We start from the raw sequence: 55,048 nt of genomic DNA, 5'->3' as shown, positions 1-55,048 counted from the left end.
GCTGGCGACTGCCGCAACGATGGGCCAGGTCGCGCTGCCGGAACTGAAGGCTGCCGGCTACTCCGGCAAGCTGGCGACTGCCACGCTGGCCGCTTCCGGCACGCTGGGTATCATGATTCCGCCGTCGGTGCCGCTGGTCATCTACGCCGTGCTGACCCAGGAATCGATCGGCAAGCTGTTTGTCGCCGCCGTCGTGCCCGGCATCATCGCTGCCCTCGGTTATATCCTGGTCATCGCCATCGTTGTCCGGCGTGATCCGTCAGCCGGTCCGGCCGGCGTCAAGGTGCCGTTCGCCGAAATGATCAAGGCCCAGATCAACATCATTCCCGTGCTTTGCGTCTTCCTCGTCGTCATCGTCGGTATCTACGGCGGCTGGGCCAACCCGACCGAGGCTGCCTCGATCGGTGCGGCGGCCTGCGGCATCATCGCCGCGGTTTCCGGCGGCATGCGGACCAAGGACTTCCTGCAGAGCGTCTATGGTACGGCGCACGCCACCGGCATGATTTTCATGGTGCTGATCGGCGCCGACCTGCTCAACTCCAGCCTGGCCCTGTCGCAAATGCCGACCGAGCTGGCAACCTGGGTGGCCGGTAGCGGTTTGCCGCCGCTGGTTGTGCTCTTTTCCATCCTGGTCATCTACGTCCTGCTCGGCTGCGTGATGGATTCGCTGGCCATGATCCTGCTCACCATTCCCATTTTCTACCCGATGGTGATGGGCCTCGATTTCTTCGGCATGGGCCTGGAAGACAAGTCGGTGTGGTTCGGTATCCTGGCGCTGATGGTGGTTGAAATCGGCCTGGTCCATCCGCCGGTCGGCATGAACCTCTACGTCATCAACAAGATTGCCAAGGATGTGCCGATGAGCGAGACCGCCTGGGGTGTGATGCCTTTCCTGGCGTCCGACTTCATCCGCATCATCGCCCTGGTCTTCTTCCCGATTGTGTCCCTCGGCCTCGTGCATTACCTCGGCTAACTGGAGCTAGCAACAATGATCAAACAGCAAGTCAGCGGTACGGTATATGGCGTCATTCTCAATGACGCAGCCTCCGTGCAAAAAATCGGTTCGCTCGAAGAGGCGCCTTACAAGGGCGCCCCGAAGGCCCCGGCCCTGTACATCAAGCCGGCCAATACCCGCGCTGCTTGCGGCGCAGCGATCGACCTTCCGGGCGATGCCAAAACCGTCGAGGTGGCCGCCACCATCGGTCTGGTCATGGGCCGCGCCGCCGGCCGCCTGACGGCTGAAAACGCACTCGACGCCGTTGCCGGCATCGTGCTTGCCGCCGACTTGAGCCTGCCGCACGCCAGCTACTACCGTCCTGCGATCCGCGAAAAGTGCTTCGACGGCTCGCTGCCGCTGTCTTCGGTCAAGCCGCTGGTTGATCTGTCTAATTTGGTGCTCAACACTGAGATCGACGGCAAGGTTGTCGATACCCGTTCGCTGGCCGGTCTGATCCGCCAGCCGGCACAACTGCTCGCTGATGTCACCGAGTTCATGAGCCTGCGCCAGGGTGACGTGCTGCTCGTCGGCGTCAGCTACCAGGCACCGCAAGCCGCGGCCGGCAGCAAGATCACGCTCAGTGCCGACGGGGTCGGCAGCCTGAGCTTCACCATCGCAGGAGCACAAGCATGAAGCACGGACGCATTGCCTACAACGGCGCCGTTCATCAGGTCACCGAAGACAACGGCCACGTCCGCCTGGCCGACGGTCGACTGCTCAAGGAAGGCGATTTTCAGTGGCTGCCGCCGGTCGAAGTCGGTACCGTCTTCGCGCTCGGCCTGAACTACGCCGACCACGCCAAGGAACTCGCCTTCAAGGCGCCGGAAGTGCCGCTCGTCTTTTTGAAGGGGCCGAACACGATCACCGGTCATAAGGCGCAGACGCGCCGCCCGGCCGACGCCACCTACATGCACTACGAGTGCGAACTGGCCGTGGTCATCGGCAAGACCGGCAAGAACGTCGCCAAGGCTGACGCCATGGACATCGTCGCCGGCTACACCGTGGCCAACGATTACGCCATCCGCGACTACCTCGAGAACTATTACCGTCCGAACCTGCGCGTCAAGAACCGCGACGCCTGCACGCCGCTCGGCCCGTGGCTGGTCGACGCTGCCGACGTGCCGAATCCGATGGCGCTCAAGCTGACCACCCGCGTCAATGGCAAGACGACGCAGACCGGCACGACGGCCGACATGATTTTCGACATCCCGACGCTGATCGAATACCTGTCGTCCTTCATGACGCTGAATCCGGGCGACGTCATCCTGACCGGCACGCCGGAAGGCCTGGCCGACGTCAAGGCGGGCGATGTCATCGAAACCGAAGTCGAAGGGGTCTGTTGCCTGGTCAACAGCATCGTCGACGACGCGACTTATTTCGCTAACTGAAGAACAAAGGCGAGGACAGCATGATCAAGCACATCATCAACGGCCAGAAGGTCGACAGCAAGGAAACGTTCGAAACCATCAACCCGGCGACCGGTGAAGTCATCGACACCGTCGCCAGCGGCGGTACGGACGAAATCAACGCCGCGGTGGCTGCCGCCAAGGCCGCCTTTCCGGGCTGGGCGGCAACGCCGGTCAAGGAACGCGCCCGTCTGGTGCGCAAGCTGGGCGAACTGATCGCCGCCAATGTCGAGCCGATCGCCGACATGGAAACCGCCGACTGCGGCCAGGTCACCAACCAGACCAAGCGCGTGCTGATTCCGCGTGCCTCGGACAACTTCAACTACTTCGCCGAGCTGATCCAGCACATGCACGGCGAAACCTACGATTCCGACACCGGCCACCTCAACTACACGCTGTGGCAGCCGGTTGGCGTCTGCGCGCTGATCTCGCCGTGGAACGTGCCGTTCATGACCGCGACCTGGAAGACGGCACCGTGCCTGGCTTTCGGCAACACGGCGGTGATGAAAATGTCCGAATTGTCGCCGTTGACCGCCAACCGCCTCGGCGAACTGGCCCTCGAAGCCGGCATTCCGGCCGGCGTCTTCAACGTCGTGCATGGTTTCGGCGACAAGGCCGGCGAACCGCTGGTCTCGCACCCGGATGTCCGCTCGATCTCCTTCACCGGCTCGACCGCCACCGGCAACCGCATCGTCAAGGCCGCCGGCCTGAAGAAATTCTCGATGGAACTGGGCGGCAAGTCGCCGTTCATCATCTTCGACGACGCCGACTACGAACGCGCCCTCGATGCCGCCATCTTCATGATCTTCTCGAACAACGGCGAACGCTGCACCGCCGGCTCGCGGATCATCGTCCAGGAAGGTATCTACGACAAGTTCGTCGCCGATTTCGCCGCCCGCGCCTCGCGCCTGGTGGTCGGTGACCCGATGGATCCGAACACCGTGATCGGCCCGATGATCTCCAAGGGCCACATGGACAAGGTCAATTACTACATCGAACTCGGCAAGCAGGAAGGCGCCGAAGTCGTCTTCGGCGGCGGCACGCCGGTTGTCGCCGACAAGTTCAAGAACGGTTTCTGGGTGCAGCCGACCGTCTTCGCCAATGTCGACAACAAGATGCGCATCGCCCAGGAAGAAATCTTCGGGCCGGTGCCCTGCATCATCCGCTTCAAGACCGAAGAGGACGCCGTGCGCATCGCCAACGACACCATCTACGGCCTCTCGTCATATCTCTGGACCAACAACACCGGCCGCGCCATCCGCCTGGCCAAGGCCATCGAGTCGGGCATGACCTTCGTCAACAGCCAGAACGTGCGCGACCTGCGCCAGCCCTTCGGCGGTTCCAAGGCTTCCGGCACCGGTCGTGAAGGCAACCACTACAGCTACGACGTGTTCTGCGAAGCCAAGAACATCGCCGTGTCGTACGGCAGCCATCACATCCCGCGTTGGGGCGTGTAACTAACACTCCTCCCCCTTCAAGGGGGAGGCCGGGAGGGGGATGGGTTCGTTCCGCGAATAAAACCCATCCCCACCCCAACCCTCCCCTTGAAGGGGAGGGAGTTAAAGAACAGAAGGAGACACAGATATGGGCAAACTCGTCCTCGCCGCCAAGATCACCCACGTACCGTCGATGTACCTGTCCGAAATGGACGGGCCGCACAAGGGCTGCCGCCAGGCTGCCATCGATGGCCACAAGGAAATCGCCCGCCGCATGCGCGAACTGAAGGTCGACACCATCGTCGTCTTCGACACGCACTGGCTGGTCAATGCCGGCTATCACATCAATTGCGCGCCGAGCTGGGAGGGGATCTACACCTCCAACGAGCTGCCGCACTTCATCAAGAACATGCCGTTCTCGTACCAGGGCAACCCGGCGCTCGGGCATGCCATCGCCGCGGCAGCGACCTCTGCCGGCGTGCTGACCCGCGCCCACGATGCGACCAGCCTGGCGCTCGAATACGGCACCCTGGTGCCGATGCGCTACATGAACGAGGACAAGCAGTTCAAGGTCATCTCGGTCTCGGCGATGTGTACCGTGCATAACCTGGCCGATTCGATCGAGCTGGGCCGCGCTGTGCGCCGCGCCATCGAGCAGAGCGAAGGCAACGTCGCCGTGCTCGCCTCCGGTTCGCTGTCGCACCGCTTCGCGCAGAACGGCGTGTCGGAACAATTCATGCACAAGGTCTGGGATCCCTTCCTGGAAAACGTCGACCGCCACGTCATCGAACTGTGGAAGAACGGCGACTGGAAGACCTTCTGCGGCATGTTGCCGGAGTACGCGGTCAAGTGTCACGGCGAAGGCATGATGCACGACACCGCGATGCTGCTCGGCGTGCTCGGCGCCGAGGATTACCAGGGCAAGGCTGAAATCGTCACGCCTTACTTCGGTTCGTCCGGCACCGGCCAGATCAACGTCGTGTTCCCCATTCAATAAGAGCGTAAAGCCATATTGATCCCCATACAGAGAAAACATCTTTTTCAAAATTCAGGGAGACAGTTTCATGGGTGAAATTCTGATGGCCATCAAGTGCACGCACGTGCCGTCGATGCTTATTTCCGAACAGCCGGGACCCGCGCATGGGTGCCGTCAGGCTGCGATCGATGCCGAACGCGAGATCGGCCGCCGTGCCGCCGAACTCGGCGTCGACACCTTCATCGTGTTCGACACGCACTGGCTGGTCAATGCCGGTTATCACATCAACAACAATGCGGTGCACAAGGGCAATTACACCAGCCACGAGTTCCCGCATTTCATCCAGGACCTGCCCTACGAGTTTCCGGGTAATCCGGAACTGGGCGACCTGATCGCCGAAGAAGCCACCGCCATGGGCGTCAAGACGCGCGCTCACCGGGTTGCTTCGCTCGATCTCGAATACGGCACCATCCTGCCGATGCGCTACATGAACCCGGAAGGCAAGATCAAGGTCGTCTCGATTGCCGGCTGGAGCACCTTCGGCTCGCTCGAAGAGTCGCGCATCCTCGGCGAAGCGCTGGCCAAGGCCGTTGCCCGCAGCAATTGCAAGGTCGCCATCGTCGCTTCCGGCTCGATGTCGCACCAGATCTGGGAAAACCGCCTGGTCGAGGAAGGTTTCAACACGATCAGCCGCGAATTCAACAAGCAGGTCGATCTGCGCGCCCTGCAACTGTGGGAAGAAGGCCAGTGGGCCACCTTCCTGCGCATGCTGCCCGAATACGCCCAGTACTGCACCGGCGAAGGCAAAATGCACGATACCGCCATGCTGTTCGGCGCGCTCGGCTGGGACAAGTACGAAGGCAAGGCCGAAATCGTCTGCCCGTACTTCGAAAGTTCGGGTACCGGCCAGGTCGTCGTCAGCCTGCCGGTTGCCGGCATCCCGCTGGCCGCGCGCGGCATCGGTGCCGAAATGCCGGTTTCCTGAAGCAATAACAAACCAAAGGAGCAAGGAATGCCCCATCTGATCTTTGAAGTCACCGACAACCTTGACGCGGCCGAAGCCGATGTCAGGAGCCTGTTGAAAAAAGCCAACCAGGTGTTGATTGACCAGGGTGGGGTGTTCCCGATCGGCGGCATCCGTTCCCGCGTCGTCTGGCTGCACGATTACTGCGTGGCTGACGGCACGGTGGACGATGCCTTCGTGCATGTCACGCTGAAGATCGGCGGCGGTCGCAGCGAAGAAGCCAAGAAGAAGACCGGCGACGAACTGTTCGCGATGATCTGCGCGCACTTCGCCACGATTTACGCAAAGCGCACGCTGGCCTTGTCGATGGAAATCGTCGAGTTCAGCGAATCCGGGACCTGGAAGCAGAACAATATCCACGCCCGTTACAAGAAGACTTAAGCCCACCAAGAGGAATGACCATGCTTAGCCAGGACATCATCGAAGCCACCGCGCGTCGCTTCCACGAAGCCGAAAAGACCCGCCAGCAGATCCGCCAGATTTCGCTGGATTATCCGGAAATCACCATCCCCGACGCCTATGCGATCCAGAAGGCCTGGGTCGACATGAAGATCGCCGAAGGGCGCAAGATCGTCGGCCACAAGATCGGCCTGACCTCGCGTGCCATGCAGATGTCGTCGCAGATCAACGAGCCGGACTACGGCACACTGCTCGACGACATGGTCTTTGCCGACGGCGGCGAAATCCCGGTCGACCGCTTCATCGTGCCGATGATCGAGGTCGAGCTGGCCTTCATCCTCAAGGATCGTCTCGAAGGCGAAAACGTCAGCATGCTCGACGTGCTTTCCGCCACCGACTACGTGATCCCGGCACTGGAACTGATCGATGCCCGCTCGCAGCGCATCGACCCGGAAAGCAAGCGGCCGCGCAAGGTTTTCGACACCATTTCGGACAATGCCGCCAACGCCGGCATCATCATGGGCGGCCGCCCGATCAAGCCGATGGACATCGATCTGCGCTGGGTTTCGGCGCTGCTCTACCGCAACGGCGTGATCGAGGAAACCGGCGTTGCCGCCGGCGTGCTCAACCATCCGGCCAACGGCATTGCCTGGCTGGCCAAGCGCTTCGCGCCGCATGGCGTGGCGCTCGAACCGGGTCAGATCATCCTCGCCGGTTCCTTCACGCGGCCGGTGCCGGCCAGCCGTGGCGACACCTTCCATGTCGATTACGGCCCCCTCGGCAATATCACCTGCCGTTTTGTCTGAAAAACAGGAGTCGACCGTGCAGATGCCCCGCAATACCTTCAAGCGTGCGCTCGCCCAGCGCGAAACGCAGATCGGCCTGTTCCTCGGCCTGGCCAACGCCTACACCGCCGAAATCGTCGCCACCACCGGCTTCGACTGGCTGCTGATCGATGGCGAGCATGGTCCGAACGACCTGCGTTCCATCATCGAACAGCTGCAGGCGCTGGCGCCGTACCCGGTCAAGCCGGTGGTGCGCACCGTCGACCACGACGTCGCCCGCATCAAGCAATTGCTTGATGGCGGTGTGCAGACGCTGATGGTGCCGATGGTTGAAACCGCCGCCGATGCCGAAAAGCTGGTCCGCGCCATGCGCTACCCGCCGAACGGCATTCGTGGCGTCGGCACGGCCATGGCGCGCGCTGCCCGCTGGAACGGCGTCGAAGGTTACTTCGCGCATGCCGACGAGGAAATGTGCCTGATCGTGCAGATCGAATCGACCACCGGTCTGGCCGGACTCGACGAGATTCTTTGCGTTGAAGGCGTTGATGCGGTCTTCATCGGGCCGTCCGACCTGGCTGCCTCGATGGGCCACCTAGGCAATCCGGGCCACGCTGATGTCAAGGCGGCGGTTGTTGCCGCGATCGGCAAGATATCGGCTGCTGGCAAGGCGGCGGGTGTGTTCTCGGCTGATCCGGCTGCGGCGGAAGCCTATCGCGAGATTGGGGCGAGCTTTTTGCTGGTAGGGGTTGATGCGCTTTTGCTGCGGAATTCGGCTGTGGCGCTGGCGGACAAGTTCAAGAAGGGTGATGTTGCGAAGGGTGGGGCGGCGTACTGATGGACGCTTTGTTGCCCTTTCTGCCTTTCGGGTTCGTGCGCGCGGAGTCGTTTGCCGCGCTTGCTGAACCGTTGGGTTCCGCGCTGGCGGCGCGGGCGTACTTTCTTTTGCTTCGCCAAAAGAAAGTAGCCAAAGAAAAGGCGACCCCCGGGTCGGCGCCGGGCGTTGCCCGGTTCCTTGCGCTACTCGGTCGTCCGGGCGGCTTGCTAAACTCGCCTGCGGCTCAGACAGACGCAAGCCGAATGCCCCCGGCCGGCCTGCGTTGCTCAGCGCCTCTCAGGGGGACCCGAAAGGCGTCGCCGCCGAACCGGTGGAGATGGTTTTGGGCTGTTTCTAGCGGTCGACCGCTAAAAACAAGGCTTTTTCTTTTTTCTTCCAGGGCAGAGCCGTCGTTCCGAGACGCCTTTCCGGGTCCCCATGTGGAGCGCCGAGCAACGGAGCTGATGGCGGAAAAAGGGCGAGGACTGTCTGAGGGGCGTAGCCCCGAGTTCCGCAGCCCCCGCCAGCAGCGAGTAGCGCAGGGGAGTCGGCGCAGCCGACCGCGTAGCCTGGGGTCGCCTTTTCTTTGGCTACTTTCTTTTGGCGAAGCAAAAGAAAGTACGCCCGCCCGCAAGGCGGAACCCCCACGCCAAACAAGAACAACATCTTCCGTAGCCGAGACCAAAGCGAACGCCGTAACCCTAGCGTCAAACAACACAACATCCCCATAGCCATCCGCCGATAACCACCGGCCAAGCCAACCAACATTCCCCGGTCTGAACCCAGACCAACCTTATTCATAAAAACGCACACCAAGGAGCCCACCTCATGCTGGCATTGAAAGACCCCACCCTGCTGCGCCAGGCCTGCTACATCAACGGCGCCTGGACCCCCGCCGACTCCGGCGAAACCTTCCCCGTCACCAATCCGGCGACCGGCGCAACCATCGCCACCGTGCCGCGTTGCGGCGCCGCCGAAACCGAGCGCGCCATCGCCGCTGCCGACGAGGCGCTGAAAACCTGGCGCGAAACCACCGCCGCCGAACGTAGCCGCATCCTGCGCCGCTGGTTCGACCTGCTGATGACCCACCAGGACGACCTCGCCGCGCTGATGACGGCCGAGCAGGGCAAGCCGCTGGCCGAAGCCAAGGGCGAGATCGCCTACGCCGCCGCCTACATCGAGTGGTTCGCCGAGGAAGCCAAGCGCGCCTACGGCGAGGTCATTCCGTCGCCGTTCAAGGACCGCCAGCTCGTCGTCACCAAGGAACCGGTCGGCGTTTGCGCTGCGATCACGCCGTGGAATTTCCCGTCGGCGATGATCACCCGCAAGGTTGCCCCGGCGCTGGCTGCCGGCTGCACCATCATCCTCAAGCCGGCCGAACAGACGCCGCTTTCCGCCCTGGCCCTGGCCGAACTGGCCGAACGGGCCGGCGTGCCGGCTGGCGTGTTCAGCGTGGTGACCGGCAAGGCGTCGGCCATCGGCGGCGTGATGACCGCCAGTCCGATTGTCCGCAAGCTGACCTTCACCGGCTCGACGCCGATTGGCCAGTTGCTGATGCAGCAGTGCGCCGGCACGGTCAAGAAAATGTCGCTGGAACTCGGCGGCAACGCGCCTTTCATCGTTTTTGACGATGCCGATCTCGATGCCGCCGTCGCCGGTGCGCTCGCCTCGAAGTATCGCAACGCCGGCCAGACCTGCGTCTGTTCCAACCGCTTCCTGGTCCAGGACGGCGTCTATGACGCCTTCGCCGCCAAGCTGGCGACCGCGGTTGCCGCGCTCAAGGTTGGTCACGGTACGGAAGAGGGCGTCACGCAAGGCCCGCTGATCGACGATGCGGCGATCAACAAGGTCGAGGAACTGGTCAAGGATGCCGTCGACAAGGGCGCTCGCGTCGTTACCGGTGGCAAGCGCCACGCGCTCGGCCGCACCTGGTACGAGCCGACCATCCTGGCCGATGTGACGGCCGGCATGGCGGTGGCCAAGGAAGAAATCTTCGGGCCGGTGGCGCCGCTCTTCCGCTTCAAGACTGAAGCCGAAGCGGTCCACATGGCCAACGACACCGAATTCGGTCTCGCCGCCTATTTCTTCTCCAAGGATCACGGCCGCGTCTGGCGCGTTTCGAAGCAGCTTGAATACGGCATGGTCGGCGTTAATACCGGCCTGATCTCGACCGAGGTTGCCCCGTTCGGCGGCGTCAAGATGTCCGGTGTCGGCCGCGAAGGCTCCAGCCATGGTCTCGACGAGTACATGGAAACTAAATATTTGGCGCTCGGCGGTCTCTAATTGATGTCCCGGAATTTGCCCTTTTTCCCGCGTCGACCGTCCCCAGCGGTCGACCGGCGAGTTTGGGCAGATTCCGTGCTTTCCGCCAGGCTTCGTCCCGTCTCACTGATTCACGAACCATGACCCATTCCGCTATCGATCCGGCCCGCGAGGGCCGTTTTATTTTGTTGCTCGGCGCGCTGGTCGCCTTCGGGCCGCTTGCCATCGACCTCTATTTGCCGGCGCTGCCGGCCATCGCCAGCGGTCTGGCGGCGTCGGCCGAGGCCGTGCAGTTGTCGATCACCGTGTTCCTCGCCGGCTTTTCGCTGGGCATGCTGTTCTACGGGCCGCTTTCCGACCGTTACGGCCGGCGTACGGTGATGCTCTCCGGCATCGCGCTGTTTGCCGCGGCCAGCCTGGCCTGCATGCTGGCGACGGCGGTCGAGCAACTGATCGTCGCCCGCTTCGTCCAGGCGCTCGGCGGCGGTGCGGCCTCGGTGCTGGCGCGCGCCGTGGTGCGCGACGTGTACACGCCGACCGAGGCGATCCGCAAGCTGTCGCTGATGGCCATGGTGACGGCGATTGCGCCGTTGCTGGCACCGCTGCTCGGCAGCCTGCTGCTCGTCCAGTTCGGCTGGCGCGGCACCTTCGCCGCGGTCGTGCTGTGGGGCGTGCTCAGCCTGTTGGTCGTCTGGTTCCAGTTGCCGGAAACCCTGCCCGCCGGCCAGCGCGGTCAACTGCCGCTGAGCCGCGCTTTTGCCATCTACGGCAGCCTGCTCGTCGATCCGGTGGCGCTTGGCCTGATGCTGGCCGGCGGCATGTCCTTCGCCGCGATGTTCGCCTACATCACGGCCAGCCCCTTCTATTTCATCGAACTGCACGGCTTTTCGCCCTTTGCCTACGGCCTGCTCTTTGCCAGCAACGCGGTCGGCATCTTCGCCGCCAATTACGTGAACAGCCGTCTGGTCAAGGCCCAGGGGCCGGCGGTGATGGCCGGATTCGGCAGCGGCCTGGGCTTTTTGGGGGCGCTGCTCCTGTGGGTGGCGGCCGGCGTGAATGACGCATTGCCAGCGGTGATCGTCGGCCTCTTCATGGTGGTCAGCATGACCGGCCTGCTCGGCGCCAATTGCGTCGGCCTGCTCATGGCGCGCTATCCGCAGAACGCCGGTGCCGCCGCAGCGCTGTTCGGCGCCAGCCAGTTTGGCCTCGGCATGCTGGCCAGCGCGGCGGTCAGTTACACTCACGACGGCAGCGGCCGGCCGATGGCCTGGGTCATCCTGGTAACTGCCGCCGCCTCGCTCGCCGGCTACCTGCTGTTCCGGCGCGCGGCGCGCTGATCCCGAAAAACGACAAAGAGTCCTGCCCCATGCATCCCGTCGCTCTCTATTGCACCGCCGCCCTTGGCGGCCTGCTTTTCCTGCTCGGCCTGTCCGTCTCCATCCTGCGCTTTCGCAGCGGCATTGGCGCCGGGCCGTCCGACGAGCGCAATTCGCTGCTCAACCGGGTGATCCGGGCGCATGCCAATACCGCCGAGTTCGCGCCCTTTCTCGGCGTGATCTTTCTCTATTTCGGCTGGCGTGGCCCGTCCAGTGTGGTGGTCAACCTGATCATCGCCGCCACCGTCTGCCGCTTCCTGCTCGTCGTCGGCCTGGTGGCCTGGCCCAGCCTCGGCCGCCCGAACCCGGCCCGTTTTGTCGGGGCGCTCGGTACTTATCTGTGTGGTGCGGCCTTGTGCGCAGCGATGGTGGCAAGCATCTGATGGCTCTCCCCGCCGGCATGCGCGCCCTGGCGCACCGTAATTTCCGTTTGTATTTCCTCGGCCAGGCGGTGTCCATCCTCGGTTCGTGGATCCAGCAGGTGGCGCTTTCCTGGCTGGTTTACCGCTTGACCGGTTCGGCCGCGCTGCTCGGCGTCACTGCCTTCTGCGCACTGATTCCGCAACTCGTCGTCGGGCCGCTGGCCGGCGCCTGGATCGACAAGCAGGACAAGAAGAAGTGGCTGCTGCGCATCCAGTCGCTGCTCGCGCTGCAGGCCTTCGTGCTGGCGGCGCTGACCGCCTCGGGCCTGATCACCACCGGCTTCATCATTGCCATGTCGCTGACCCTGGGCATCCTCAACAGCTTTGATACGCCATTGCGCCAGTCGATGATCGGCGGCTTCGTCGGCAGCCGTGACGACCTGCCCAACGCGCTGGCGCTCAATGCCATGCTGTTCAATTCCGGGCGCTTCGTCGGCCCGCCGATCGCCGGCCTGCTGGTCGGCCTGACCTCGGAAGCGGCCTGTTTCGCGATCAACGGCCTGTCCTTCCTGGCGCTGATCGGCGGTTTGCTGTGCATCGAGGTCAAGGCGACGGCCAAGGCGAGCGGCTCGGTCGGCCAGGTCTTCAAGGAGGGCATTTTGTATGCCTGGCAGACGTGGACCGTACGCATGCTGATCATCACGCTGATCGGCCTCAACCTGACCGCTTCGGCCTACGCCGTGCTGCTGCCGGTCTTCGCGCGCGACGTCTTTGCCGGCGACGCGACGACGCTGGGTTGGTTGTGGGGCGCTGCCGGCTGCGGCGCCTTCGCTTCGACCATTTTTCTTGCAACGCGCAAGACGGTGCCCGGCCTGATCGGCGCTGTCGTTGCCGGCACCGCGATTGCCGCCGCTGCGCTGCTCGTCTTCGGCCTGACGCCGCACCTGCCGCTGGCGCTGGCGGCGATGACCGGGCTCGGCTTCGGCATCTCGGTGTGCAATGTCGGCATCAACATGCTGCTGCAGAGCATGGCGCCCGATCATCTGCGCGGCCGCATCGTCTCCTTCTTCACTTCGGCCCGCTTCGGCTTCGACGCGCTCGGCGGCCTGCTCGCCGGCTTTGTCGCGGTCGGCCTCGGCGCCGGCAACACCCTGCTCGGCGAAGGCGTCGTCCTTGCCGGTTTCGTCGTCTTCCTGCTGACCCGCCGCGCCCGCCTGGCGGCGACGGTGTCGGCAGCGCATGGAGAAAAAACCTGATGGATATCGAAATGATCGCTTCGCTCGGCCTGGGTACGGCCGACGAGCTGGCCGACCTGGCCCTGGCCGCTGCGGCCGAAGCCGGCGTAAAAGTCTGTGTGGCGGTGGTCGACCGTGCGGGCTACCCGCTGGTCTTCAAACGTCACCCCGGCGCGTATTTCCACGCCATCGACATCGCCCTCGACAAGGCCTACACCGTGGTCAGCTTCGGCTCGGCCACCGCCAAATGGGACGCCCGTCTCGCCAAAGGCTCGGAGATGTTGCGCCATGGCTTGATGCAGCGCGAACGCTTCGTCGGCTTCGGCGGCGGCCTGCCGGTCAAACACGAAGGCGTGCTGGTCGGCGCGATTGGGGTTTCCGGCGGCAGCGAAGCGCAGGACGTGCAAATCGCCGAGGCGGCGCTGGCGGGCCTGCTTGCGGGCTGAGGGCTGGGGCAGGGGGGGCTGGCCGCGCTCATGGCCGGCGATTCGGCAAACTCGGCGTTGGCAAAATTGCCCTTGCCTGACATCTTGACCTGATACATCGCCGCATCGGCCCGCTGAATCAGGTCGTAGACGTTCATCCTCGCGTAGGGGAAGGCGCAGATGCCGATACCGATACTGGCGCCCACCTGAATGTGTTCCGGCACGCCAAGCGCGGTGACGCGGGCGAACCAGACCGGGCCGATCATCGCGGGCGGGACGAAGCATTGATCGAGAAAATCGTGCAAGAGCTAGACGATCATCCCGATCACGCAGGCAAACAGCCCTTGCCGGCGGCTTGGCGCCTTGGTCGCGCCGAGAAACTCTCGTTCCAGCGAGTTGTTTTTGAAGTGAAGCGTTAACAAATGCATGCTGGACATGGTTGGCGAGCGAAGCGCTCCGGAGACAAGGGCGAACAGGAGACCTCCCGGCCTGGCCTTCGCTCAGACAGGTCCGACAAGGCTTTCCCCTTGCCTGGCTGGCGCCTTCCTGGATAAGAGGCGATCTACGGGATTCATCCTTGAATCACTCGAGTGCTGGATTTAGAGACTTGTATCGAGCTTGCTTCGGCCCGGGAACTGGTTATCCGTCTTGCATGGCGTCGGTCGCCATCAGTCGTCCTGTCTTGTCACCAGCGATAAATCTCCCTCCGCAAGGAATTGCGGATTTGCAAGGATGGACATGCTTTTTTGCCAGAATTGCGGCGAATGGAATCGATTGCATATATCAGAATCAAGCCAGGCCGATTCGGGTAGGTGCTATCCGGTGGTCATCAAAAAACAGAGGAGACAAAGTGGTTAAATCAAAATCAAACAGGCGTCTGGCGGCCGGGGTGCTGGCACTGGCGCTGGCCTGCAGTTTCGCCGGGCCAGCCGCCGCCGGTACTGCCGCCAATGTCGATGCGCAACGCATCATCAACGCCGACCGCGAGCCGGGTAACTGGCTGGCGCATGGCCGGACCTACGACGAGCAGCGTTTCAGCCCGCTGCGCCAGGTCAATGATCAGAATGTCGATCAACTGGGCGTGGCCTGGACCTACAAGCTCGACATCGATCGCGGCGTCGAGGCGACCCCGATCGTCGTCGATGGCGTGATGTATACGACCGGGCCGTGGAGCATCGTTTACGCGCTCGACGCCCGTAACGGCAAGCTGCTCTGGAAGTACGACCCGAAGGTCAAGCCGGAGGTGCTCGGGCAGGGCTGTTGCGATACCGTCAATCGCGGTGTCGCGGTGTGGAAGGGGCGCGTCTATGTCGGCACCTTCGACGGCCGCCTGGTGGCGCTCAATGCGTCGACCGGCAAGGAAGTCTGGTCGGTCGACACCATCATCGACCACAAAAAGAGTTACACCGTCACCGGCGCGCCGCGCATCGTCAAGGGCAAGGTCCTGATCGGCAACGGCGGCGCCGAGTTCGGCGTGCGCGGCTACCTGACCGCCTACGATGCGGAAACCGGCAAGGAAGCCTGGCGCTTCTACACCGTGCCGGGCGACCCGGCTCAGCCGCCGGAATCGCGCGCCATGGAAATGGCACTCAAGACCTGGTACGGCAACAACTGGGTCAAGTGGGGCGGTGGCGGTACCGTGTGGGATTCGATGTCCTACGATTCCGAGCTGAACCAGCTCTACGTCGGCGTCGGCAACGGCTCGCCGTGGAATCACAAGTTCCGCAGCGAAGGCAAGGGCGACAACCTGTTCCTCTCGTCCATCGTCTCGATCAACCCGGACACCGGCGAGTACAACTGGCACTACCAGACGACGCCGGCCGACAAGTGGGATTACACCGCGACCCAGCACATGATCCTTGCCGACATCAAGCTCAAGGGCGTCGAGCGCAAGGTGCTGATGCAGGCGCCCAAGAACGGCTTCTTCTATGTGCTCGACCGCAAGACCGGCGAGTTGCTGTCGGCCGACAAATACGTTCCGGCCAACTGGGCGACGCACGTCGACATGGCAACCGGCCGTCCGGTGCTGACCAAGGAAGGCGACTATCTGGATGGCGACGGGACCAAGCTGGTCAGCCCGAGCTTCCTCGGCGGCCACAACTGGCACCCGATGTCCTTCAATCCGAAGACCGGCCTGGTCTACATTCCGGCGCAGGAAAGCGTGGCCGGCCTTGAGCCGCAGAAGGAGCCTCTGTTCATCCCGAACAAGTCGGTGGTCAATCTCGGCCTTGAGGTGCCGGATTTGCCGGAAGACCCGAAGATCGAGGCAGCGATCCGCGACATGTGGAAAGGTCGTCTGCTCGCCTGGGATCCGGCACAGCAGAAGGCGGTCTGGTCCAAGGAGTTCAAGTCGGCCTGGAACGGTGGCACGCTGAGCACGGCCGGCAACCTGCTCTTCCAGGGAACGGCCGACGGGCGCGTCATCGCCTATGCCGCGGATACGGGCAAGGAGCTGTGGATACGCAAGGTCAATTCCGGCGTGATGGCGGCGCCGATCACTTACACGGTGCACGGCGAGCAATACGTTGCCTTCATGGTCGGCTGGGGTGGCGCCTTCACCCACATCACCGGCCCGATGTCGCTCAGCGCGCAGGTCAAGCCGGAGTCGAGCGTGGTCGTCTTCAAACTCGATGGCAAAGGCAGGATTCCGCCCGCCAAGCCGGTCCTGCGCGAAATACCCGCGACGCCGGCGTTGACCGCGACGGAGGAGCAGTTGAAGGGCGTGCGTACGATGTTCAACGGCTTGTGCGGTTCCTGTCATGGGCTCAATGCCGTGAGCGGCGGCGTCGTCCCCGATCTGCGCTACCTGTCGAAGGAAAAGCACGAAAACTTCAAGGGCATTCTCAGCGGCGCCCGCCTCAATCGCGGCATGCCCAATTTCTCCAACATCCTCAAGCCGGCGGACATGGAGCTGCTGCACCAGTACGTGATCAAGCGCACCAACGACCTGCGTCAGGCCGTCCAGGCCAACTAACCGATAGTTATCCAACGAGGGGTAAACCATGCTCAATAAATTGAAAATTTCCGTTCTTCTCGGCCTCCTGGGTCTTGTCACGATGCCGGCTTTTGCCGCGACGGCGCCGGATCCGGGCGATTACACCGGCTTGCCGGCCGGCACCGACCTCGCCCTGCTCTATTACAACCATGTCACTGCCGACAATCTTTATCAGGGCGGCAAGAAGGTCTCGTCCGACCTTGGCTTGACGGCGGACATCGGTATCGCGCGTTTCGTGCATTTCACCAAGTGGGGCGATTACCTGGTCGATCCGCAGATCGTCGTTCCCTTCGGCAGCCAGAAGGTTGATCTGACCGGCGGCAAGACTTCCGGCCTGGGCGACGTGATTTTCGGCGGCACCTTGTGGACCAAGGCCGATCTGGCCAACGGTGAACACCTCGGTTGGTCGGTTTTTGTCACGGCGCCGACCGGTGACGACAAGAACAAGGGCTTCGCAGTCAGCGACAATCGCTGGAAGGTCGAGCTGGCGGCCGGTTACATCAAGCGGATCGCGCCGAAATGGTCGGTCGACCTGATTCCGCAGGTCGAGTTCTACGACGACGACCGCAAGACCGGCACCAAGCGCGACCCGATGTTCCGCGGCTTCGCCCACTTGCGCTACCACCTGTCGGATGCGGCGCACGTTGCGATTTCCTACCGGCACGCGCTGGGCGCCAAGGAGACCCTGAACGGCACCCAGGTCGCCAAGGCGATGAACGACAACGCGGTGCTGCTGACCGGCGCGATGTTCCTCGACAAGAATTGGCGCGTCCAGCTCCAGGTTGCCCAGGACCTCAATGTCGAAAACGGGCCGAAGACGACGACCCTGGCCGCGCAGCTGTTGTTCGCTTATTAAGCGGGTGGCCGCGGCGCGTCCGACTGGATGCGCCGCGGCCTTGCCGGGCGCGGCTTGGGCTGCGCCGTTTCATTTTCAGGTTGCAGGCAAATGTCAGAACTCCCTCTCTATTCCATGATTATCGACGGCAAGCCGGTGCTTGCCGCGACCACTTTCGACGTCATCAATCCGGCGAGCGGCGCAGCTTTCGCCCGCGTCGCCGCCGGCGATGCGACGCATGTCGATGCCGCCGTCGCCGCGGCCCGCGCCGCCTTTCCAGGCTGGGCCGCGCTGCCCGACGGCGAACGCAGCCGCCTGATCGGTGCCCTGGCCGAAGTGCTGCAGGCCAACATGCCGGAACTCATGCGCCTGGTGACACTCGAGACCGGCAAGCCGCAGGACGGGCTCAACCATGTCGGGGCCGGCATGGAAGTCGGCGGCGCCATCGCGTGGACGCAGGCGACGAGTCAGCTGGCCCTGCCGGTCGAGGTCGTCCAGGACAATGCCGAAGCGCGTGTCGAAGTGCACCGCAAGCCGCTCGGTGTGGTCGGCTCGATCACGCCCTGGAACTGGCCGCTGATGATCGCCATCTGGCACATCATGCCGGCCTTGCGCGCCGGCAACACGGTGGTGCTCAAGCCCTCCGAACTGACGCCGGTGACGACGGCGCGCTTCGTCGAGCTGGCCAACGCCGTCCTGCCGCCGGGCGTGCTCAACCTGGTCACCGGGGCGGCGGGCTCCGCGGTCGGGCCGGCGATGACGACGCATCCCGGCATAGAAAAGATTGTTTTTACCGGGTCGACCGCTACGGGCCGCAAGATCATGGGCAATGCCGCCGCCACCCTGAAACGGCTGACCCTTGAGCTGGGTGGCAACGATGCCGGTATCGTCCTGCCTGACGTCGATGTCAAGGCCGTGGCGCCGAAGCTGTTCGCCGCCGCCTTCCACAACAATGGCCAGACCTGCGCCTGCCTCAAGCGGCTCTATGTGCATGCCGATATGTACGACGAACTGTGCGCCGAGCTGGTCGCCCTGGCCCGCGCGGTCAAGGTCGGCGACGGTTTCGATCCGGCCAGCGAACTCGGCCCGATCCAGAACCGCATGCAGCTCGAGAAGGTAGAAGCCATCGCCGCAGATGCACACCGCGCGGGCGGACAGTTCCTGTGTGGTGGCGAGCGCCTGCCCGGTCCCGGCTATTTCTACGCGCCGACCATCGTCGTCGGTCTGGACGAAGGCAGCCGCCTGGTGGACGAGGAGCCGTTCGGGCCCATCCTGCCGGTGATCAAGTATTCCGATGTCGACGAAGTGATTGTGCGTGCCAACCGGAACTCCAACGGTTTGGGCGGGTCTATCTGGGCGCGCGATCTGGTCCGTGCCGCGGCGCTGGCTTCTCGCCTGGAGTGCGGCACGGTGTGGGTGAACGAGCACGGAGCCGTGCAACCGGATGCGCCGTTCGGCGGTATCAAGCAGTCGGGAATCGGCGTCGAGTTCGGCTTGCACGGCCTGGCGGAATTCACCTCGATCCAGACAATCAAGGTGATGCAGGACTAGATAACGTTCCCTGCGGGAAATGTCGCCCGGCTACGGCCGGGCGATAGTGTGGTTAAAACAAGGATTCAGGCCCATACGCAGGCCTGAGGAGGAGATGATGATGACCGATTCTGCGGGCGTCCGGCTGGTTTCGCGCGAGACTTCGCGCGCTGTCGATTGTTACGCGACGAGCGAGGCCTGGCAGGGTTTCCTCGATACCGCCTTCCCCAATATCCAGGTTGACGACATCGCGTCCCGGGCCTTCCGCGCCAACGTGCTGCGCATGGATGTGAATGACGTGTCGCTGTCCCTGATCTCCACCCAGAAACACAGCGTCGAGCGCACGCTGGGCTGCGTCTCGCGCGGCCATGCCGACTACGCCAAGCTGATGTGGTCGCTCAATGGCGAGTTGCACATCGCGCAGGACCGCCGCCGCGCGACCCTGACGCCGGGCCTGCTCAGCATCTGCGACACGGCGCGCCCGTATCGCATCGAAGTACCGGACAATGCCGAGTTTCTCGTCATGAGCCTGCCCTACGCGAAACTTTCGGGCTGGTTGAAGATGAGCGAGGGGATGACCGGTCGACCCTTGTCCGGGCTCGCTTTTGACGCCTCGCTGGCGTCGCTGATCACTCTCATCCAGAAGGCCGATGTCAGCCAGATCAACGATTGCGAGACGGTGCTCGCGTCGGTCAACGAAATGATCGCCGCCGCCCTGGCGCGTTGCGCGATGGCGCTTTCCGGCACGAAGAGCCGCGATCAGCAGAAATTCGTCACGGCCATGCACCTGATCCGCCAACATGTGCTCGATCACGAGCTGTCGCCCGATTTCCTGGCCAACAAGCTGCACATGTCGAAACGCTCGCTGTACCTGCTCTTCCAGGAAAACCACAGCTCGCCCGCAACCGCGATCAGCGATGCCCGCTTCGAGCGTGTCCTGCAAATGCTGCGCGATCCTTCGCTCGACCAGCAGACCATTTCGCGGGCCGCCATCGATTGCGGTTTCGGTAACCTGCAGGCTTTCAGCAAGGCATTCCGCAAGCGCTACGGCGCGTCGCCGCGCGAATGGAGAAGTCGCAGCAAGTTGGCTGTGCACTGAATCCGGGCTTTCCGCCAATCCGCCTGACCGAGGTAAAGATGCGCTCACGCTATCCGGTGTTTCCTGGCGGTCATTTGCTGGCATGGAGCAAGCAATTGCTGAATGCTGTCCGCCCAGACTCCTGGTTGCAGGCTTGGCAGGCCCGCCCTTTGCCCGAGCGGCTGAGCCTGTTGGTCAGCGGCCTGCTCGTCGTCTTTCTCTTTTGCCTGACCCTCTGCTGGCTTCACCTGAGCCGCTTGAGTATCCATGAGGAAGTGCAGGCGGCCCGGCGCGTTTCGCAGCAATGGCTGCAGGCCATGGTTGTCCGAAGCGCCGGCCAGCCGGCCGCTGAGTTGCTCGGCATTGTCAGGGATGCCGGGCGCATTCGGGCAAATGCCATCACCGTCTATGCGGCGACCGAGGCGGCACCTCGCTATGTTTCGCCGGCCTCGACGTACAAGGCCGGGCGCGACGCGCCCGCCTGGTTTGCCGCCTTGCTCGCGCCGGACATCGCTCCGCTGGCGATCCGGCACGGCGATCTGCGGATCGTGCTTGAAGCGGATTCGTCGCGCGCCATCCTTGATGCCTGGGACGATCTGCTTCTGTTTGGCAGCTGGGCCGGCGGATTATTGATCGTCCTGTTTTTTGCGGTCAGGTTTGCCCTGCGTAGCGCGCTGCGGCCTTTGCATGGATTGCGGCTCGCCTTGCAACAAACCGGCGAGGGCGATTTCGCCGTCCGCTTGCCGGTCTTGGCCGACCCCGAGCTTAAAAAACTGGCGCTGGCCTTCAATCAAATGGCCGACAGCCTGACCGCGGCGGTAAAAATGAATGTTCAGCTCGAATCCGAACGGCAGCGCATTGGCCTGGTCGAGTCGGCCCTGCAGGCCGAGCGTGTGGACATGGCGCGCGAGTTGCACGACGAACTGGCACAGGGGATCACGGCGGTGCGGGCCCTGGCCGCGGCAATCGTGCAGCGGATCAACGAAGATACTGCGGTAAAAATGATGGCAACGCGCATTGTTTCCGTCACCCAGGGCTTGCAGGAGGAAGTCAGGGTCATCTTGCTGCGTTTGCGCTCGGAGCTGCCCGGGAGTTTGCCTGATTCGATTGCCACGTACGTGGAAGCCTGGCAGGACTGTCATGGCGGCGTTGCGATCAAGCTGAATGTGGCGCTGACCGATACGAGCTTTCCCGCACCGGTAGCCCGCGTCTGCCTGCGTCTGGTCAAGGAAGCCCTGACCAATGTGATCCGGCATTCCGCGGCGGATAGTGTCGTTATCTCGCTGACGCTGGTTGGTGGCAGACTCGGCATCAGTGTCGCCGACAATGGCGAGGGAAAAGAAACCGGAATTTCACCGCAGCCGGGCAGCGGCCTCGGCCTGGCCGGCTTGCGCGAGCGGGTGGCGCTACTCGGCGGTGAAATCGATTTCGGGAAACGCCAGCCCGGCGGCTGGCTGGTGCGCGCCTGGTTGCCTCTGTCTGTCCGGAGCGGCACGGCATGAACCCGGACCTGCACGAACTTCGCATCCTGCTTGCCGACGACCACGAGGTGGTGCGTTTCGGCTACCGCATGCTGCTCGAAGGTGCCGGGGCGAGCGTGGTTGCCGAGGCGGGGTGCGGCGAGAGCGCCGTTCGGATGTTTCTGGCGGCGCAGCCAAGTCTGGTGCTGATGGACGTTTCGATGCCGGGCGGTGGCGGTCTGCTGGCGCTGGAGCGGATTGTCGCGCGCGAACCTGCTGCCCGCGTGATCATGGTGTCGGCGCATGTCGATCACGTGATTCCCGTTCGCTCGCTCAAACTGGGCGCGCGCGGCTATCTCTGCAAACAGGCGTCACCCGATCAATTGCTGGCGGCAGTGAGCCGTGTCGCGAACGGGCAGCGTTACCTGGACCCGGCGCTGGCCGAGCGAATCGCGTTTGCTCAGGTATCGGGTAGTGCCGATCCGCTGGCCGTCCTGACGCCCCGCGAATTCGCCGTGTTCATGCGCCTGGCGCAAGGACTGTCGGTCAGCGAGATTGCGCACGAGCAGCAGCTCGGCGCGTCAACGGTGGGGACGCATCTGTATCACATCAAACAGAAACTCAATGTGCAGAACCAGGCCGAATTGACCTTGCTGGCCATGCGTAACGGCCTGCTTGAAGGTGTTGTTGCGTGAGACTTTGTCCCCGGCCGGGGGCGGTCAAACCGATGCCGGAAGATTGGCTCCTCCGCGGGAAAAGGGGAAGTTCAGGATTCCGGCGAACGGGGATTGAGGTCCTGCCAATGACTGTCGAAAGACCGGGAACGCTCTCTCAGGCTGCAACCAGCCGCAGCACGCTGATTTCCGAAGGCGCCCCGAAGCGCTTGGGCGGTCCCCAGTAGCCGGTGCCGCGGCTGGTATAGATGCTCAGCCGGCCGAGCCGGTGCAGGCCGGCGGTGAAGGGTTGCTGCATGGGCACGAAGTGATTCCACGGCCAGAACTGGCCGCCGTGCGTGTGGCCGGAGAGCTGCAGGTCGAAGCCGGCGGCTGCGGCGGCGCTGGCCGAGCGCGGCTGATGGGCGAGCAGGATGCGCGGCAGGCCGGGCGGGCTGCCGGCGAGTGCGGCGACCGGGTCGCTGGCCTGGCTTGCATCGAAGGCGGCGGCCGAATAATCGCTGACCCCGGCGAGAACGAAGCGGGCACCACGGTGCTCGATGACGACGTGGCGGTTGTCGAGGACTTGCAGGCCGACGCGCGCGAATTCGCGCAGCCACGCCCTGGCGCCGGAATAAAACTCGTGGTTGCCGCTCACCACGTAGCTGCCATGCCGGCTGCGCAACTGGCCGAGCGGCGCGGTATCGGCGCGCAGCTGCTCGACGCTGCCATCGACTACGTCGCCGGTGATGACGACCAGGTCGGCATCGAGCTGATTGACGCGGTCGACGATGGCCTGGACGTATTTTCGCTTGATCGTCGGCCCGACGTGGATGTCGCTGAGCTGGACGATGGTGAATCCGGCCAATGCCTCGGGAAGGCCGCGCAGCGGGATATCGATGCGGACGACGCGCGCCAGTCGGCGCGCATTGACGTAGCCGACCAGCGTGAACAGGCCGGCCAGGGCAAGCACGCCGATCGCCGTCGGTGCGGCCAGCGCCGGCGCGTCGGCAAAGAGTCGGGCAAGGTCGCGCAATACGGTCAACACCAGCACCGAGGAAAAAAGCCCCATCGCCAGACCGCCCAGCCAACTGAGTCGGTCGGCCAGCGCCTGGCGCTCGACGACGAAACGGGCGAACAAACCGAGCGGGACCAGACCGGTGGAGATTGCCAGCCCGGCAATGGCCAGCGTCAGGCCGGCACCGCCGAGATCGAGCGGTGGCAGAAGGCGCCAGCCGATGTAGGCATGCAGGCCGCCGATCAGGGGCAGAAAGCGCCAGAAGGCGCGGCGCAGGCGGCCGGGCAGGGCGGGGTGATCACTTGTCGCTGATGGCAGGGTGGGGCTGTCGGGCATGGGGTCGATTTTGGTTCTTGGGTTTTTTCGCGAGTGCACCGCCCGGCGGATGACGGGCGGTGCATGCCGGCTGGATCAGGCCTTGCCGGCGGGTTTGTCGTCGGCGGGCGCGGCTTCTTCGCTCTTGTCCGAAGAACAGCAATGGCTCCAGCGGCTACGGAAGCGGCCCTTGAGTTGCGCCCGTTCTTCCGGCGTCATTTTTTCCCAGCGCTCGCGGCGTTCGCGCCAATGGCCGTGGCCACCGCAGCGCAAACCGCCGAACAGGATGCGGCTCAGTGCCAGCACGCCGAGCGCCTGCCAGTAGCCGATCGGCGAGACGCCGAGAAACAGGTCGGGCAGCAGGCAGTTCCATAACTGCATGACGACCCAGGTGACGGCAGCGATGCCGGCGACGGCCATCAGGCCGATCTTGAGGCAGCGTGAGACGCAGCCGGATTTTTCAGTAGAGCAGTGCATGGTGATTCCTCGTTCAGGGTTGTTCGTCGTAAAGGGGGCGCAGACGTTCGCGCAGGTGCAGGACGGCCTGCCGCTTCCAGCCGAGCAGGGTGTTGATGGAGGTGCCGCTTGCTGCGGCCATTTCCTTGAAACTCAGCCCATCGAGTTCATGGGCGATGAATACCTCGCGCTGTCCGGCCGGCAGTTCGTCGAGCCCGGCCGCAATCGCGTCCAGCCACAGGCGCCGCAAATGCGCTGCCTCGGGGCCGCCGTCGCTGGTCGGCAGGGCGTTCTCCAGCCAATGTTCGCTGTCGTCGTCGGTATCCGCCATGCCGGCTGCCGGCAAACGCTCCTCGCGCTGCTTGCGAAAGCGGTCGATGATGCGATTGCGTGCCACCCGGAACAGCCAGGCACCGACCTGTTCGATCGGCTCCGGCAAGCGCCAGGCCTCGACCAGTTCGAAAAAGACATCCTGCAGGATGTCTTCCGCCTCGCCCGGATCGGGCACGCGCTGCCGGATGAAGCTGCCCAGTCGGCCGCTTTCGCGGGCGACGGTTTCGGTCAGGCGGCGGTTCTGCTCGGCCATCAGGCGGCTCTTCTCGTAAGGTGGCGGCAGGGAAAGCGATGTGTCCATGCCTGGGTAGACGAATGCCGGGCGCCGATATTGTGGCGCGGCGAAAATATAATTGTGGTGCAGCAGTATGCCGCCGCTGGGTTGCATTGACCTGAGCATCGACGGCACTATAAAGTCGGCTCATGACTCAAATACCCGGACACCAGCCATGCGCCAGATTGCCGCGCGTTCACGCCGAAAAACGACAAGGCGGAAAAATGATCCGTATGCCGGCAATCAGCCTGCGTAACCGGGCGGGGGAGCGATGCTGATTGCCGGCAGTTGCCACTGCAAGAATATCTCGTTCACGCTGCACTGTGAGCCTGCGCCCCAAGCCATTCCCGTGCGGGTCTGCGACTGCTCGTTCTGCACCCGGCACGGCGCTGCCTGGACGGCGTTGCCCGGCAGTGTGCTCAAGGTTCATGTGCAGGAACCTGCCCGCCTGTCGAAATATGCATTCGCGACAAAAACTGCCGAGTTTCATGTGTGTACCCGGTGTGGTGTCGTCCCGCTGGCGATCAGCCGGATCGAAGGGCATGCCTATGCCGTGGTCAATGCCAATACCTTTGACGGCATCGATGCATCCCTTTTGCAGAGCGCACCGGCAGATTTTTCGGCGGAGAGCAAGGAGGAGCGCCTTGTTCGCCGGAAGAGGAGCTGGATTTCCCGAGTCGAATACAGCGAAGGTGCCAACTAGTCCGCCTGTGGGCACTGTCCATTAACCCCTTGTGCGCCAGGAAAACGGCCTGCTGGCCGTATACTGTGCGCCGGTCGGGGTTGATCCTGTGCCGCTGCCGAGCCAGCCGCTCCATGTCGACCAATTGATAGCCTTTAGCCGTGATCCGCACTCCCCAAACCTCCCTGTCTTTCAGCCTGTCCCGCAATGACTAGCCGCGACTCCCGCCGTTCTCTCGCCAGCGAGCTTGCTGCCGCCGCCGATGCCTACCAGGTGGCTGACGTGATTCCGCATTGCAGCGTCTGCGCCAGGCCCTGTTGTCGTCTTGATGCGCTCGTCCTTGAACTGGAGTGGAAGCAGATCAAGACCTTCTGGAAGCTTGGCGAGTCGCGCAATGCATTCGACAAGCGGCTTGCCACGGGCGGCGGTCCGGAGGAAATCCGGGCCGGCAACGGGCTGTATTACGTGCATAGCAAACCCTGTCCTGCCTACGATCTGACCGGACATGCCTGCACGATTTACGGCCAGGACATCAAGCCGGAGGGATGTTCGGACTTCCCGGTGTACGAGGACATGGGCAGCGTTACCGCCGATTTGCGCTGCGAAGCGGTCAATCTCGACGCGCTCGTCGCCCGCCTGGCCCGCGCGGTCGGGCCAGAGTTCCGCATCGTTCAGTCTGCCGATGCCGAGTTTCCTTTCCTGGTTACGCTGGCGGCCAAAAAGACAGTCAAGAAGGCGCCGGGCCGGCGTCCGCCGCGGGCCTGATCGCGCCGCCCCGGCGCGGCATAAACCGGACCGGCCGCATGCCGTCCGGTATTTTTGGTGCGGCGCAGCATGGCGTAATTCGGTAACATTACGCCCTTACCATTCACGTCCCCCGCTACGGAAAACCGACGATGCAATACCAATCTGCCAATACCGATTCGCTGATGTACATCACCAACCGCCCGGAGCTCGTTTTCGAGCGCGGCGAAGGTTCCTGGCTGTATGACCACACCGGCAAGGCCTATCTCGATTTCATCCAGGGCTGGGCGGTCAATTGCCTCGGCCACTGCCCGCCGGAAATCGCTACGGCGCTGAGCAGCCAGGCCGCGCAGCTGATCAATCCGAGCCCGGCTTTCTACAACGGCCCGATGGTCAAGCTGGCCAGCCTGCTCACCGAGAATTCCTGCTTCGACCGCGTCTTCTTCGCCAATACCGGCGCCGAGGCCAACGAAGGCGCCATCAAGCTGGCGCGCAAGTGGGGCCGGCTGAACAAGGGCGGCGCGCACGAGATCATCACCTTCGACCATTCCTTCCACGGGCGCACGCTGGCGACCATGTCGGCCTCCGGCAAGGCCGGCTGGGACACGCTCTACGCGCCGCAGGTGCCGGGCTTCCACAAGGCGGCCTACAACGACATCGCAGCGGTCGACGCCCTGATCGGGCCGAAAACCGTCGCCGTCATGCTCGAACCGGTGCAGGGCGAGGGCGGCGTCATTCCGGCCGAGGTCGAATTCCTCAAGGCGCTGCGCGCCCTGACCGAAGCGCGCGGCGTGCTGCTCATCGTCGATGAAGTGCAGACCGGCATGGGCCGCACCGGCAAGCTGTTTGCCTACGAACACGCCGGCATCACGCCGGACATCATGACGCTGGGCAAGGGCATCGGCGGCGGCGTGCCGCTCGCCGCGCTGCTCGCCCGCGAAGCGATCTGCTGTTTCGAACCGGGTGACCAGGGCGGTACCTACAATGGCAACCCGCTGATGACGGCGGTCGGCCTGGCCGTCACCAAGGCGCTGCTGGCGCCGGGCTTCCTCGCCGGTGTCGAGGCGCGCGGCCAGTACCTGTCGCAGAAACTGCTCGAACTCAGCGCCCGCCACGGCCTCAAGGGCGAGCGCGGCTCCGGTCTGTTGCGCGCTCTGGTGCTTGCCGACGAGCGCGGTCCTGACATCGTCAAGCGCGGCCTGGAACGGGCGCCGCAGGGCCTGCTGCTCAATTCGCCGCGGCCGAACCTGCTGCGTTTCATGCCGGCGCTCAACGTTAGCGAAGGCGAAATCGACCAGATGATCGCTATCCTCGACGACCTGCTCAAGGGCTGAGGCCAGTCGTGACCGATCATCCCGAACGTCTGCTTGTCCGGCGCGCGATCGACGGCGCATTGTGCGATCTGGCGGTCGACAGCAATCCGCTGGCCATTTCGCTCGGCATGCGCATTGTCTCGGCCAGCGACGGGCGGGTGCGTCTCGGTTTCACGGTCGGCGCGGCTTTCACCCAGGGCAATGGCGTCGTGCAGGGCGGCATCGTTGCCGCGCTGCTCGACTTTGCGATGATCTTCGCCGCCTTCTCGCAAACCCCGCCCGGCACGACGCTGGCCACGGTCAGCCAGACCAGCAATTACTTCCGTCCGGCGCCGGCCGGCGAACTGTTCGCCGAAGCCGAGCTGGAGAAGGTCGGGCGCAGCATGGTCAATGCACGTGCCAGCCTGTTCGGCCCGGATGACAGCCTGCTCGCCAGCGCCACGGCGCCGCTGGCGGTGATCGCCAGGCGGACTTAGTCCGCCGGCGACGCACACGGAAAGGCGACCGCAGGGTCGCCTTTTTTACAGGCGGGTCGCGTAATACTCGACGATGCGCTGCAGGTCGAGCGGGAAGGGCGCCGAATCGCCATCCGGCAGGTGACTGAGGTGTGCCGTCTGGGTGGCGGCGTCGTAGGCGATCCATTCCGGGCGTTCGAGGGCCGGCGCTTCGAGCGTGGCGCGCACGAGATCGATTTTCCGGCCGGCCTCGCTGGGCCCGAAACTGTCGCCGATGCGCAGGCGGATCGACGGAATCGTGACGCGCCTGCCGTTCAGCTCGAATTTGCCGTGGCTGACCAGTTGGCGCGCGGCCGGGATGGTCGGCGCGAAGCCGGCGCGGAAGACGAGATTGTCGAGGCGGCGTTCGAGCAGTTCGACCAGCTTGTTGCCGGTGGCGCCCTTGTCCCTCTTGGCATCGACGACGACACGGCGCAACTGGCGCTCGGTGAGGCCGTAGTTGTAGCGCAGCTTCTGCTTTTCCATCAATTGCAGGCCGAACTCGGACTTGCGGCTGCTTTGTTTGCGGGCGCCATGCTGGCCGGGCGGCTGCGGGCGGTCCTGCATCGATTTGCGGGACAGGCCGGGCAGGTCGACGCCGAGGGCGCGCAGGACTTTCAGGCGGGGGCCGGTGTAACGGGACATTGCGTGTTCTTTCCAGTGAACGGTTAGTGGAGAAGCTGACCGGGTACGGTCAACGGGAAAAATTCGCTCGAAATCGAGGCGGGCTGACAGTCGACCGCCTGCCAGCCGGCCAGGATTTGTTCCAGGGTGCTGCGCAGACGCGGATCGATGCCGTCGGCGCCCGCCGCTGCGGCGAGATGGGCGCACAGGGCATCGGTCTTGTTGCAGGTGGTGCCGCGCAGGGCGCTGGCCGAAAGCAGGGCGACGATCGCCGCCAGGCGAAGCGCGAGCGGCATCGGTTCGATATCCATGAAGAGTGCACTTGAGTTGCGGAGGGATGCGAGCGGATGCCGGCTCCGGTCTTGCCGGTACGAACAATCCGCTGCCGCATGCAGCCCCCTGGTGACAGGGAAATCCGGCTGGCTGGGGGCGATTGCGGCGCGCTGGCTGGCTAGGCGTTTTTCGCCATTTGCTGGCGAATGAGAATTATTGTTATTTAAGTTTGGGCAAAATGCAAGCCCGGAGTGCCTGCCAATTTGCCGGGCAAGTTGTCGAGCAACTTACTAACCAAATAACAACGGTTCTCATTTGCTTGACAATGCCAATGTTTTTGATAAGAATGATTCTCAACAAGCCAGCCAAGCCTGCGTGCTAGCCAGCCAATCCGGCAATCCTCTCGTGGAGGCAGCATGCACATCATTTTCTTGCAGTCCGACGGCCAGGCCGCCAGCCGTCGGCCATCCCCGGCCGCCCCGAGTGGGCGGGCGCTGATCCGGCCGGACAGTCTCTATTTCAGCATTGCGATCGCGGCCGGCTTTCTCTGGCTCGCGTTGAGCTGTTTTTGAGCGGGGGCGAACATGCCGAGCAATAACTTCTGGGCCGGCGTCGTGAGTCAGTTGCTGATTCACCAGGAAACCGGCTGCCCGCATTCGACCCGGCACGCCATTCGCCTGCTCGAGCAACTCAGCGAATTCGACGATCTCGACGCCGACGTGCGCGGCCTCTGCGAGCGGGCCAGCCGGCGTCTCGAAAACAGCCTGGCGCCTGCTCCCGCGGCCGTCAATGCGGCGCTCCGAGGCGGCCCGGGCGTCGCGTCCGGGCCGCTGCCCAGCCATTCCTGATTACTTTGCGGAGAACATCGATGTCCGGATTTCCCTTTCATGTCGCCGGCGGCTCCTTCGGCAGTGCCCATTCCCTGCTCGCCGAGGCGATGACGCCGCTCGCCCCGCCCAAGGCGCAAGTTGCGGTCGGTTCGCGCCGGCGCAAGCTGTGGGAGATTTCCCACAAGTTCCATTGCCCCATCGTCGGCGTCTGCTTCGAGTGCGACGAATTGCGCCGCCTGATGCACAAGGTCATGCACCTGCCGCGCGATGCCTCGGATTTCATGCTGCACACCACGGCAGTCGGCGCCTGCGAGGAAAGAAGCCGTCTCGCCGAAATCCTGCAGAAATCGCTGGAAAAGCGTTACCAGCTGAGCATTCGCCAGCTCGCCGCCTGCAAGTCGGCCGCCGAACTGCGCCGTGCCTGGCAGGCCGCCTGTCGCACCAAGCGCGACATCCCGGCCGTTCTCTGGGCATGCTGGACGCACCCATGCAGCAACGAGCAGCTCGAGCAGGAAATCTACGGCGACATCCACATGATCCAGCACCAGCTCGGCGCGCATGAGCGCACCGAGCAGCAGTCCCTGGTCAATGCGCAGGCGAAGAATGCCGAGTTGCAGGCCCGCCTCGACGCGGCCTTGGCCGACGCGGAAGATCTGCGCCAGAAGCGCGCGACGCAGGCGCAGGAAGCGGCGCAGACGATCGCCCAGTTGCGCGCCGAACTGGTCGCCAGGGAAGCGCAGGCGAGCAACCTGGCGCGCGCTTCCGATACGCTGCGCGAAGCGCTGCCCGATCTCGAATCGCGCCAGAAACTGACGCAGCGCCTGGCCAATGCCGAAGAGCGGGCGCGCGCGACGCGCCAGGAAAACGAGGAACTGACGCGCGAACTGACCCGCCTGCGCGACTTCGCCAAGTACGCCGAGGAGACCATCGAGTCGCTGAGCCGGACCGACGAAGACGATCTGGCTGATCTGCCCGGGCCGCAGTTGTCGGGCAAATGCGTGCTGTGCGTCGGCGGGCGTTCGGGCAGCGTCAATTCCTACCGCGAGGTGGTCGAGCAGTCGGGCGGCCATTTCCTGCACCACGATGGCGGCCTCGAGGAAAGCCTGCACCGCATCGACGGCGCGCTCGCGGCTGCCGACATCGTCATCTGCCAGGCCGGCTGCATCAGTCACAACGCCTACTGGCGGGTCAAGGAGCAGTGCAAGCGCACCGGCAAGCCCTGCATGTTTGTCAAGAACAGCGGCCTGGGCAGCTTCGGGCGGGCGGTCAACGCGCTGGGCAAGGGCAATTCCGGCGATGGGACGGGCCAATGAATACGAAGGATGAATTGCGCCGCCTCGGTCTCAAGGTCACTTACCCGCGCCAGAAAGTTCTCGAAGTGTTCAGCGGGCATGCCGGCAGCCACTTTGGCGCCGAGGAGGTGCATCGCCTGCTTATCCGCCAGGGCGACGACATCGGCCTGGCCACGGTGTATCGCGTCCTCGCCCAGCTCGATGAGGTCGGTGCGCTGTCGCGCCAGGTCTTTGACGGCAGCAAGTCGGTCTACGAGATCAACGACGGCAAGCACCACGATCACCTGGTCTGCCTCAAGTGCGGCCGGGTCAGGGAATTCGGCGACCCGCTGATCGAGACGCGGCAGCAGGAAATCGCCGCCAGCAACGGCTACCGCCTGGCCGAGCACCACCTGACGCTGTACGGCTACTGTCCGGATTGCGAGCCAGAAAAGGCCAGCCCGCCGAGCTAGGCCGGGCTGGCGTCCGTCGCCGGACAGCGCCGGCGGGCCAGGAAGACGAGGCCGAAAGCCGAGAAATTCATCAGGAAGGCATAGACCACGCTCGGTGCGGCCAGCGCCGGCACCTGCAGCAGCAGGTTGGCGACGAAAATGCCGAGCGCCGCGTTGTGCAGGCCGCATTCCATGGCCAGCGCCAGTTGTTGCCGGCGCGGCAGGCCGCCGAGACCGCCGGCGACGAAACCCAGCCCCATGGTCAGCAGGTTGAGGACGACGAGCAGCGGCCCGAGGCTGGGCAGGTTGCCGAGCACGACTTCGCGCTGGGCGACGAAGGTGGCGAGTACGATGAGGATGAACAATACGGTCGACAGCCGGGCGAGCGGCTTTTCCAGGCGGCCGGCCAGTTGCTGTTTGCGTTGCCGGAAGAACATGCCGAGGCAGACCGGCAGTACGGTGATCAGGAAGACGCCGACGCCGGTGCGCATGGCCGGCATCTGCAGGCTGGCTTCGTTGCCGGCGAAATGCGCCAGCGCCAGGCCGACCGTGAGCGGCAGCGTGAACAGCACGCCGAGGCTGGTGATGGCGGTCAACGAGACCGAAAGCGCCGTTTCGCCGCCGGCGAGCAGGGTGAGCAAACCGGCGCTGACGCCGCCCGGCGTGCTGGCCAGGATCATGACGCCGACCGCCATCTCGCCGCCGATGCCGAACAGGCTGAGGAGCAGAAAGGCGAGCAGCGGCAGGCCGAGGATCTGGATGCCGAGACCGATGCCGATCGCGCGCGGGCTGGCGAAGACGCGCCGGAAATCGGCCGGCTGCAGGCTGATCCCGAGCGAAAACATGATGAAGGCGAGGCTGAGCGGGAGCAGGATATCCATCAGGCGAGTTCGAGCAGGAAACCGGCGGTGAGCAGCACGGCGAGGATCAGGCCGCAGCGCGCGGTGGCCGGCAGCAGAGGATTGAGCGCCGGGGCGCTACTGGCGGCGGCGAAGGCGCGTACCTTGGCAAGTGCGTTGGGCAGGGCGAGCAGGCCGAGCAGGGCGCCGCCGTGACCGAACCAGGCGAGCAGCGGCAGCAGCGCGAAAGGCAGCAGCATCATCAGTGCGTAGGCGCGCGTCGCGCCGGCCCGGCTGAGCAGCGCGGCCAGCGTGCGGCGGCCGACGCGCAGGTCGGCGATGCGGTCGCGCGTGTTGTTGACGACCAGCACGGCGGCGGCCGGCAGGCCGCAGACGAGACCGGCGAGCAGCGTGCTGGCGTCGGGCGCGTGCCCTTGCAGCCAGACGCTGCCGCCGACGGCGAGCACGCCGAAGAAGAAGAGCACGAACAGTTCGCCGAAGGGCGAATAGGAAATCGGCCGTGGGCCGCCCGAGTAGGACCAGCCGGCGAGCAGCGAGGCGAGGCCGATGCCGACGATCGGCCAGCCGCCGACCGCGGCCAGGTAGATGCCGAGCAGGAAGGCGGCGGCAAAGCTGCCCAGCGCGGCGCGCCGCACCGTGCCCGGCGTCACCCAGCCGGCGGCGGTGACGCGTAGCGGGCCGGGACGGTCGGGCAAATCGTTGCCTTTTTCGCAGTCGACCGCATCGTTGTGCAGGTTGGTCGCGATCTGGATCAGCGTCGCGCAGCACAGCGCGGCAAACAGGGCCAGCCAGTGTACGTTGCTGCCTTCGGCCCAGGCCAGGCTGGAACCGACGAGAACGGGGGCGACCGAAACGCTCAGCGTGCGCGGCCGGATCGCCAGCCAGGCAATGCGCCAGGCCTTGGGGCGGGTTACCGGGTAAGCGAGGGGCGGCGGCAGTTTGGTCAACGGATCGGACTTTCGGCTAGAGAGAATGGCTGGCCCGCAGCGGTCGACCGGCGGGCAGAACGTATTTTCACCTAAAAACATCGGTCGACCGTGGATTCGTTCGGCAGCAGTTTTTCAGTAACCCTGCCAGGCGCAGCCGCGCAGGAGCTTGCCCGGGCGCCGCAGCTCGGCCTGCCAGCCGAACAGGCTGTTCTTGTCCTGGCTGCTGCACAATTGCCGGGTCAGCCGCCATTGTTCGGGCCGCTCCTTGCCGACTGCAATGTTGACGGCTTCGCCGCTCGCATCGATGACGATTTCCTTCTGCCGGAATTCGGGCTGGCCGGCCTGTTCCAGCCGGACTTGCTGCTCGCTCAGGTGCATTGCCCAGTCCGGCGCATTGCCGAGGGCGCGCCATTTCTCGTCCGGATTGGCGCTGGCCTGGCAGCGCGCATCGGTGTGGGCAAAGTTGATCCACGACACCTTGAGGCGATCGGCTTCGGCCAGACCCATGAATTCGACGTAGAGCGGCTTGTTTTCAGCGAGGCCGAGCTTGACCAGGGCGGCGCTCAGCTGCTGGCCGGGCGAGGTGTCTTCGAGCTGGACGTAGGTGCGCTCGCGGCAGGGCGTGAAAATCATCCGGCCGGCGTGTTGCAGCAACAGGCCGCGGGCGATTTTCTCGCTGGCCGGGGGGCTGTCGGCGTCGGCTGCACTGGCGAACAGCGGCAGCGTGGCGCAGCAAAGGGCGATGAAATGGTGGAGCGGATGTTTAGCCATGATCTTTCCTGGGAAGCCGGAGGGCTGCGGGTAAATGCCGGAACTCAGCGCTGCGCTTCGAGCGTGCTCAGGAAGACGCGGAGTTCGGCGAGGATTTCATCAACCGGTCGGCCGTAAGCGAATTTCTTGACGAACTGGCCGGCGGGATCGAGCAAATAGAGTCCTGCCGAATGGTCGACCGCATAGTTTTTGGCATCCTTGCCGGCGACCTTGGCATAGCGCACCCGGTAGTTGCGCGCCGCACGCTGGACCAGTTCGGGTGTGCCGCTCAGGCCGAGGATGCGGGCATCGAAGAAGCGCGTGTAGGTTTGCAGCACGCGCGGCGTGTCGCGCTCCGGATCGACCGAAATGAAGATGCCTTGCACGCGGTCGGCGTCGGGGCCGAGCTGTTTGAGCAGTTCGGCCATGTCGACCAGCGTGGTCGGACAGATGTCCGGGCAATAGGTGTAGCCGAAAGCGATCAGCTGGAAACGGCCGCGCCAGTCCTGGTCGCTGACCGCCTGACCATCCGGGCCGATCAGCAGGTAGCGCGGATTGACCGTAGTGGCTTCGCCGGCGAGCAACTGGTGGGCCGGCTCGGCGAGCGCCGGCACGGCGGTCAGCAGGGAGCCGAGGTAAAGCAGGATCAGCCAGCGCCGCAGCATGACCATGCTCAGTGTGCTTGCCCGACGGCGCGGCGCAATTCGACGGCGGCAGCATCAACCCGGCCGGCCAGTGACTTGCTGTCCGGGCAGGCCTTGCCGGCCTGGCCCTGTGCCAGATACGCTTCCTGGGTGGCTTGTTCGAATGCTTCGCCGACCGTCCGCTCCTTGGGCGCGTCCTGGATCAGGATGTTGCGCAGGCGGGTGCTCAGTGCCATTTGCTTGCAGGCCAGGGCCTGGCCATTGAGCTGGCCGAGGCTGCTGACGCTGGCCTGCAGTGCTGGCGTCAGTTCGTCGGCGGCGAGGCAGTTGCCGGCGGTCAACGCGCCGGCCAGGGCAAAAACGAGCGTGCGGGCGAGGCTGGGCTTGGGGTGGGTCATGGCATATCCGTAATCAGGAGTGGAGCGCGGGCTGGGCATCAGGGGGCCGCCTGCGGCAGGGGAGTGACGCTGCTGATTATGGTCGCGCTTTGGCGGTCGACAAAGTCGATCGCCTGTAGCTTGCCGATCAGGTAACGTTTTTTCAGGGTGAAATCGACCGGCTGGCCGTGCGTCGCCTTCCAGAAGGTGGTGCTTTCGCTGCTCAGCGGTTCCTCCAGGCAGGCCCGGGCGCGCATGGCCGTGCCGGCGGCCAGGCTGGTCGGCAGATGGCTGGCAAAACCGGCGGCGTCATTGACTTCGCGTCGGTAGAAATCATAAATATTGTCGAAGGCGAGGAAGTAATCGTAGCGCCAGCGCACCTGCATGGTCTGCATTTCGCCGATCTGGTCTTCTGCCCGGTATTCGCCGCGGGCTTCCTCGGTCGAGCCGAGGGGCAGGTATTTGTAGCGGTAATAGTCTTCCAGCTCGGGCTGGCTGCCCGGCTGCCAGCTCCAGCCCTCGGCGACGTTGTTGAAGGCCATCGGGTAGGTCAGTTCGCCGTTGTCGCCGTTCAGCCCCGGCCCGTTGCCGAGGTCAACGTCGACTTCGAAGCAGGTGCCGGCTTTGGCCTGGCCGGCGAGACGTGCGTACAGGCTGGCACCGCCTTCGGCGTGGGCAATGCCGGGCAGTGCTGCGACCAGTAGCAGCGAAACAAGCCGGCGGGGCAGTGAGATCATGGTTTTGCATCCGGGTGCATGGAGCCGCCATTCTTTCCCGCCCGGCCGCCAGCAAAAATGATCTTGATCAATTTGGCTTGCGACTTGCCTCAGTCGCTGCCCGGCGCTGCCCCCATCATTTCGTTGCAGGTGGCGCGGCCGAAGGTCTCGGCGTGGCGGCGGGCGGCGATTTGCGGCTCGGCGTAGATGCGGCGGGTGATGTGGTTGGCGATACGCGGGCCGCGGCTGCCGTCTTCGACAAACAGCTTCATCGGCCGGCCCTGTTCGCGGTCGTAGAAGGCCTGCAGCGCCTGGTCGCGCATCCGCTCGCAGAAACGGATGCGTTCGGCGTCGGGCAGGCTGTCGTCGATCTTGCCGTGGGCGTGTTCGGCCAGGGCGGAACCCATGCAGAGCAGGGCAAGCAGGGTGGTGAGCAGTGTTTTCATGTGCAGGCCTGGCGGTGGAAAAATTCCGTTTCCAGACGGTCGACCGCCTGGAAAGAGCAAAAAAGCGTGTTCAGTGCTGCATCCGCATGCCGGTCGGCAGCGGACGCATGACCTTGGCGTCGACCTGTTTGCTGCTGCCGTCGTCGAAGCCCAGGGTGATCGGCACGCTGTCGCCTTCCTTCATCGGCGCCTTCAGGTCGATCAGCATGATGTGCAGGCCGCCCGGCTGGAGCAGGGCTTCGCCGCCGGCCTTGATCTCGATGCCCGGCACCTGGCGCATTTTCATGACGCCCGCTTCGTTCAGATGCGTGTGCAGTTCGGTCAGCCGGCTTGCCGGATTGTCGGCCTTGACGATTTTGACGTCCTTGCCGCCGGTATTCCTGATCACCATGAAGGCGCCGGCTGCCGGCGCATTGGGCGGGGCGAGCCGGACATAGGGTTGATGGACTTCGACCTGGTCGGCGGCAGCGGCAAGCAGGCCGCCCGAGAAGAGCAGGCCGGCGGCGAAAAAGACGGGATGGCGCATGGAAGATCCTTTCTGGATGAGGGTTTCGGCTGTTCCGGAGCGCGCGGATTGCGGCGCCACAAGGCATATCCGCATTTTCCTCACAATTAGCGGATTGGAATTAACAGACATCAATTTTTTAAAAATCGGCCTGGCTTACAGTGCGACAAATTGCCGCAGCGGCATCTGGTCGCTGGCGACGATGGGGGCAGGCCGTATTACTTCTGTTTTGTTGGGAGATATTCAAATGCAAAAATTTGCAGTCAAATCCAGTGTGCTGCTCATTGCAGCCGGGATCGGGCTCAGCGCCGCAAGCGCCTGGGCCGCCGAGTCGCTACAGGACGTGATGAAGCGTCGCAACTTGAGTCAGCAGGATCTGCTGGCCGCATCCAAGACCTACGTGCCGACCGGCAAGCGCGACGATTTCGTCGCCTTCAGCTCGGGCGGCCAGTCCGGCCAGGTCATCGTTTATGGCATTCCGTCGATGCGCATCCTGAAATACATGGGTGTGTTCACGCCGGAACCCTGGCAGGGCTACGGTTTCGATGAAGAGTCCAAGCGCGTCCTGCGCCAGGGCAACATCGACGGCAAGGAAATCAACTGGGGCGACACGCACCACCCGGCCATTTCCGAAACCCAGGGCAAGTACGACGGCCAGTTCCTGTTCATCAACGACAAGGCCAATCCGCGTCTCGCCGTGATCGACCTGCGCGACTTCGAAACCAAGCAGATCGTGGTCAACCCGATCTTCAAGTCGGAACACGGCGGTGCCTTCGTCACGCCGAACACCGACTACATCATCGAAGCCGCCCAGTACGCCTCGCCGCTCGAGAACAAGAAGTTCTACCCGCTCGAAGAGTTCAACGAGAAGTATCGCGGCGGCATCACCTACTGGAAGTTCGACCGCAAGGAAGGCCGCATCGATCCGAGCCAGTCCTTCTCGATCGAACTGCCGCCGTACTCGCAGGACTTGTCGGATGCCGGCAAGGGTCCGTCTGACGGCTGGTCGTTCACCAACTCCTTCTGTTCCGAGCGTTACGTCGGTGGCATCGAAAAGGGCCGTCCGCCGTATGAAGCCGGTTGTTCCGCCAAGGACACCGACTACCTGCACGTGATCAACTGGAAGAAGGCCGCCGAACTGGTTGCCCAGGGCAAGGCCAAGACCATCAACGGCCACAAGGTGCTGATGATGGAAACCGCGATCAAGGAAGGCATCCTCTTCCTGGTACCGGAACCGAAGTCGCCGCACGGCGTTGACGTGACCCCGGACGGCAAGTTCCTGACCGTCGCCGGCAAGCTCGACACGCACGTTTCCGTGTTCTCCTTCGAAAAGATCCAGGCCGCGATCAAGGCCGGCAAGTTCGAATCCAAGGATCCGTACGGCATTCCGGTGATCGGCATGAAGGATGCGCTGTCCACCCAGGTCCAGCTCGGCCTCGGCCCGCTGCACACCCAGTACGACAGCAAGCCCTGTATCGCCTACACCTCGCTCTATGTCGATTCCCAGGTCGTCAAATGGAATCACTGCGAAGGCAAGGTGCTCGACAAGATCTCCGTGCACTACAACATCGGTCACCTGATGACCATGGAAGGCGACTCGGCTGATCCGAAGGGCCGTTACCTGGTGGCGCTGAACAAGCTGTCGATCGACCGTTTCAACCCGGTTGGCCCGCTGCATCCGCAAAACCACCAGCTGATCGATATCTCGAACGACAAGATGCAACTCCTGTACGACATGCCGATTCCGCTCGGCGAGCCGCACTACGTGGTTGCCATCGAAGCCTCCAAGCTGAAGCCGGGCGTGCGCTACAAGGTCGGGACCGACTCCCGTACCGACAAGCCGAATCCGGGCGCTGTTCGTGCCGGCGAGGAAAAGATCGTCAAGAAGGGCAACAAGATCGAAGTCTTCGGGACGCTGATCCGCTCGCACATCACGCCGGAAACCATCGAGGCCGAAGTGGGTGACGAAATCACCATCCACCTGACCAACCTCGAACGGGCCCAGGATGAAACGCACGGTTTCGCCGTGTCGACCTTCAACGTGCATGCCTCGATCGAGCCGGGCAAGACGGTTACCGTCAAGTTCAAGGCCGACAAGGAAGGCGTCTATCCGTACTACTGCACGGAATTCTGCTCGGCGCTGCACCTGGAAATGCAGGGTTACCTGCTGGTCAAGCCGAAGGGCTGGAAGCCGGGCAAGACGGTTGAAGTCAAGGCCAGCTACACCGAAACCGACTACAAGGCGACGGTGAAGAAGGTGGCAGATACGCAAGCCGTCATCGATTCCGTGGTCGGCTACATCGTCAGCACCAACTACAAGGACTTCCCGGACGTGGTGAACATGGTCGAAGATGCAACCGACCAGCTCAACAAGATGAAGGAAGCCAAGGCCAAGCACGAAGCCGCTGCTGTCAAGAAGGACTGGGACCAGGCCAACCTGTGGGCCGAACAAGTCTGGCAATACCAGGTCAAGGCAGCCGACATCGGTCTGCGCGCCAAGACCTATCTTGAGCAGAACGGTGCCAAGAAGGTCAAGTAAGTCTGATGCCTCGATCCCCGATCGAGGCTGACCAAAGGGGGCGGCGAGCGCCGTCCCCTGTTTCCCGATTCAGGAGAGAGATAGATGAAACTAATCCTTGCACTGCTTGCCGCCGGCCTCGTTGCCAGCCCTGTGATTGCGGCCCCGGACGGCGCCGCGCTGTATGCCGACAAAACCTGCAATGCCTGTCACGGCCCCAAGGGCGACAAGCCGCTGATGCCGAATTACCCGAAGATTGCCGGCCAGAACGCCGCCTACACCGAACAGCAGATGAAGGACATCAAGAGCGGTGCCCGCAACAACGGCCAGACGGCCGCCATGAAGGGCGTCATGCACCTGGTGAACGATGAGGAAATCAAGGCGATCTCGATTTTTCTCGCCAAACTGAAATAGATCGTTGACCGTTCCCCGGAACTGATACTTATCAAGGAATCCGGGGTTTCGACTGCCGACAATGGTCTGGCATTTCGAACAACACACCATCGAGGACATCGAAAATGAAAGCATCACTGTTGCTGATCGGCCTGCTCAGTGCAGGCGTCGCCCTGGCGGGGCCGCCGGCCCCGAAGCAGGAAGGTATCGAAGGCAAGAATTACAAGTGGAATGCCCAGGAGGGCGAAAAGGTCGAGGCGCTGCACAAGAAGGGCGACGTCAAGAACGGCCTTGAAGCCTATGAAGTCTGCGGCGCCTGTCACCTGCCGTCCGGCGCCGGTCGTCCCGACGGTACCTTCCCGCAACTGGCCGGCCAGCACTCGACCGTGCTGATCAAGCAGATGGCCGACATCCGGGCCGGTCTGCGCGACAATCCGACGATGTATCCGTTTGCCATCACGCTGACCGATCCGCAGGAACTGGCCGACGCTGCCGCCTACATCAACAGCCTGTGCATCCCGATCGAGCATGGCAAGTACGAAGGCGTCGATGCCGCCATGCAGGTTGCCAAGGGCAAGGAGCTGTACGAAAAGCAGTGTCTCGAGTGCCACGGCAAGAACGGCGAGGGCGACAAGGCCAAGTTCTATCCGGTGATCGCCGGTCAGCATTACAAGTACCTGCTGCGCCAGATGACCGAGATTCGCGACGGCCATCGCCGCAATGCCAACCCGGACATGGTCAAGGTCATCAAGCCCTACACCAACGAACAGCTGGTGGCGATCTCCGCTTACCAGTCCAGCCTGGTAATGCCGGGTAATATGTGCAAGCCGAAGGCCGGCAAGAAGAAGTAAGAGCAGTCATTGTATTGCCCGCTGCCCGCCCGAGGTGGGCAGCGTTTCTCCCGCAGGAAATCCGGGGGTCAAAAGAACAGAGAGCGGCATGATGGAAAAACAGAACAAAATCGTCGGTGGGCTGACCTTCATTGCGCTGGTCGCGCTGGTCGCCGCCTATTTCGCACCGATCTGGTGGGTCTCGCTGACCGCCCCGAACTATCCGCCCGATGCCTTCCCGGACGGCATCCGCATCCATTTCCATTTCGACGGCGTCTATAACGGCTGCAAGGCGGCCGGCAAGGGCACGCGCATGGCCGGCGAAATCATCCAGAAGGACCTCGCGGCCGAGGACGAACGCTACAACCCGATCACCGATGCCGCCAAGAATGTCGACAAGGGCGCCGAAGGCCTCGACTGCGTGCATGAGATGAACACCATCAACCACTATGTCGGCATGTTCCCGATCGCCACCGGGGCACCGGTCGAAAAGCCGCTCGCCAAGTTCTTCTTCGGCTTCTTCGCGGTGATGATGCTGGCCTTCGCCCTGCCCAGGAAAAAGCCGCGTTTGATCGTGTTGACCGCCGGCTTCGCCGCCGTCGCTGCCTGGATCATCGTCGACCAGTTCGTGCTCGGTCATCTCGAAAGCCATGTCCAGGATTACATGCGCGAATCCGGTACGTTCTTCAAGGACATGGACCGCATCCAGCAATGGGGCGACAACGTGCGCCAGGTGTCGCAATTCGTCATCTTCGGACTGCTTGCGGTAATGGGCATCGTCATTGCAGGCACCGCGAAGATCCGCCCCTTCCAGCTTCTGCTGGCTCTGGTTCCAGCCTTGCTGCCGGTCTTTTTCGTGATCACCTACGCCGGCTGGCTGTGGTTCTTCGGCCACAACATGCACCCGTGGGGCGCCTTCACGGTCAAGCCCTTCATGCCCACCGTGTTCGGCGAAGGCAAGGTCGCGCAATTCTCGACCTTCTCCTATCCGTACTGGGGCTATGGCCTGCTCGTCATCATCTTCGCCTGCCTGATGCTGGCGCTGCTGATCCGGCGCAAGCAGTTGCGCGAAGGCCAGGCCGAGTAGCAGCATGCGGTATCTGAGCACATTGGGCCGGGCCGGGCTGGCCGCAGCCATGTTGCTGGTCATCCCGATCGGCAAGACGGCGCCGGAGCGCGAGGTCGGCGCCGACATGGGGGGCGCGCCGCGGGTCGGCATCGACCGTCCGAAACCGACCTACATGCTGATGCAGCGCGACAAGCGCGTGCATGGCCTGAAACCCTTCCAGGTGCTGGTCGACCAGGCGGTGCCGGGCTCGGTGATCAAGCCGGAACCCGGCGTCTATGCCGGCCCGGTCGTCATCGACAAGCCGCTGACCATCGAGGGCGGCGGCCTGGTCACCATCGATGCCGGCGACCGCGGCACGGTCATGGTGCTCAATGCCGACCATGCGGTGATTCGCGGCCTGCACCTGACCGGTTCCGGCGATTCGCACGACACCGACGATTCCTGCCTCGACGTGCGCGGCAACCACAACGTCGTCGAAAACAACACGCTCGACAACTGCCTGTTCGGCATCGACCTCAAGCAGTCGAGCAACAGCGTCGTACGCAACAACAAGGTGCGCTCCAAGGACCGCGAGCTCGGTGCGCGCGGCGACGGCCTGCGCCTGTGGTACAGCAACGACAACCTGATCGAGGGCAACGAGATCATCGATTCGCGCGACATGGTCGCCTGGTATTCGCACCGCAACATCTTCCGCGGCAATCTCGGCCGGCGCAGCCGCTACTCGCTGCATTTCATGTTCGCCAACGACAACGAGGTCGAGAACAACCGCTTCTACGACAACGCGGTCGGCGTCTATTACATGTACACCGAAGGCGGCGTCGCCCGCGACAACGTGATCTCGCATGCCACCGGCGCGACCGGCATGGGCTTCGGTTTCAAGGAAGCCTCCGGCACGCTGCTCGAGAACAACGAAATCATCTATTGCGGCATCGGCATCGGCTCCGACCTGTCGCCCTTCCAGCCCGACAGCACCATCGAGATCCGCGGCAACCGCTTTGCCTACAACGGCATCGGTATCCAGTTCAACAGCGAGACGGGCGGCAACAACGTCGTCGACAACATCTTCGAGGGCAACCTGACGCAGGTCAGCTACGGTGGACGCGGCGACAACAACAATAACGCGCGCAATTTCTGGCAGGGCAACTACTGGGACGACTACCAGGGTTTCGACCGTGACGGCGACGGCTACGGCGACCAGAAGCACGAGCTCTACGCCTACGCCGACCAGATCTGGATGGAAATGCCGATTGCCCGCTTCTTCCGCAGCTCGCCGGTCATGGAACTGCTCGATTTCCTCGAGCGCCTGGCCCCGTTCTCAACCCCCGACCTGATCCTGCGCGACGAAAAGCCACGCTTCATCAAGCCCGCACGGCTGGCCCTGTCATGAACGCTCCTGTCGAAAAACCGAAAAAGCCGGCGATGTCGCTGGAAAAAGCCGCCAAGGCGCGGCGCAAGTTTCTCCAGTCGGTCGGTTTGACCGGCGGTGTGGTCGGCCTCTCGCTGCTCGGCTACATCCCGGTCCTGGGCGCTTCGGCGCACCGCCTGCGCCCGCCCGGCGCGCTCAACGAGGCCGATTTTCTGTCCTCGTGCATCAAGTGCGGCCAGTGCGTCCAGGTCTGCCCGGTTGAGGCGATCAAGCTCGGCGACATGATCGATGGCTTCGGCGTCGGCGTGCCGCACATCGACCCGCGCCAGCAGGCCTGCGATTTCTCCTGCGATGCCGTGCAGTGCATCCTGGCCTGTCCGACCGGCTCGCTGACCTACAAGAAGCCGCCTTTCCTGAATATCCGCGAGGGCGCCTTGCTCGCTGCGGCGCCCATCCTCAAGGCCAAGGAAAACGATCCCGAGCCGACGCTCAATCTCAAGGAACGCATCGGCGTTGCCCGCCTGGCCCGGCCGTCCGCCTGCCTGGCCGTGCAGGGCAAGGGCTTCAAGGGGCAGGCGCGCGGCGCCGGCTTCCCCGGAAAAATGCGTTACATGGACGTCGACCGCTGGAAACCGATCCCGATCGCCGAGCATCCCTACGACCTGCCGCTGTGCGACCTGTGCGTGCGCGAATGCCCGGTCAAGGGCGCCATCGAGTTGCGCCCCTTCAAGTCGGCCGACGGCACGTCGCGCATGCAGCCGGTCGTTCTCGAACCCTGCGTCGGCTGCGGCGTCTGCGAAATGGTCTGCCCGGCCGAGCCGGCGGCGATCGTCGTCGATGCACAGGCGACCTGGCACGGCGAAGTCGCGCTGGCACCGGCACCGGCCGTCACGCCGAAGGAGCCGTCATGAGCCGCTTTGCCGATCTGTTCATGGGCATGCTCGGCGCCGCGCCGAAGAAGCCCGAGGTGGTGTCCGAGCGGGTGCAGACGATCATGTTCCGCAAGTACGAGGACAAGGATCGCTACATCAAGGAAAAGATGCATGCCCGCGACCATCACCTGGTCAGTCACAAGTGGCGCAACCGGCGCTGGGCGGTGCTGCTGGCGGTCAACCTGCTGTTTGTCTTCAGTTTCTGGCTCGACATCCAGATTCTCGAGGGCGCGCTGACCGCCTCGCGCTTCGTCGGCTTCCACCTGATCGACCTCAACTCGGCGCTGCAGGTGATGCTCGCCCACAAGCACATCATCGTTAACCTGTTCATCGGCACCTTCACGGTCTTCCTGATCTGGGTGCTGCTCGGCGGCCGGACCTTCTGTTCCTGGGTCTGTCCCTACCACCTGCTCGCCGAGTGGGCCGAGGCGCTGCATCTCAAGCTGGTCGAAAAGAAGCTGGTCACCGATCACGAGTTCCACCGCGGCACGCGTACCGTGTTCTGGCTGCTCTTTGCGCTGCTTGCCATCGTCACCGGCTACACCGTGTTCGAAACCCTGTCGCCGACCGGCATCCTGTCGCGCGCCCTGATCTACGGGCCGGGTCTGGCGCTGGGCTGGGTCGGGCTGCTGCTGGTGTTCGAGATCGTCTATTCGCGCCGCGCCTGGTGCCGTTACGTCTGCCCGATCGGTCTCACCTACGGCGCGGTCGGCAGCCTGTCGCCGCTGCGCGTCAGCTTCCACGTCGAGCATTGCTTCCACGAGGGCGACTGCCGCAAGGTCTGTCTCGTGCCGCACGTGCTCGACGTCACCGTCAAGGGCCGGGCGAGCGAGGAAAGCATGAGCCTCGGGCCGGACTGCACGCGCTGCGGCCTGTGCGTCGATGTCTGCCCGACCGGCGCCCTGCGTTATGAAGTCAAGGGTCTGTCGCAACTGCTCTGAGCGGTCGACCCGATAAAAACAGGCATTTTCATTCGATGACCCCCATGATCCAATTCAACAACCTGGCCAAGACCTTCCGCCGCGCCCGTGTCCTCGACGGCATCAGCCTCGACATCGGGCTCGGCGAGCGCGTCGCGCTGATCGGCTCGAACGGTGCCGGCAAGACGACGCTGATCCGCTGCCTGCTCGGCGAGTACACCTTCGACGGCACGGTCGCCATCGCCGGCCTCGATCCGCGCCAGAACCGCACCGAGGTGCTCGGCAACATCGGCTTCGTGCCGCAGCTGCCGCCGCCGCTCAAGATGCCGGTCGGCCAGCTGATCGAATTCTCGGCCGCGCTGTGCGGCACCGACCCGCAGCGCATCCACGCCATCGCGCGCCGACTCGGGCTCGATCTCGAAAGCATCCTGGCACGCCAGTTCGTGCGCCTGTCCGGCGGCATGAAGCAGAAGCTGCTGATCGCCATCGCGCTCGGTCGCGATGCCAAGGTGCTGGTCATGGACGAGCCGGCCGCCAATCTCGACCCAGAAGCGCGCAAGATATTCTTCGATCTGCTCGCCGAACGTCTCGACGATGCGACGATGATCATCTCCAGCCACCGCCTCGACGAGGTCTCGGCCCTGGTCAACCGGGTGATCGAGATGGACATGGGCAAGATCGTGCTCGACGACAAGGTTGCCGACGCCGTGACGCTGACCGCGGTGCTCGATTGCCGCATCGCCCTGAGCCGTTTCGAGCCGGCCTTCGCCAAGGCGCTCGACGGCTGGAAATTCACCGCCAGCGCCGACAACCTGGTCTGGGAAGGCGCCATCGCCGGCCCGGATCGCCTGCGTTTCCTCGGCATCGTGTCGCGCTACACGGCGCTGGTCAGCGACTTGTCGCTGACCGAGGCGAGGGGCTGAGCATGTGCCAGTCCGGACGTCGCCACTTCATCGGTCGACTCGCCCTCGGCGGCATTTTCCTGACCCCGCTTGCCGTCGCATTGTCCGGTTGCCGCAAGGATAACTGGCCGGAGGGGATGACCGAGATCCGCTGGGATCGCACGACCTGCCAGCGTTGCGGCATGGTCGTCTCGGACAGCCGTTTCGCTGCCGAGATCGTCGGCGGCCCGAACAATACGGCCTTCATCTTCGACGATGTCGGTTGCCTGGTGTTCTGGCTGCGCGACAAGGCGGCGCAATACCCGTGGCTGAACGATGCGGCGACCCGGCTCTGGGTCGCTGACAGCGACAGCCCGGGCCGCGATAAGGTGCGCTGGTTCGATCCGCGCCAGGTTCACTACGCCGCCAAGTCGTCGCCGATGGCTTACAACTTTGGCGCTGTCGGCAGTCCGCTGCCGGGCAGTGTCGATTTCAATGAAATGCGCCGGCTGACGCTGGCCAAGGGAAAGTAAGTTGGTAGTTGTCAGGAGTTTGAGATGTTAGTAAGCATTGCACTCGCATCTTTCCCTGCCAACTCGCTCCTGAATCCTGAATACTGGATCCTCAAATGAAACAACTGTGGTTGACCGCCAAGCTCGATATCGTCGAATCCCTGCGTGCACGCTGGTTCCAGATCTACACGCTGATCTTCGGCGGCATCGTTGCGCTGCTCTTCCTGTTCGGCCTGACCGAGTCGCGCGTGCTCGGCTTCATCGGCCTGTCGCGCCTGCTCGTCACCTACATCCAGCTGACCATGGCGATCCTGCCCATCTTCGTGCTGATCACCACGGTGCGCTCGGTGGCCGGCGACCGCGAGGCGGGCGTCTTCGAATACCTGTTGTCGCTGCCGGTGTCGCTGTTCGCGTGGTTCTGGGGCAAGATCATCGGCCGCTACATCGTCGTCTTCGCGCCGGTCTTCCTCGCCATGCTGGCCGCGGTCGGTTGGGCGACCATCCAGGGCATCGAGGTGCCGTGGGCGATCTTCGGCTATTACAGCGCCTTGCTCGCCGTGATGTCGGCCTGCTTCCTCGGCATCGGCATGCTGATCTCGGCCCTGGCGCGCAGTACCGACATGGCGCAGGGCGCCGCCTTCATGGTCTGGCTCGGCCTGCTCCTCTTCCTCGACCTGATCCTGCTCGGTGTCATGATCCAGGGCAAGGTGGCGCCCGAAGTCGCCGTCATGCTCGCCCTGCTCAATCCGCTGCAGGTCTTCCGCACCGCGGCGCTCGCCATGTTCGACCCGCAACTGATCGTGCTCGGGCCGTCCGCCTACGTCGTACTCGACCTGTTCGGCGCCGAGGGCTTCCGCCTGTTCGCACTGGTCTATCCGACGCTGATCGGCCTGCTCAGCGCCTGCGCCGGTTACTTCGTCTTCAAGCGCGGTGATCTGCCGTGAAATACCGCCTGGCGCTGTTCGCCCTGCTCGGCTGGGCCGCCCTGGCGCTGGCCGAGCCGGTGCCGGGTAATCCGCTTTTCGCGACCTCCTTCAACGATCTCGCCGGCCAGCCGCAGGCTTTGCGCCAATGGCAGGGCAAGCCGCTCATCGTCAATTTCTGGGCGCGCTGGTGCGGCCCCTGTCGCGCCGAAATTCCCGATTTTGCCAAGGTCGACCGCCTGTACAAGGGCAAGGGGCTGGTGGTGCTCGGTATCGGCATCGAAGACCAGGCCGACCCGGTGCGCGAGTTCGCCAAGGCCTACGAGATGGACTACCGCGTGCTGATCGGCAAGACGCAGGGCCTGGAACTGATGCAGGCGCTTGGCAACAAGGTCATGGGTTTGCCCTTCACCGTGGCGGTCGACCGTAGCGGCAAGGTCATTCTTGCCCGCGCCGGGCGGATCAGCCCGGCCGAGCTGAGCGCCGCCGCCGAAGCGCTGCTCAAGTAGCCATGCCGGAAAGCATCGACCCGCTCGAACACAGCTTCGGCCGCCAGCCGGTCGTCACCGACGAGCGCCGGGCGCGTATCCGCGAGGTGTTCGAAGTCGTTGCGCCGCGCTACGACCTGATGAACGACCTGATGAGCTTTGGCATCCACCGCCTGTGGAAGCGAACCTTGCGCCGCCGCTGCGCCGGCATCACCGGCCAGGTTGTCGACCTCGCCGGCGGCACCGGCGACGTGGCGCGCCTGCTCGCCGACGGCAAACGCATCGTCACCGTCTGCGATCCCAGCCTGGCGATGATGGCGGCTGGCCGCGCCCAGGGCGGCGTTGCCCTCAACTGGCTGGCCGGCGAGGCGGAAGCCCTGCCGTTTGCCGCCAACAGCGTCGATCTGCTCACCGTCTCCTTCGGGCTGCGCAACGCCACCCGGCTCAGTCAGGCGCTGGCCGAAATCCGGCGCGTGCTCAAGCCGGGCGGGCATTTCGTCTGTCTCGAGTTCTCGCGCCCGGTACGCTGGCTGGCGCCGTTCTACGATCTCTATTCCTGGCTGGTGATTCCCCGCCTCGGCGCGGCCGTGGCCGGCCAGCCGATCGCCTACCAGTACCTGGTCGAATCGATCCGGCGCTTTCCCGACCAGGCGGAGTTTGCCGCCCTGGTCAGTGCGGCCGGCTTGGTCAATGTGCGCTGGGAAAACCTGTCGTTCGGGATTGCCTGCCTGCATTTCGGCGAGAAGCCGCCGGCAGCAGGCTGGTGAGTTCAGGTGCGGCTGGCGTGCGCAGCCGGCGTGGTCTCCACCAGGCGGCAGGGCGCTGCTTGCGCATGTTCGCGCTCACCCTGGCTGTCGAGCACGGCGCGTAGCTGCGCCAGGTCGAGAATCTCGATTTTCTTGCCGTAGACCGTGATCAGTTCGTGCTCGACCAGTTCGTGCAGGATGCGCGAGAAATGTTCGGCCGTGATGTTGAGATGCGAGGCGATGGTGCCCTTGCTGGCCGGCAGGATGACGATCGGAACGGCGCTGAGCGCAGCCGCCGGCGTCATCTGGCGCAGAATGTAATCGACGATGCGTTGCTTGCCCGAGCGCATGCCGTTGAATTCCTGGTTCTGGAACAGTTGATGCAAACTGCTCGACAGCCGGGTAATCAACTGCCGGGCGAGTTGGGCATTTGATTCCAGCGCCTGCAACACCGAAGCCTTGGTAATGTAGATGAAGCTTGCATCGCTCAAGGCCTGGGCACTGAGCGGGTAGGGCTGGTCCATGAACATCGCCGACTCGCCGAAACTTTGTCCCGGCATCAGGATTTCGATCACCTTCTCGCTGCCGCCCAGCGAATTGAAGAGCAGTTTCACCTTGCCGGAAACGATCAGATAAAAACCGTGGCAGGGGTCGCCCTTGTGAAAGAGTATTTCGCCTTTCAGCGACTGGATTTTGCGGGCCGAGACGGCAATGCGGTTGAGCTCGCTGGCCGACAGTGTACTGAACAGGGGCAGGGCCGCCAGGTGGGTGATGATGCCGTCGCTATCGGGCATTTGCGGGTCGAGGCGCGGGCAGGCGTAGAGCGAAATGAACGGTGCCATGGTGATTCTCCTGAGTCCTGACCACCGTCTGGCGGTGGATGTGATGGCATCAGTTTAGGTTTGGCACGTCAGGCAGGGCAGGGAACATCCGCTCATTCTGTCCTCGGAAAGGTGCTGATTCTGGGTAGGAATATTCCTACCGGCAACTCAGGCATCGAGTCCATCCGGGCCGCCGATCAACTGGTGGCGGATGGCGTAATGGATGAGGTCGGCGCTGTTGGCAAGGTTCATCTTTTCCTGGATGCGCGTCTTGTGCGTACTGATCGTTTTGACGCTGAGATTGAGTTCGCGCCCGATGTCGGTGACGCCGAGGCCGCGCGCCAGCAGCATGAAGACCTGGTATTCGCGGTCGGTCAGGCGGCTGTGCGGCGCGCCGTTGCCGGCACCGGTCAACATGTCCATGGCGAGCTTTTCCGCGACTGCCTGATTGACGAACAGGCCACCGCTGACCACCTTGCGGATCGCCTGGGCAAGCAGCGCTTCAGCACTGTCCTTGCACAGGTAGCCGGAGGCGCCGGCTTTCAGCGCGCGCACGGCGTAGAGGTCTTCCTTGTGCATGCTGAGGATCAGGATGGGCAGGCGGGGAAACTCGCCCTTGATCTGCTTGATCAATTCAATGCCGCTCTTGCCCGGCATCGACAGGTCGAGCACCAGGGCATCCCATTGTCCGTTCCGGACCAGGTCGAGCGCCTGGTGCCCGTCACAGGCTTCGCCGGCGATGACGATGTCGCCGGTGTCGTGCAGGATGTGCTTGAGGCCGGCGCGCAGGATGTCATGGTCGTCGGCAATCAGGATACGGATCATTGTTCGTTATCTCCCCGCTTCGGAAAACTGGCCTCGATCCGGCAGCCTGCGCCGGGCTCACTGCTGATGGTGATACTGCCGCCGAGCATCTTGACCCGCTCCTGCATGCCGAGCAGGCCGAAGGTTTTCTTGTTTTGCGCCGGCTGGAAGCCGTGGCCGTCATCCTCGATGCCGACCCGGATGCATGCATCTTCTTCGTCGATGCTGACGCAGAGCTGGCTGGCGGCGGCATGCCGCAGCACATTGGTCAGTGCCTCCTGGATCAGGCGGAAAATCGCGGTGGCGAGTTCGCCGTCGATGGCGAACTCTTCCCGGTTCATCGCCAGCGAGCAACTGATCCCGTTGCGCTCTTCGAATTGCGTGACATGGTGTTCGACGGCGGCGGCCAGACCGAGCACGTCGAGCATGCCGGGGCGCAGACCCTCGGAAATCCGGCGCAGCGCATCGATGGTCCGTTCGACCAGCGCATAGGCGCCGTTCGCCCGGTCGACCACCGCCGCACCCTGTTTTTCACATTTGCCGCGCAGCCAGCCGAGATCGATGCGTAGCGAGGTCAGTGTTTGGCCGAGTTCATCGTGCAGTTCGCGGGCGATGTGGGTGCGTTCTTCTTCGCGTACGTTTTGCAGAAAGCCGGCCAGTTCCTGCAGGCGGCCCTGCGATTCGAGCAGCCTGGTCTGGGCTTCGAGCAACTGGGCGGTGCGTTCCTTGACGCGCTCTTCGAGGCCGCTTTGCAGGCGGCGCAACTCGGCGTGGGTGCGTACCCGGGCCAGCACTTCCTCTGGGCGGTAGGGCTTGGCGATGAAATCGACGGCGCCGAGCGCAAAGCCGCGCAGGGTATCGGATTCGTCGCGCAAGGCGGAGAGAAAGATGACCGGGATGTCGCGTGTGCGCGCATCGGCTTTCAGACGACGGCAGACTTCAAAGCCGTCGATGCCGGGCATGCGGATATCGAGCAGGATCAGCTCGGGCGGCTTGGCCTGGGCCGAACGCAGCGCCATCGCACCCTCCGGGGCCGGGCGTACGGCATAGCCGGCCTGGGTCAGCAGTTCACAGAGCAACTCGAGCGAGGCCGAGGTGTCTTCGACAATCATCACTTCGGTGCGGGCGGTCGCGGTGTTTTGCATGCTCATTCCTCGTTGTCGAGTATGCCGAGTACCTGCCAGAGGCGCTGGTAGCGGCGGGTGTCGGAGAATTCGCCAAGTCCCTTGGCCAGTTCCGGGTAGTCGCTGGCGAGTTCGTGCAAGGCCGTAGCGATTTGTTCCGGGTTCAGGGAAATGGCAGCCTGGGCCAGGCGGGCGCGAATTTCGGGCGGCAGCCCAAGCAGGTCGGTGGCGGATATCTCGCCGGCGCTGCCCAATGTTGCCGGCTCAGTCTGTGTTTGCCGACGGGTGAAATGAATGGCGAGTTGCCTTTCCAGTGTCGCATAAAGCTCGTCTTCCTCATACGGCTTGCTCAGGAAGTCATCGGCACCGGCGGCAAGAGCGGCCTCGCGGCTTTTTTCGAGGGCATTGGCGGTCAGCATGACGATGCGCGGCCGGGCTGGTCCGTGCACGCTGCGAATGTGCCGGATGGCATCCAGCCCGTTTCCGTCGGGCAGAAACCAGTCCATGAAAATGAGGTCGGGCGACTCGTTCCGCATGGCGCTCTTCGTCTCGCTGACGCTGGCAGCCTCGCTGACCCGGAAACCCAGCGGTTCGATCAGCGAGCGCACGAGCAGGCGGGATTCGGGAATGTCGTCCACCACCAGAACGTGGCGCCCCTGCTGTGCCGCTTCGAGTGCGACGACACGCCCTTTCACCGGCCTGCTCAGGCCGTGCTTGCCGGCGCTCACGGTGAGCATGAAGCTGAAAGAGGAACCCACGTCCGGCGTTGATTCAAGCGTCAGTTCACCGCCCATCATCGCCACGTATTGCTGGCTGATGCTCAGGCCCAGGCCAGTGCCGCCTTGCTGCGGCACGCCGGCCTGCTCGAAGGGACGGAAAATCCGGCCCTGGTCTTCCGGCCGGATGCCGATGCCGGTGTCGCGCACGCAAAAAGACAGGCGCACTCGATCGTCGTCCAGGCTGGCGTTGTGCACGCTCAGGGAAACCTTGCCCCGTGGGGTGAATTTGATGGCGTTCGATAGCAGGTTGAGCAAGACCTGGCGCAGCATCAGCGGGTCGAGGATGACCGTCGCCGGCAGATCGGCGGCTTCGAGATGCAGTGCCAGTCCGGCCTGTTCCGCGCGCAGGCGCATCATGCCGACGACCTGTTCGAGCAGGTTGGCCGGATCGATTTCCTCCTGGTGCATCTCCATCTTGCCCGACTCGATCTTGGAGAGCTCCAGTACGTCATTGATCAGGGTCAGCAGGTGATTGCCGGAGTGATTGATGATTTCGACATGACGGCGTTGCAGTTCGGCCAGGGCCGGGTCTTTTTCCATCAGTTGCGAAAAACCGATCACGGCGTTGAGCGGAGTGCGCAGTTCGTGGCTCATGTTGGCGAGGAAGGTCGATTTGGAGCGATTCGCTGCCTCGGCCGCATCGCGCGCCTCGGTCAGTTCCTCGGTGCGCTTGCGCACCTGCTCTTCGAGGTCTTCCCGGTAGTTCTGCAGTTCCTGCTCGATACGCTTGCGCTCGGTGATGTCGGAAAAAATCGATATGAAGCGGCGCATCCGGCCATCCGGTCCCTTCAGGGCCTGGATCGAGATTTCTTCGGGAAAGATCTCGCCCGACTTGCGCTGGTTCCAGAGTTCTCCGCGCCAATGGCCTTTTTCTATCAGTTGGGCCCACAGTTGCTGGTAAAACGCTGCATCATGCCGGCCCGACTTGAGCAGGCGCGGGTTCTGGTGAATCACTTCGTCGCGCTGGTAACCGCTGATCCGGCAAAAGGCATCATTGACCCAGAGGATGCTGCCGTTGGCGTCGGTAATCACGGCACCTTCGGCCATGGCGCCGAAAGCCATCTCGTTTTCGTGGCGCTCTTCGTCGAGCCGGGTTCTTTCCATATTGCGCCGGCGGGCCAGGTAAGCGAAGCTCATGAAGCCGGCCAAGCCGATGATCCAGATGCCAAAGTGCCAGAGTTGGATGGCGTGCCAGGTGGGTTCCTGGGCAGCACGGTAGGCGTTCAGATTGATCGAGATGGTCGCGCCGCCGCGCAGGCCGCCAACCGGGACCAGCGTGTCGCGGTGACATTCCAGGCATTCCTTTTCCATGCGCATCGGAATCATCGCCCGCATCAGGCCATGCGAGCCCTTGGCCGGAACCGATTCAGTCACCAACTCGGAGCCTTTGCTCAGCGCCTCCAGTGCGCTTGATTCCCAGTCGTCGGGAGCGTTTTCGACATTGCGCAACTGCTTCGAGGTCAGCCGTTCGCGCCCGCCGAAGGCGCTGTTGCTGGTTTCCTGGATGGCGAGCAGCAGGTGCATCGGTGTGACGGAAACCAGGCGCAGGTATTCGCCATTGGCCTGAGCGACGAAAACGTGCTCGGCTTCCTCCAGCGAGTTGAAGGGGCGCAGATGCTCCTCGCGGATGAAAACGCCGCCGACACTTGATGCCCACTTGCGGATCGACATGTCTTTCTTGAGATTGGCAACGGCATCGATGCGGGCGAGGGCGTTCGCCGTCCGGTTCAGTTGTTCGCGCTGGGTGAGTAACGAGGAAAGTACGAGAATTGTCCAGATGACGATCAGCAGCAGGATGGCTTTCACGCCGGGCCAGTGAGTCGAGCGGCTTGCCGTATTTCGCATCGCTATCGCCCCTTGCTGTTGGCGACGTCGGTTTTTGTCGGTAACAGGCCAGGGGCACTTTCCGCTCTGGCGGCGCGTTGCCTGAAACAGTTGGCAGCGGATGGGCTTTTCATCGTCGCGTTCAAAGGCCTGAGAGGAGGGAGTGAACAAAGCCATCCCGCTGTCTGAATGGCGTGGCGCAGCCTGCAGTATCGAGGGGGCGGCGCAGTCATGTGGCAGGACGGGGGCTTGTCACCCGGCAGGCCTGGATCTTTATGGTGACTTGGCTGATGGTATCAATCCTGGTCGGGAGAAAAATTGATGTATGCAAAATTGGCGAGAATTGCCACCCCGTCCGGTCGACCCTGCCCGCCGGCCGAATTTGCCATGCCCGGTTAGCGCAAGCCGGTTGCCTAGATCGGCAGGCGCAGAATGAAACGCGCCCCGGTCGTTCCTTGTTGCGGGTCGAGGATCAGGCTGCCGCCAAGCAGTTCGGCCTCGGCGCGGGCGAGTGCCAGGCCCAGCCCCAATCCGCCCTGGAATTGCTGCTGCAGTTGTCCCTGACGGAATATCTCGAAAATGTTTTCCCGTGCGTCGGGCGGGACACCGGGGCCGGTGTCGCTAACGCAGATGACGATCTCGTTGTGCTCGCGTTCCACGTCGATGGTCACCTCGCCCTCTTGCGTGAATCTGATGGCATTCTCGATGAGCGGCGCCAGGCTTCGTGTCATGCGCCGGGGATCATTGCACACGATCTCCGGGCTGTTTCTCGCAAACTGCAGATTGAGCGCGATTCCCTTTTTCTCGGCGTTCGGTGCGTTTTCCCGTACCAATGATTCGATCAGTTCGCGCGTGCAACTTGGCGATGCAATGACTTTCGCCTCGCCCGCCTTGATTTCGGTGAGATTGAGCATGTCGTCGAGCAATTTGAACAGGCGGGAGCCACTTTCGTGAATGATGGCTGCGTACTCGATGTTCTCCGCCGCATTCGGATCTTTGCGGATCAGTTCGGCAATGCCGATGATGCCGTTGAGTGGGGTCTTGAGTTCGAGCGTGAGCATTTCCAGAAATGCGGATTTCAGCTGGCTTGCTTCTTCCGCCCGGTGCAGGCTGATCGCGAGCTGACGATTTGATTCCAGCAATTCTGCGGTGCGTAGTGCGACTTCCTGTTCCAGTCGGTCGTGCGAGTCCTGCAGTGCCTGCTCCGCCCGGCGTTGTGCGCTGACGTCCTGCAGGGTTTCGACGGCCCCGATGATCTTGCCATCCGGACTGCGCAGCGGTGCAGCGGTAAAGAAAAAATGCCGCCCTTCCGGCGTCATCTGCGGGAAGAATGCTTCGGCTTCGTAGGCGTCGGCGATGATCGCTGACCGGCGCAGATTCTTGTCGCGATAGAGTTCGTCGGCCAAGGCTTCAACCCGCTCATCGACAATGAGGTCTGCCAGCGTTGAACGACGGCTGGGATAAAAGGCTTGCCAGTGGTTGCTGGTGCCGAGCATTTCGGCGGCGCTGATCCCCAGCAACTGCTCGCATCCCTTGTTCCACTGGATGACGCGATGCTGGGCGTCGATCACGAAGCAGGGCACCGGGTTGGTGTCGAGAATGTCGGTACAGGGCACCGGCGTGTTGTTGAGCATCCCGGCAGAAACGCCAAGGCTCGTTGCCGAAACGTGGTCGGTCTTTTGGCTGGAATCCGGATGCTGGTCTGGCATTTTCGTGCTTTCGTAAATTGGCAGTGAGAATTGGAAGATCAAGCTCGGCCATTGT

58 protein-coding genes (1 of these 58 cut by a window edge) are annotated in these 55,048 nt (G+C 63.6%); 40 read left to right on the top strand and 18 right to left on the bottom strand.

All coding sequences use genetic code 11. From position 1 onward, the window contains the following. The 20 genes from KIG99_RS03360 to KIG99_RS03265 all read left to right on the top strand — a co-directional run. On the top strand, nt 1–973 hold the 3' portion of the coding sequence (locus KIG99_RS03360) for a TRAP transporter large permease (RefSeq protein ID WP_226458848.1). Its footprint begins 356 nt before the window's first position; 973 of the gene's 1,329 nt are visible here — the last part of the coding sequence; its start codon lies off the left edge, out of view; its stop codon occupies nt 971–973. A gap of 15 nt (nt 974–988) precedes the next feature. Then, on the top strand, nt 989–1,630 hold the full coding sequence (locus KIG99_RS03355; protein ID WP_226458847.1) for a fumarylacetoacetate hydrolase family protein: 642 nt from the start codon (nt 989–991) through the stop codon (nt 1,628–1,630). Continuing rightward, nucleotides 1,627–2,385 carry a fumarylacetoacetate hydrolase family protein gene (locus KIG99_RS03350; protein WP_226458846.1) on the top strand — a complete coding sequence of 253 codons (759 nt, stop codon included), beginning with the start codon at nt 1,627–1,629 and terminating at the stop codon, nt 2,383–2,385. Before KIG99_RS03355 ends, KIG99_RS03350 begins: the two co-directional genes overlap by 4 nt. 20 nt (nt 2,386–2,405) lie before the next feature. After that, on the top strand, nt 2,406–3,860 hold the full coding sequence (gene hpaE / locus KIG99_RS03345) for a 5-carboxymethyl-2-hydroxymuconate semialdehyde dehydrogenase (RefSeq protein WP_226458845.1): 1,455 nt from the start codon (nt 2,406–2,408) through the stop codon (nt 3,858–3,860). Nucleotides 3,861–3,987: 127 nt separating this feature from the next. Next, on the top strand, nt 3,988–4,836 hold the full coding sequence (gene hpaD, locus KIG99_RS03340; RefSeq protein WP_226458844.1) for a 3,4-dihydroxyphenylacetate 2,3-dioxygenase: 849 nt from the start codon (nt 3,988–3,990) through the stop codon (nt 4,834–4,836). Nucleotides 4,837–4,903: 67 nt separating this feature from the next. Beyond that, nucleotides 4,904–5,800: a 3,4-dihydroxyphenylacetate 2,3-dioxygenase gene (gene hpaD / locus KIG99_RS03335; RefSeq protein WP_226458843.1), complete on the top strand. Its 897-nt coding sequence runs from the start codon at nt 4,904–4,906 to the stop codon at nt 5,798–5,800. A gap of 27 nt (nt 5,801–5,827) precedes the next feature. Then, nucleotides 5,828–6,220: a 5-carboxymethyl-2-hydroxymuconate Delta-isomerase gene (locus KIG99_RS03330; protein ID WP_226458842.1), complete on the top strand. Its 393-nt coding sequence runs from the start codon at nt 5,828–5,830 to the stop codon at nt 6,218–6,220. 20 nt (nt 6,221–6,240) lie between these two features. Beyond that, complete coding sequence (gene hpaH / locus KIG99_RS03325; RefSeq protein WP_226440630.1) at nt 6,241–7,044, top strand: 2-oxo-hept-4-ene-1,7-dioate hydratase; 804 nt, start codon at nt 6,241–6,243, stop codon at nt 7,042–7,044. Nucleotides 7,045–7,066: 22 nt separating this feature from the next. Then, nucleotides 7,067–7,858 (top strand): aldolase/citrate lyase family protein, encoded by a 792-nt coding sequence (locus tag KIG99_RS03320; protein WP_226461781.1) that lies wholly within the window; start codon nt 7,067–7,069, stop codon nt 7,856–7,858. An 807-nt stretch (nt 7,859–8,665) separates the two neighbouring features. Beyond that, the gene (locus KIG99_RS03315) at nt 8,666–10,120 is read left to right on the top strand and encodes an NAD-dependent succinate-semialdehyde dehydrogenase (protein WP_226458841.1); all 1,455 of its coding nucleotides are present in this window, start codon (nt 8,666–8,668) and stop codon (nt 10,118–10,120) included. Between the two features lie 119 nt (nt 10,121–10,239). Then, entirely contained in the window at nt 10,240–11,436 is a 1,197-nt protein-coding gene (locus KIG99_RS03310) for a Bcr/CflA family multidrug efflux MFS transporter (protein ID WP_226458840.1), read from the top strand. A gap of 29 nt (nt 11,437–11,465) precedes the next feature. Continuing rightward, nucleotides 11,466–11,858: an MAPEG family protein gene (locus KIG99_RS03305; protein ID WP_226458839.1), complete on the top strand. Its 393-nt coding sequence runs from the start codon at nt 11,466–11,468 to the stop codon at nt 11,856–11,858. Continuing rightward, a complete protein-coding gene (locus KIG99_RS03300; RefSeq protein WP_226458838.1) occupies nt 11,858–13,093 on the top strand; it encodes an MFS transporter in 1,236 nt (411 codons plus the stop codon). Before KIG99_RS03305 ends, KIG99_RS03300 begins: the two co-directional genes overlap by 1 nt. After that, a complete protein-coding gene (locus KIG99_RS03295) occupies nt 13,093–13,518 on the top strand; it encodes a GlcG/HbpS family heme-binding protein (protein WP_226458837.1) in 426 nt (141 codons plus the stop codon). Before KIG99_RS03300 ends, KIG99_RS03295 begins: the two co-directional genes overlap by 1 nt. An 829-nt stretch (nt 13,519–14,347) precedes the next feature. Then, complete coding sequence (locus tag KIG99_RS03290; RefSeq protein ID WP_226458836.1) at nt 14,348–16,471, top strand: PQQ-dependent dehydrogenase, methanol/ethanol family; 2,124 nt, start codon at nt 14,348–14,350, stop codon at nt 16,469–16,471. 28 nt (nt 16,472–16,499) lie between these two features. After that, the gene (locus KIG99_RS03285; RefSeq protein WP_226458835.1) at nt 16,500–17,348 is read left to right on the top strand and encodes a transporter; all 849 of its coding nucleotides are present in this window, start codon (nt 16,500–16,502) and stop codon (nt 17,346–17,348) included. 90 nt (nt 17,349–17,438) lie between these two features. Further along, on the top strand, nt 17,439–18,878 hold the full coding sequence (locus tag KIG99_RS03280; protein ID WP_226458834.1) for an aldehyde dehydrogenase family protein: 1,440 nt from the start codon (nt 17,439–17,441) through the stop codon (nt 18,876–18,878). 100 nt (nt 18,879–18,978) lie between these two features. Beyond that, a complete protein-coding gene (locus KIG99_RS03275; protein WP_226458833.1) occupies nt 18,979–19,956 on the top strand; it encodes a helix-turn-helix domain-containing protein in 978 nt (325 codons plus the stop codon). A gap of 38 nt (nt 19,957–19,994) precedes the next feature. Beyond that, on the top strand, nt 19,995–21,437 hold the full coding sequence (locus KIG99_RS03270) for a HAMP domain-containing sensor histidine kinase (protein ID WP_226458832.1): 1,443 nt from the start codon (nt 19,995–19,997) through the stop codon (nt 21,435–21,437). Beyond that, nucleotides 21,434–22,090: a response regulator gene (locus tag KIG99_RS03265; RefSeq protein ID WP_226458831.1), complete on the top strand. Its 657-nt coding sequence runs from the start codon at nt 21,434–21,436 to the stop codon at nt 22,088–22,090. Before KIG99_RS03270 ends, KIG99_RS03265 begins: the two co-directional genes overlap by 4 nt. Nucleotides 22,091–22,226: 136 nt before the next feature. Here KIG99_RS03265 and KIG99_RS03260 read toward each other — a convergent pair whose 3' ends face one another. The 3 genes from KIG99_RS03260 to KIG99_RS03250 all read right to left on the bottom strand — a co-directional run bounded on the left by KIG99_RS03260 (nt 22,227) and on the right by KIG99_RS03250 (nt 24,471). Beyond that, nucleotides 22,227–23,402 (bottom strand): metallophosphoesterase, encoded by a 1,176-nt coding sequence (locus KIG99_RS03260; protein WP_226458830.1) that lies wholly within the window; start codon nt 23,400–23,402, stop codon nt 22,227–22,229. Between the two features lie 75 nt (nt 23,403–23,477). Then, nucleotides 23,478–23,858 (bottom strand): DUF3106 domain-containing protein, encoded by a 381-nt coding sequence (locus KIG99_RS03255; RefSeq protein ID WP_226458829.1) that lies wholly within the window; start codon nt 23,856–23,858, stop codon nt 23,478–23,480. Between the two features lie 13 nt (nt 23,859–23,871). Then, nucleotides 23,872–24,471: an RNA polymerase sigma factor gene (locus KIG99_RS03250; RefSeq protein WP_226458828.1), complete on the bottom strand. Its 600-nt coding sequence runs from the start codon at nt 24,469–24,471 to the stop codon at nt 23,872–23,874. 244 nt (nt 24,472–24,715) lie between these two features. Between KIG99_RS03250 and KIG99_RS03245 the strand changes: the two genes are divergently transcribed. From KIG99_RS03245 to KIG99_RS03230, 4 genes are all read left to right on the top strand, one after another. After that, nucleotides 24,716–25,147 (top strand): GFA family protein, encoded by a 432-nt coding sequence (locus KIG99_RS03245; RefSeq protein ID WP_226458827.1) that lies wholly within the window; start codon nt 24,716–24,718, stop codon nt 25,145–25,147. A 186-nt stretch (nt 25,148–25,333) separates the two neighbouring features. After that, on the top strand, nt 25,334–25,891 hold the full coding sequence (locus KIG99_RS03240; RefSeq protein WP_226458826.1) for a YkgJ family cysteine cluster protein: 558 nt from the start codon (nt 25,334–25,336) through the stop codon (nt 25,889–25,891). A gap of 131 nt (nt 25,892–26,022) precedes the next feature. Beyond that, complete coding sequence (locus tag KIG99_RS03235) at nt 26,023–27,204, top strand: acetylornithine transaminase (protein WP_226458825.1); 1,182 nt, start codon at nt 26,023–26,025, stop codon at nt 27,202–27,204. Between the two features lie 8 nt (nt 27,205–27,212). Next, nucleotides 27,213–27,659: a PaaI family thioesterase gene (locus tag KIG99_RS03230; RefSeq protein WP_226458824.1), complete on the top strand. Its 447-nt coding sequence runs from the start codon at nt 27,213–27,215 to the stop codon at nt 27,657–27,659. A 45-nt stretch (nt 27,660–27,704) separates the two neighbouring features. On the opposite strand, the gene rpsD is transcribed toward KIG99_RS03230, so the two are convergent. Next, the gene (gene rpsD, locus KIG99_RS03225) at nt 27,705–28,322 is read right to left on the bottom strand and encodes a 30S ribosomal protein S4 (RefSeq protein WP_226458823.1); all 618 of its coding nucleotides are present in this window, start codon (nt 28,320–28,322) and stop codon (nt 27,705–27,707) included. A 23-nt stretch (nt 28,323–28,345) separates the two neighbouring features. Next, entirely contained in the window at nt 28,346–28,612 is a 267-nt protein-coding gene (locus KIG99_RS03220; protein ID WP_226458822.1) for a hypothetical protein, read from the bottom strand. A gap of 378 nt (nt 28,613–28,990) precedes the next feature. On the opposite strand from KIG99_RS03220, the gene KIG99_RS03215 reads away from it, so the two are divergent. Genes KIG99_RS03215 through fur form a run of 4 tightly spaced genes read left to right on the top strand, consistent with a single transcriptional unit; the run spans nt 28,991 to nt 31,148 of the window. Continuing rightward, on the top strand, nt 28,991–29,146 hold the full coding sequence (locus tag KIG99_RS03215) for a hypothetical protein (RefSeq protein WP_226458821.1): 156 nt from the start codon (nt 28,991–28,993) through the stop codon (nt 29,144–29,146). Nucleotides 29,147–29,158: 12 nt separating this feature from the next. Beyond that, entirely contained in the window at nt 29,159–29,422 is a 264-nt protein-coding gene (locus tag KIG99_RS03210; protein ID WP_226458820.1) for a hypothetical protein, read from the top strand. 20 nt (nt 29,423–29,442) lie between these two features. Next, nucleotides 29,443–30,717: a DUF2325 domain-containing protein gene (locus KIG99_RS03205; RefSeq protein WP_226458819.1), complete on the top strand. Its 1,275-nt coding sequence runs from the start codon at nt 29,443–29,445 to the stop codon at nt 30,715–30,717. Continuing rightward, nucleotides 30,714–31,148, top strand: a complete 435-nt coding sequence (fur, locus tag KIG99_RS03200) for a ferric iron uptake transcriptional regulator (protein WP_226458818.1) — start codon at nt 30,714–30,716, stop codon at nt 31,146–31,148. The genes KIG99_RS03205 and fur overlap by 4 nt, the downstream gene beginning before the upstream one ends. Here fur and KIG99_RS03195 read toward each other — a convergent pair. The 8 genes from KIG99_RS03195 to KIG99_RS03160 all read right to left on the bottom strand — a co-directional run bounded on the left by KIG99_RS03195 (nt 31,145) and on the right by KIG99_RS03160 (nt 36,375). Next, entirely contained in the window at nt 31,145–32,008 is an 864-nt protein-coding gene (locus KIG99_RS03195; protein ID WP_226458817.1) for a bile acid:sodium symporter family protein, read from the bottom strand. The two genes, fur and KIG99_RS03195, sit on opposite strands and share 4 nt — an antisense overlap. Next, nucleotides 32,008–32,934, bottom strand: coding sequence for a 1,4-dihydroxy-2-naphthoate octaprenyltransferase (menA, locus tag KIG99_RS03190; protein ID WP_226458816.1), 927 nt, complete (start codon nt 32,932–32,934; stop codon nt 32,008–32,010). The genes KIG99_RS03195 and menA overlap by 1 nt, the downstream gene beginning before the upstream one ends. A 114-nt stretch (nt 32,935–33,048) precedes the next feature. Next, a complete protein-coding gene (locus KIG99_RS03185) occupies nt 33,049–33,687 on the bottom strand; it encodes a hypothetical protein (protein WP_226458815.1) in 639 nt (212 codons plus the stop codon). 44 nt (nt 33,688–33,731) lie between these two features. Further along, the gene (locus KIG99_RS03180) at nt 33,732–34,331 is read right to left on the bottom strand and encodes an SCO family protein (RefSeq protein ID WP_226458814.1); all 600 of its coding nucleotides are present in this window, start codon (nt 34,329–34,331) and stop codon (nt 33,732–33,734) included. A gap of 8 nt (nt 34,332–34,339) precedes the next feature. Continuing rightward, on the bottom strand, nt 34,340–34,708 hold the full coding sequence (locus tag KIG99_RS03175; RefSeq protein WP_226458813.1) for a hypothetical protein: 369 nt from the start codon (nt 34,706–34,708) through the stop codon (nt 34,340–34,342). A 38-nt stretch (nt 34,709–34,746) separates the two neighbouring features. Continuing rightward, nucleotides 34,747–35,424 carry a hypothetical protein gene (locus KIG99_RS03170; RefSeq protein WP_226458812.1) on the bottom strand — a complete coding sequence of 226 codons (678 nt, stop codon included), beginning with the start codon at nt 35,422–35,424 and terminating at the stop codon, nt 34,747–34,749. Nucleotides 35,425–35,513: 89 nt separating this feature from the next. Then, nucleotides 35,514–35,849, bottom strand: a complete 336-nt coding sequence (locus KIG99_RS03165; RefSeq protein WP_226458811.1) for a hypothetical protein — start codon at nt 35,847–35,849, stop codon at nt 35,514–35,516. 70 nt (nt 35,850–35,919) lie between these two features. Continuing rightward, a complete protein-coding gene (locus tag KIG99_RS03160; protein WP_226458810.1) occupies nt 35,920–36,375 on the bottom strand; it encodes a copper chaperone PCu(A)C in 456 nt (151 codons plus the stop codon). A gap of 226 nt (nt 36,376–36,601) precedes the next feature. Between KIG99_RS03160 and nosZ the strand changes: the two genes are divergently transcribed. The 12 genes from nosZ to KIG99_RS03100 all read left to right on the top strand — a co-directional run bounded on the left by nosZ (nt 36,602) and on the right by KIG99_RS03100 (nt 47,953). Continuing rightward, nucleotides 36,602–38,893, top strand: a complete 2,292-nt coding sequence (nosZ, locus tag KIG99_RS03155; protein ID WP_226458809.1) for a Sec-dependent nitrous-oxide reductase — start codon at nt 36,602–36,604, stop codon at nt 38,891–38,893. Between the two features lie 84 nt (nt 38,894–38,977). Further along, nucleotides 38,978–39,286 carry a c-type cytochrome gene (locus KIG99_RS03150; RefSeq protein WP_226458808.1) on the top strand — a complete coding sequence of 103 codons (309 nt, stop codon included), beginning with the start codon at nt 38,978–38,980 and terminating at the stop codon, nt 39,284–39,286. 104 nt (nt 39,287–39,390) lie between these two features. Continuing rightward, nucleotides 39,391–40,116 carry a c-type cytochrome gene (locus KIG99_RS03145; protein ID WP_226458807.1) on the top strand — a complete coding sequence of 242 codons (726 nt, stop codon included), beginning with the start codon at nt 39,391–39,393 and terminating at the stop codon, nt 40,114–40,116. 88 nt (nt 40,117–40,204) lie between these two features. Next, entirely contained in the window at nt 40,205–41,182 is a 978-nt protein-coding gene (locus KIG99_RS03140) for a hypothetical protein (protein WP_226458806.1), read from the top strand. 4 nt (nt 41,183–41,186) lie between these two features. Further along, a complete protein-coding gene (gene nosD, locus KIG99_RS03135) occupies nt 41,187–42,551 on the top strand; it encodes a nitrous oxide reductase family maturation protein NosD (protein WP_226458805.1) in 1,365 nt (454 codons plus the stop codon). Further along, the gene (locus KIG99_RS03130; RefSeq protein WP_226458804.1) at nt 42,548–43,441 is read left to right on the top strand and encodes a 4Fe-4S dicluster domain-containing protein; all 894 of its coding nucleotides are present in this window, start codon (nt 42,548–42,550) and stop codon (nt 43,439–43,441) included. The genes nosD and KIG99_RS03130 overlap by 4 nt, the downstream gene beginning before the upstream one ends. Further along, complete coding sequence (locus KIG99_RS03125) at nt 43,438–44,403, top strand: NapH/MauN family ferredoxin-type protein (protein WP_226458803.1); 966 nt, start codon at nt 43,438–43,440, stop codon at nt 44,401–44,403. Before KIG99_RS03130 ends, KIG99_RS03125 begins: the two co-directional genes overlap by 4 nt. A gap of 44 nt (nt 44,404–44,447) precedes the next feature. Further along, nucleotides 44,448–45,305, top strand: coding sequence for an ABC transporter ATP-binding protein (locus tag KIG99_RS03120; RefSeq protein ID WP_226458802.1), 858 nt, complete (start codon nt 44,448–44,450; stop codon nt 45,303–45,305). A gap of 2 nt (nt 45,306–45,307) precedes the next feature. After that, complete coding sequence (locus tag KIG99_RS03115; RefSeq protein WP_226458801.1) at nt 45,308–45,796, top strand: nitrous oxide reductase accessory protein NosL; 489 nt, start codon at nt 45,308–45,310, stop codon at nt 45,794–45,796. Between the two features lie 95 nt (nt 45,797–45,891). After that, entirely contained in the window at nt 45,892–46,719 is an 828-nt protein-coding gene (locus KIG99_RS03110) for an ABC transporter permease (RefSeq protein WP_226458800.1), read from the top strand. Continuing rightward, on the top strand, nt 46,716–47,207 hold the full coding sequence (locus KIG99_RS03105) for a TlpA family protein disulfide reductase (protein WP_226458799.1): 492 nt from the start codon (nt 46,716–46,718) through the stop codon (nt 47,205–47,207). Before KIG99_RS03110 ends, KIG99_RS03105 begins: the two co-directional genes overlap by 4 nt. Before the next feature lie 2 nt (nt 47,208–47,209). After that, on the top strand, nt 47,210–47,953 hold the full coding sequence (locus tag KIG99_RS03100; protein ID WP_226458798.1) for a class I SAM-dependent methyltransferase: 744 nt from the start codon (nt 47,210–47,212) through the stop codon (nt 47,951–47,953). 2 nt (nt 47,954–47,955) lie between these two features. On the opposite strand, the gene KIG99_RS03095 is transcribed toward KIG99_RS03100, so the two are convergent. The 5 genes from KIG99_RS03095 to KIG99_RS03075 all read right to left on the bottom strand — a co-directional run bounded on the left by KIG99_RS03095 (nt 47,956) and on the right by KIG99_RS03075 (nt 54,993). Then, nucleotides 47,956–48,774 (bottom strand): Crp/Fnr family transcriptional regulator, encoded by an 819-nt coding sequence (locus KIG99_RS03095; protein ID WP_226458797.1) that lies wholly within the window; start codon nt 48,772–48,774, stop codon nt 47,956–47,958. Nucleotides 48,775–48,921: 147 nt separating this feature from the next. Then, nucleotides 48,922–49,578, bottom strand: a complete 657-nt coding sequence (locus tag KIG99_RS03090; RefSeq protein WP_226458796.1) for a response regulator — start codon at nt 49,576–49,578, stop codon at nt 48,922–48,924. Further along, entirely contained in the window at nt 49,575–50,702 is a 1,128-nt protein-coding gene (locus KIG99_RS03085) for an ATP-binding response regulator (protein WP_226458795.1), read from the bottom strand. Before KIG99_RS03085 ends, KIG99_RS03090 begins: the two co-directional genes overlap by 4 nt. Before the next feature lie 2 nt (nt 50,703–50,704). Further along, nucleotides 50,705–53,305, bottom strand: a complete 2,601-nt coding sequence (locus tag KIG99_RS03080; protein WP_226458794.1) for an ATP-binding protein — start codon at nt 53,303–53,305, stop codon at nt 50,705–50,707. A gap of 392 nt (nt 53,306–53,697) precedes the next feature. After that, nucleotides 53,698–54,993 carry a PAS domain-containing sensor histidine kinase gene (locus tag KIG99_RS03075; RefSeq protein ID WP_226458793.1) on the bottom strand — a complete coding sequence of 432 codons (1,296 nt, stop codon included), beginning with the start codon at nt 54,991–54,993 and terminating at the stop codon, nt 53,698–53,700. Nucleotides 54,994–55,048: the final 55 nt, after the last annotated feature.

The organism is Quatrionicoccus australiensis, assembly GCF_020510425.1.
Taxonomy (GTDB): domain Bacteria; phylum Pseudomonadota; class Gammaproteobacteria; order Burkholderiales; family Rhodocyclaceae; genus Azonexus; species Azonexus australiensis_A.
This window is presented reverse-complemented; position numbering and strand designations above follow the sequence as displayed.

Bases quoted from the DNA above. Each gene is read 5' to 3' on its own strand.
- KIG99_RS03355 (WP_226458847.1), top strand. From the start codon at position 989: ATGATCAAACAGCAAGTCAGCGGTACGGTATATGGCGTCATTCTCAAT.
- KIG99_RS03350 (WP_226458846.1), top strand. From the start codon at position 1,627: ATGAAGCACGGACGCATTGCCTACAACGGCGCCGTTCATCAGGTCACC.
- hpaE (WP_226458845.1), top strand. From the start codon at position 2,406: ATGATCAAGCACATCATCAACGGCCAGAAGGTCGACAGCAAGGAAACG.
- hpaD (WP_226458844.1), top strand. From the start codon at position 3,988: ATGGGCAAACTCGTCCTCGCCGCCAAGATCACCCACGTACCGTCGATG.
- hpaD (WP_226458843.1), top strand. From the start codon at position 4,904: ATGGGTGAAATTCTGATGGCCATCAAGTGCACGCACGTGCCGTCGATG.
- KIG99_RS03330 (WP_226458842.1), top strand. From the start codon at position 5,828: ATGCCCCATCTGATCTTTGAAGTCACCGACAACCTTGACGCGGCCGAA.
- hpaH (WP_226440630.1), top strand. From the start codon at position 6,241: ATGCTTAGCCAGGACATCATCGAAGCCACCGCGCGTCGCTTCCACGAA.
- KIG99_RS03320 (WP_226461781.1), top strand. From the start codon at position 7,067: ATGCCCCGCAATACCTTCAAGCGTGCGCTCGCCCAGCGCGAAACGCAG.
- KIG99_RS03315 (WP_226458841.1), top strand. From the start codon at position 8,666: ATGCTGGCATTGAAAGACCCCACCCTGCTGCGCCAGGCCTGCTACATC.
- KIG99_RS03310 (WP_226458840.1), top strand. From the start codon at position 10,240: ATGACCCATTCCGCTATCGATCCGGCCCGCGAGGGCCGTTTTATTTTG.
- KIG99_RS03305 (WP_226458839.1), top strand. From the start codon at position 11,466: ATGCATCCCGTCGCTCTCTATTGCACCGCCGCCCTTGGCGGCCTGCTT.
- KIG99_RS03300 (WP_226458838.1), top strand. From the start codon at position 11,858: ATGGCTCTCCCCGCCGGCATGCGCGCCCTGGCGCACCGTAATTTCCGT.
- KIG99_RS03295 (WP_226458837.1), top strand. From the start codon at position 13,093: ATGGATATCGAAATGATCGCTTCGCTCGGCCTGGGTACGGCCGACGAG.
- KIG99_RS03285 (WP_226458835.1), top strand. From the start codon at position 16,500: ATGCTCAATAAATTGAAAATTTCCGTTCTTCTCGGCCTCCTGGGTCTT.
- KIG99_RS03280 (WP_226458834.1), top strand. From the start codon at position 17,439: ATGTCAGAACTCCCTCTCTATTCCATGATTATCGACGGCAAGCCGGTG.
- KIG99_RS03275 (WP_226458833.1), top strand. From the start codon at position 18,979: ATGACCGATTCTGCGGGCGTCCGGCTGGTTTCGCGCGAGACTTCGCGC.
- KIG99_RS03270 (WP_226458832.1), top strand. From the start codon at position 19,995: ATGCGCTCACGCTATCCGGTGTTTCCTGGCGGTCATTTGCTGGCATGG.
- KIG99_RS03265 (WP_226458831.1), top strand. From the start codon at position 21,434: ATGAACCCGGACCTGCACGAACTTCGCATCCTGCTTGCCGACGACCAC.
- KIG99_RS03260 (WP_226458830.1), bottom strand. From the start codon at position 23,402: ATGCCCGACAGCCCCACCCTGCCATCAGCGACAAGTGATCACCCCGCC.
- KIG99_RS03255 (WP_226458829.1), bottom strand. From the start codon at position 23,858: ATGCACTGCTCTACTGAAAAATCCGGCTGCGTCTCACGCTGCCTCAAG.
- KIG99_RS03250 (WP_226458828.1), bottom strand. From the start codon at position 24,471: ATGGACACATCGCTTTCCCTGCCGCCACCTTACGAGAAGAGCCGCCTG.
- KIG99_RS03245 (WP_226458827.1), top strand. From the start codon at position 24,716: ATGCTGATTGCCGGCAGTTGCCACTGCAAGAATATCTCGTTCACGCTG.
- KIG99_RS03240 (WP_226458826.1), top strand. From the start codon at position 25,334: ATGACTAGCCGCGACTCCCGCCGTTCTCTCGCCAGCGAGCTTGCTGCC.
- KIG99_RS03235 (WP_226458825.1), top strand. From the start codon at position 26,023: ATGCAATACCAATCTGCCAATACCGATTCGCTGATGTACATCACCAAC.
- rpsD (WP_226458823.1), bottom strand. From the start codon at position 28,322: ATGTCCCGTTACACCGGCCCCCGCCTGAAAGTCCTGCGCGCCCTCGGC.
- KIG99_RS03220 (WP_226458822.1), bottom strand. From the start codon at position 28,612: ATGGATATCGAACCGATGCCGCTCGCGCTTCGCCTGGCGGCGATCGTC.
- KIG99_RS03215 (WP_226458821.1), top strand. From the start codon at position 28,991: ATGCACATCATTTTCTTGCAGTCCGACGGCCAGGCCGCCAGCCGTCGG.
- KIG99_RS03210 (WP_226458820.1), top strand. From the start codon at position 29,159: ATGCCGAGCAATAACTTCTGGGCCGGCGTCGTGAGTCAGTTGCTGATT.
- KIG99_RS03205 (WP_226458819.1), top strand. From the start codon at position 29,443: ATGTCCGGATTTCCCTTTCATGTCGCCGGCGGCTCCTTCGGCAGTGCC.
- fur (WP_226458818.1), top strand. From the start codon at position 30,714: ATGAATACGAAGGATGAATTGCGCCGCCTCGGTCTCAAGGTCACTTAC.
- KIG99_RS03195 (WP_226458817.1), bottom strand. From the start codon at position 32,008: ATGGATATCCTGCTCCCGCTCAGCCTCGCCTTCATCATGTTTTCGCTC.
- KIG99_RS03185 (WP_226458815.1), bottom strand. From the start codon at position 33,687: ATGGCTAAACATCCGCTCCACCATTTCATCGCCCTTTGCTGCGCCACG.
- KIG99_RS03180 (WP_226458814.1), bottom strand. From the start codon at position 34,331: ATGCTGCGGCGCTGGCTGATCCTGCTTTACCTCGGCTCCCTGCTGACC.
- KIG99_RS03175 (WP_226458813.1), bottom strand. From the start codon at position 34,708: ATGACCCACCCCAAGCCCAGCCTCGCCCGCACGCTCGTTTTTGCCCTG.
- KIG99_RS03170 (WP_226458812.1), bottom strand. From the start codon at position 35,424: ATGATCTCACTGCCCCGCCGGCTTGTTTCGCTGCTACTGGTCGCAGCA.
- KIG99_RS03165 (WP_226458811.1), bottom strand. From the start codon at position 35,849: ATGAAAACACTGCTCACCACCCTGCTTGCCCTGCTCTGCATGGGTTCC.
- KIG99_RS03160 (WP_226458810.1), bottom strand. From the start codon at position 36,375: ATGCGCCATCCCGTCTTTTTCGCCGCCGGCCTGCTCTTCTCGGGCGGC.
- nosZ (WP_226458809.1), top strand. From the start codon at position 36,602: ATGCAAAAATTTGCAGTCAAATCCAGTGTGCTGCTCATTGCAGCCGGG.
- KIG99_RS03150 (WP_226458808.1), top strand. From the start codon at position 38,978: ATGAAACTAATCCTTGCACTGCTTGCCGCCGGCCTCGTTGCCAGCCCT.
- KIG99_RS03145 (WP_226458807.1), top strand. From the start codon at position 39,391: ATGAAAGCATCACTGTTGCTGATCGGCCTGCTCAGTGCAGGCGTCGCC.
- KIG99_RS03140 (WP_226458806.1), top strand. From the start codon at position 40,205: ATGATGGAAAAACAGAACAAAATCGTCGGTGGGCTGACCTTCATTGCG.
- nosD (WP_226458805.1), top strand. From the start codon at position 41,187: ATGCGGTATCTGAGCACATTGGGCCGGGCCGGGCTGGCCGCAGCCATG.
- KIG99_RS03130 (WP_226458804.1), top strand. From the start codon at position 42,548: ATGAACGCTCCTGTCGAAAAACCGAAAAAGCCGGCGATGTCGCTGGAA.
- KIG99_RS03125 (WP_226458803.1), top strand. From the start codon at position 43,438: ATGAGCCGCTTTGCCGATCTGTTCATGGGCATGCTCGGCGCCGCGCCG.
- KIG99_RS03120 (WP_226458802.1), top strand. From the start codon at position 44,448: ATGATCCAATTCAACAACCTGGCCAAGACCTTCCGCCGCGCCCGTGTC.
- KIG99_RS03115 (WP_226458801.1), top strand. From the start codon at position 45,308: ATGTGCCAGTCCGGACGTCGCCACTTCATCGGTCGACTCGCCCTCGGC.
- KIG99_RS03110 (WP_226458800.1), top strand. From the start codon at position 45,892: ATGAAACAACTGTGGTTGACCGCCAAGCTCGATATCGTCGAATCCCTG.
- KIG99_RS03100 (WP_226458798.1), top strand. From the start codon at position 47,210: ATGCCGGAAAGCATCGACCCGCTCGAACACAGCTTCGGCCGCCAGCCG.
- KIG99_RS03095 (WP_226458797.1), bottom strand. From the start codon at position 48,774: ATGGCACCGTTCATTTCGCTCTACGCCTGCCCGCGCCTCGACCCGCAA.
- KIG99_RS03090 (WP_226458796.1), bottom strand. From the start codon at position 49,578: ATGATCCGTATCCTGATTGCCGACGACCATGACATCCTGCGCGCCGGC.
- KIG99_RS03085 (WP_226458795.1), bottom strand. From the start codon at position 50,702: ATGCAAAACACCGCGACCGCCCGCACCGAAGTGATGATTGTCGAAGAC.
- KIG99_RS03080 (WP_226458794.1), bottom strand. From the start codon at position 53,305: ATGCGAAATACGGCAAGCCGCTCGACTCACTGGCCCGGCGTGAAAGCC.
- KIG99_RS03075 (WP_226458793.1), bottom strand. From the start codon at position 54,993: ATGCCAGACCAGCATCCGGATTCCAGCCAAAAGACCGACCACGTTTCG.